42 protein-coding genes, 2 tRNA genes and 1 pseudogene (1 of these 45 only partly in view) are annotated in these 57671 nt (G+C 59.4%); 34 read left to right on the top strand and 11 right to left on the bottom strand.

The window, feature by feature from the left end:
- From ABJ99_RS02590 to ABJ99_RS02575, 4 genes are all read left to right on the top strand, one after another.
- On the top strand, positions 1-808 hold the 3' portion of the coding sequence (locus ABJ99_RS02590; RefSeq protein WP_054084486.1) for an esterase-like activity of phytase family protein. 185 nt of this gene lie to the left of the window's left edge; the window shows 808 of its 993 coding nt (coding positions 186-993); its start codon lies beyond the left edge, outside the window; the stop codon is at positions 806-808.
- 38 nt (positions 809-846) lie between these two features.
- Complete coding sequence (locus tag ABJ99_RS02585; RefSeq protein WP_162491546.1) at positions 847-1326, top strand: retropepsin-like aspartic protease family protein; 480 nt, start codon at positions 847-849, stop codon at positions 1324-1326.
- 10 nt (positions 1327-1336) lie between these two features.
- Positions 1337-3592, top strand: a complete 2256-nt coding sequence (gene parC / locus ABJ99_RS02580) for a DNA topoisomerase IV subunit A (RefSeq protein ID WP_054084484.1) — start codon at positions 1337-1339, stop codon at positions 3590-3592.
- 183 nt (positions 3593-3775) lie between these two features.
- Complete coding sequence (locus ABJ99_RS02575) at positions 3776-4471, top strand: PqiC family protein (protein ID WP_054084483.1); 696 nt, start codon at positions 3776-3778, stop codon at positions 4469-4471.
- A gap of 235 nt (positions 4472-4706) precedes the next feature.
- On the opposite strand, the gene ABJ99_RS02570 is transcribed toward ABJ99_RS02575, so the two are convergent.
- On the bottom strand, positions 4707-6257 hold the full coding sequence (locus tag ABJ99_RS02570) for a HAMP domain-containing protein (RefSeq protein ID WP_054084482.1): 1551 nt from the start codon (positions 6255-6257) through the stop codon (positions 4707-4709).
- A 130-nt stretch (positions 6258-6387) separates the two neighbouring features.
- Between ABJ99_RS02570 and serB the strand changes: the two genes are divergently transcribed.
- Positions 6388-7611: a phosphoserine phosphatase SerB gene (serB, locus tag ABJ99_RS02565; protein ID WP_054084481.1), complete on the top strand. Its 1224-nt coding sequence runs from the start codon at positions 6388-6390 to the stop codon at positions 7609-7611.
- Between the two features lie 50 nt (positions 7612-7661).
- Here serB and ABJ99_RS02560 read toward each other — a convergent pair whose 3' ends face one another.
- The 4 genes and pseudogenes from ABJ99_RS02560 to ABJ99_RS02550 all read right to left on the bottom strand — a co-directional run bounded on the left by ABJ99_RS02560 (position 7662) and on the right by ABJ99_RS02550 (position 13095).
- On the bottom strand, positions 7662-9446 hold the full coding sequence (locus ABJ99_RS02560) for a hypothetical protein (RefSeq protein WP_054084682.1): 1785 nt from the start codon (positions 9444-9446) through the stop codon (positions 7662-7664).
- Positions 9447-9693: 247 nt separating this feature from the next.
- A complete protein-coding gene (gene asd, locus ABJ99_RS28940; RefSeq protein ID WP_054084681.1) occupies positions 9694-10557 on the bottom strand; it encodes an archaetidylserine decarboxylase in 864 nt (287 codons plus the stop codon).
- A 147-nt stretch (positions 10558-10704) separates the two neighbouring features.
- Positions 10705-11514, bottom strand: a pseudogene (locus ABJ99_RS28935) (rhodanese-like domain-containing protein); the annotation flags it as partial.
- A gap of 45 nt (positions 11515-11559) precedes the next feature.
- Positions 11560-13095, bottom strand: coding sequence for an HDOD domain-containing protein (locus ABJ99_RS02550; protein ID WP_054084480.1), 1536 nt, complete (start codon positions 13093-13095; stop codon positions 11560-11562).
- A gap of 207 nt (positions 13096-13302) precedes the next feature.
- Between ABJ99_RS02550 and motA the strand changes: the two genes are divergently transcribed.
- Together motA and motB are read left to right on the top strand one after the other, a co-directional pair.
- On the top strand, positions 13303-14154 hold the full coding sequence (gene motA / locus ABJ99_RS02545; RefSeq protein WP_054084479.1) for a flagellar motor stator protein MotA: 852 nt from the start codon (positions 13303-13305) through the stop codon (positions 14152-14154).
- Between the two features lie 3 nt (positions 14155-14157).
- On the top strand, positions 14158-15183 hold the full coding sequence (gene motB, locus ABJ99_RS02540) for a flagellar motor protein MotB (protein WP_054084478.1): 1026 nt from the start codon (positions 14158-14160) through the stop codon (positions 15181-15183).
- A gap of 68 nt (positions 15184-15251) precedes the next feature.
- Here the strand turns inward: motB and rsgA are convergent, their stop codons facing one another.
- A complete protein-coding gene (gene rsgA / locus ABJ99_RS02535) occupies positions 15252-16283 on the bottom strand; it encodes a small ribosomal subunit biogenesis GTPase RsgA (RefSeq protein ID WP_054084477.1) in 1032 nt (343 codons plus the stop codon).
- Positions 16284-16391: 108 nt separating this feature from the next.
- Here rsgA and orn point away from each other — a divergent pair, with 108 nt between their 5' ends.
- Both orn and ABJ99_RS02525 read left to right on the top strand, forming a co-directional pair.
- On the top strand, positions 16392-16928 hold the full coding sequence (orn, locus tag ABJ99_RS02530; protein ID WP_054084476.1) for an oligoribonuclease: 537 nt from the start codon (positions 16392-16394) through the stop codon (positions 16926-16928).
- A gap of 106 nt (positions 16929-17034) precedes the next feature.
- Positions 17035-17646, top strand: a complete 612-nt coding sequence (locus ABJ99_RS02525; protein WP_003343002.1) for a trimeric intracellular cation channel family protein — start codon at positions 17035-17037, stop codon at positions 17644-17646.
- A 118-nt stretch (positions 17647-17764) separates the two neighbouring features.
- Here the strand turns inward: ABJ99_RS02525 and queG are convergent, their stop codons facing one another.
- Positions 17765-18859 carry a tRNA epoxyqueuosine(34) reductase QueG gene (queG, locus tag ABJ99_RS02520; RefSeq protein ID WP_054084680.1) on the bottom strand — a complete coding sequence of 365 codons (1095 nt, stop codon included), beginning with the start codon at positions 18857-18859 and terminating at the stop codon, positions 17765-17767.
- Between the two features lie 63 nt (positions 18860-18922).
- Here queG and ABJ99_RS02515 point away from each other — a divergent pair, with 63 nt between their 5' ends.
- The 13 genes from ABJ99_RS02515 to ABJ99_RS02455 all read left to right on the top strand — a co-directional run bounded on the left by ABJ99_RS02515 (position 18923) and on the right by ABJ99_RS02455 (position 37090).
- Complete coding sequence (locus ABJ99_RS02515) at positions 18923-20413, top strand: NAD(P)H-hydrate dehydratase (RefSeq protein ID WP_054084475.1); 1491 nt, start codon at positions 18923-18925, stop codon at positions 20411-20413.
- 29 nt (positions 20414-20442) lie between these two features.
- On the top strand, positions 20443-20871 hold the full coding sequence (tsaE, locus tag ABJ99_RS02510; protein WP_375232721.1) for a tRNA (adenosine(37)-N6)-threonylcarbamoyltransferase complex ATPase subunit type 1 TsaE: 429 nt from the start codon (positions 20443-20445) through the stop codon (positions 20869-20871).
- A 2-nt stretch (positions 20872-20873) separates the two neighbouring features.
- Positions 20874-22304, top strand: coding sequence for an N-acetylmuramoyl-L-alanine amidase (locus ABJ99_RS02505; protein ID WP_200377598.1), 1431 nt, complete (start codon positions 20874-20876; stop codon positions 22302-22304).
- Entirely contained in the window at positions 22304-24247 is a 1944-nt protein-coding gene (mutL, locus tag ABJ99_RS02500; protein ID WP_054084473.1) for a DNA mismatch repair endonuclease MutL, read from the top strand. The genes ABJ99_RS02505 and mutL overlap by 1 nt, the downstream gene beginning before the upstream one ends.
- Entirely contained in the window at positions 24248-25219 is a 972-nt protein-coding gene (gene miaA / locus ABJ99_RS02495) for a tRNA (adenosine(37)-N6)-dimethylallyltransferase MiaA (protein WP_007251007.1), read from the top strand.
- A 93-nt stretch (positions 25220-25312) separates the two neighbouring features.
- Complete coding sequence (gene hfq, locus ABJ99_RS02490; protein ID WP_002551819.1) at positions 25313-25573, top strand: RNA chaperone Hfq; 261 nt, start codon at positions 25313-25315, stop codon at positions 25571-25573.
- Between the two features lie 12 nt (positions 25574-25585).
- The gene (gene hflX, locus ABJ99_RS02485; RefSeq protein WP_054084472.1) at positions 25586-26887 is read left to right on the top strand and encodes a ribosome rescue GTPase HflX; all 1302 of its coding nucleotides are present in this window, start codon (positions 25586-25588) and stop codon (positions 26885-26887) included.
- 96 nt (positions 26888-26983) lie between these two features.
- Positions 26984-28186, top strand: a complete 1203-nt coding sequence (gene hflK / locus ABJ99_RS02480; RefSeq protein ID WP_054084471.1) for an FtsH protease activity modulator HflK — start codon at positions 26984-26986, stop codon at positions 28184-28186.
- Positions 28186-29055, top strand: coding sequence for a protease modulator HflC (hflC, locus tag ABJ99_RS02475; RefSeq protein WP_007251004.1), 870 nt, complete (start codon positions 28186-28188; stop codon positions 29053-29055). Before hflK ends, hflC begins: the two co-directional genes overlap by 1 nt.
- Positions 29056-29329: 274 nt before the next feature.
- Positions 29330-30517 (top strand): ATP phosphoribosyltransferase regulatory subunit, encoded by a 1188-nt coding sequence (locus ABJ99_RS02470; RefSeq protein ID WP_054084470.1) that lies wholly within the window; start codon positions 29330-29332, stop codon positions 30515-30517.
- A gap of 54 nt (positions 30518-30571) precedes the next feature.
- Positions 30572-31864 carry an adenylosuccinate synthase gene (locus tag ABJ99_RS02465; protein ID WP_007251002.1) on the top strand — a complete coding sequence of 431 codons (1293 nt, stop codon included), beginning with the start codon at positions 30572-30574 and terminating at the stop codon, positions 31862-31864.
- A gap of 172 nt (positions 31865-32036) precedes the next feature.
- Positions 32037-33971 (top strand): methyl-accepting chemotaxis protein, encoded by a 1935-nt coding sequence (locus tag ABJ99_RS02460; RefSeq protein WP_054084469.1) that lies wholly within the window; start codon positions 32037-32039, stop codon positions 33969-33971.
- 305 nt (positions 33972-34276) lie between these two features.
- Positions 34277-37090, top strand: coding sequence for a hypothetical protein (locus ABJ99_RS02455; RefSeq protein WP_054084468.1), 2814 nt, complete (start codon positions 34277-34279; stop codon positions 37088-37090).
- Positions 37091-37183: 93 nt separating this feature from the next.
- Here the strand turns inward: ABJ99_RS02455 and ABJ99_RS02450 are convergent.
- Both ABJ99_RS02450 and ABJ99_RS02445 read right to left on the bottom strand, forming a co-directional pair.
- Positions 37184-37270: transfer RNA gene (locus ABJ99_RS02450), tRNA-Leu, on the bottom strand.
- Between the two features lie 160 nt (positions 37271-37430).
- A tRNA-Leu gene (locus tag ABJ99_RS02445) sits at positions 37431-37517 on the bottom strand.
- 226 nt (positions 37518-37743) lie between these two features.
- Here ABJ99_RS02445 and rnr point away from each other — a divergent pair.
- From rnr to ABJ99_RS02405, 8 genes are all read left to right on the top strand, one after another.
- Positions 37744-40377, top strand: a complete 2634-nt coding sequence (rnr, locus tag ABJ99_RS02440; protein ID WP_054084467.1) for a ribonuclease R — start codon at positions 37744-37746, stop codon at positions 40375-40377.
- A complete protein-coding gene (gene rlmB / locus ABJ99_RS02435) occupies positions 40374-41135 on the top strand; it encodes a 23S rRNA (guanosine(2251)-2'-O)-methyltransferase RlmB (protein WP_054084466.1) in 762 nt (253 codons plus the stop codon). Before rnr ends, rlmB begins: the two co-directional genes overlap by 4 nt.
- A gap of 215 nt (positions 41136-41350) precedes the next feature.
- Positions 41351-41776 carry a 30S ribosomal protein S6 gene (rpsF, locus tag ABJ99_RS02430; protein ID WP_002551828.1) on the top strand — a complete coding sequence of 142 codons (426 nt, stop codon included), beginning with the start codon at positions 41351-41353 and terminating at the stop codon, positions 41774-41776.
- 28 nt (positions 41777-41804) lie between these two features.
- The gene (rpsR, locus tag ABJ99_RS02425) at positions 41805-42035 is read left to right on the top strand and encodes a 30S ribosomal protein S18 (protein ID WP_002551829.1); all 231 of its coding nucleotides are present in this window, start codon (positions 41805-41807) and stop codon (positions 42033-42035) included.
- A gap of 38 nt (positions 42036-42073) precedes the next feature.
- Positions 42074-42970, top strand: coding sequence for a YybS family protein (locus tag ABJ99_RS02420; RefSeq protein ID WP_054084465.1), 897 nt, complete (start codon positions 42074-42076; stop codon positions 42968-42970).
- Positions 42971-42989: 19 nt separating this feature from the next.
- Positions 42990-43436, top strand: a complete 447-nt coding sequence (rplI, locus tag ABJ99_RS02415; RefSeq protein ID WP_003317208.1) for a 50S ribosomal protein L9 — start codon at positions 42990-42992, stop codon at positions 43434-43436.
- Between the two features lie 123 nt (positions 43437-43559).
- Complete coding sequence (dnaB, locus tag ABJ99_RS02410) at positions 43560-44954, top strand: replicative DNA helicase (RefSeq protein ID WP_007250996.1); 1395 nt, start codon at positions 43560-43562, stop codon at positions 44952-44954.
- Between the two features lie 107 nt (positions 44955-45061).
- Entirely contained in the window at positions 45062-47362 is a 2301-nt protein-coding gene (locus tag ABJ99_RS02405) for a YgiQ family radical SAM protein (RefSeq protein WP_054084464.1), read from the top strand.
- 60 nt (positions 47363-47422) lie between these two features.
- Here ABJ99_RS02405 and ABJ99_RS02400 read toward each other — a convergent pair whose 3' ends face one another.
- Complete coding sequence (locus ABJ99_RS02400; RefSeq protein ID WP_054084463.1) at positions 47423-48766, bottom strand: endonuclease/exonuclease/phosphatase family protein; 1344 nt, start codon at positions 48764-48766, stop codon at positions 47423-47425.
- A gap of 63 nt (positions 48767-48829) precedes the next feature.
- Positions 48830-49765 (bottom strand): hypothetical protein, encoded by a 936-nt coding sequence (locus ABJ99_RS02395; RefSeq protein ID WP_054084462.1) that lies wholly within the window; start codon positions 49763-49765, stop codon positions 48830-48832.
- A 534-nt stretch (positions 49766-50299) separates the two neighbouring features.
- Here ABJ99_RS02395 and ABJ99_RS02390 point away from each other — a divergent pair.
- The 4 genes from ABJ99_RS02390 (at position 50300) to azu (ending at position 57664) form a co-directional block, all read left to right on the top strand.
- Complete coding sequence (locus tag ABJ99_RS02390) at positions 50300-53578, top strand: transglutaminase family protein (protein ID WP_054084461.1); 3279 nt, start codon at positions 50300-50302, stop codon at positions 53576-53578.
- 89 nt (positions 53579-53667) lie between these two features.
- Entirely contained in the window at positions 53668-56163 is a 2496-nt protein-coding gene (locus tag ABJ99_RS02385; RefSeq protein WP_054084460.1) for a circularly permuted type 2 ATP-grasp protein, read from the top strand.
- On the top strand, positions 56163-57056 hold the full coding sequence (locus tag ABJ99_RS02380; RefSeq protein ID WP_054084459.1) for a transglutaminase family protein: 894 nt from the start codon (positions 56163-56165) through the stop codon (positions 57054-57056). Before ABJ99_RS02385 ends, ABJ99_RS02380 begins: the two co-directional genes overlap by 1 nt.
- A gap of 161 nt (positions 57057-57217) precedes the next feature.
- On the top strand, positions 57218-57664 hold the full coding sequence (azu, locus tag ABJ99_RS02375; protein WP_054084458.1) for an azurin: 447 nt from the start codon (positions 57218-57220) through the stop codon (positions 57662-57664).
- Positions 57665-57671: the final 7 nt, after the last annotated feature.

Raw genomic sequence — 57671 nt, 5'->3', positions numbered from 1 at the left:
CGACAACCTGCTTTACAGTCTTGATGTGTCGGAAAACACCTGGAAGGCCGAGCCGCGTCGTATCGATGCGCCGACACCTCAGAGCTACTTGCCGTTGAACCTGCGCTCGATGGCTGGCCTGTCGGCGCTGGTGCGCGGCGGAAATCTGGATTTCGAAGGGGTCAGTTGTGACGCTGCCGGGAATCGCTACCTGATCAGCGAAGCTTATGGCACGGTGCTCAAGGTTCCGGTCAATGGCGCGCCGTCTTGGCTGCCGCTGCCCAAAGCACTGATCGAGCAGGCTCGTGCGCAAGGCATGTTGCAGCACTTCAACGCGATCTTCGAAGGCATCGCCATGAATGCCGCAGGCGACCGCATCTGGCTGGCCGCCGAACGCGAGAAGCGTGGTTTGCTGGTGGTCAGGCGCGGTCAGGAGCAATGGACCTGCGGGAAAAGCTGTGTGCTCCTGTCCGAGTCCGGTCTGGACAATCTGCCGCCGGAGCAGGGCAGCAAGAAGGTTTCCACGGATTTTTCCGATCTGTCGCTGTACAACGGCAAGCTGTTCACGCTGGAACGCGCGGTGTACCGCATTTGTCGGCGAGACGTTGCGAGCGGGCAGATCGAGCGTTGCTGGTCGTTCGCCAAAGAGGCGATGGTGCCGTCGCGCCGTTACGATCAGCCTTATGGTCTGACCGAGGCTCTGGTGGTGGACGAGAGCGGTGCCTGGATCGGCATCGACAATAACTTTGGTGCCCGCGCCGACGGAGAAAAGCGCCCGATTGTCTGGCGTTTCGCTGCGCCAGAGGGCGGCTGGAGCGCTGCTCAGTGAGTAACGTGCAGCCCGGCAGACGCGCTGGCAAGGTGTTGATGATTGTTGCCTGGGCGGCGGGTCTGTTTCTGGCCACCCGCTTTTTCGGCGATTGGGAAGACAAGCAGCAAAACCCCAATACGGTGGTGAGCTCGCAACACGGTGACGGTTATATAGAAGTGCAACTGGCTGGCAATCGTCAGGGGCATTTTGTGAGTACCGGCCAGATCAACGGCCGGACGGTGGAATTGATGATCGACACCGGGGCGACCGACGTCGCCATTCCCGGTGACATGGCCGATAGCCTGGGTCTGAAGCGCGGCTTGCCGGTCACGGTCAGCACCGCCAATGGCAACAGCCAGGGCTTTCGTACCACGCTGGACCGCCTGCAACTGGGCGATATCGTTCTGAGCAACGTGCGTGCACTGGTAGCGCCTGGCCTGGAAGGCGAGCAAGTGCTGCTGGGCATGAGCGCAATGAAACAACTCGAATTCACACAGCGCGGCGGCAACTTGCTGCTGCGCCAGTCAACGAAATGATGAGGCCCGCATGAGCGACTCCCTTGACCTCAGCCTGGATGGCGTAGAACGCCGATCACTGGCGGACTTCACCGAACAGGCCTACCTCAACTACTCCATGTACGTCATCATGGATCGTGCCCTGCCGCACATCGGCGACGGCCTCAAGCCGGTACAGCGCCGCATCATCTACGCGATGAGCGAGCTGGGCCTGGGCGCCGATGCCAAACACAAGAAGTCGGCGCGTACCGTCGGCGACGTGCTCGGCAAGTTCCATCCGCACGGCGACTCGGCCTGTTATGAAGCCATGGTGCTGATGGCTCAGCCGTTCAGCTATCGCTACACGCTGGTGGACGGGCAGGGCAACTGGGGTGCGCCGGATGATCCCAAGTCGTTCGCGGCCATGCGTTACACCGAGGCGCGGCTGTCGCGCTATTCCGAAGTGCTGCTCAGCGAACTGGGCCAGGGCACTGCGGACTGGGTGCCGAACTTCGACGGTACCCTCGATGAGCCGGCGGTGTTGCCGGCGCGTTTGCCGAACATCCTGCTCAATGGCACTACCGGCATTGCAGTCGGCATGGCCACTGACGTCCCGCCCCACAACCTGCGCGAAGTCGCCAGTGCCTGCGTTCATCTGCTGGATGACCCCAAGGCCACGATTCCAGAGCTGTGCGAGCACATACTCGGGCCGGATTATCCGACCGAAGCGGAGATCATCACCCCGCGCGCCGACCTGCTGAAAATCTATGAGACCGGTCGTGGCTCGGTGCGCATGCGGGCGGTTTATCGCATCGAGGATGGCGACATTATCGTCACCTCGTTGCCGCATCAGGTCTCCGGGGCCAAAGTGCTGGAGCAGATCGCCGCGCAGATGCAGGCCAAGAAGCTGCCGATGGTCGCTGACCTGCGCGACGAGTCGGACCACGAAAACCCCTGCCGCATCGTGATCATCCCGCGCTCCAACCGGGTTGAGCTGGACGAACTGATGCAACATTTGTTCGCCACCACGGAGCTTGAATCCAGCTACCGGGTGAACATCAACATCATCGGTCTGGACGGAAAACCGCAACTCAAGAACCTCAAGACCCTGCTCGGCGAGTGGCTGACGTTCCGCATCGGTACTGTGCGGCGTCGTCTGAAATTTCGTCTGGACAAGGTCGAACACCGCCTGCATCTGTTGGACGGTTTGCTCACCGCGTACCTGAACCTGGATGAAGTGATCCACATCATCCGGACCGCCGAGCATCCCAAGGCAGAGCTGATTGCCCGCTTTGGCCTGACCGAAATCCAGGCCGACTACATCCTCGACACCCGGCTGCGCCAGTTGGCGCGTCTGGAAGAAATGAAGCTGCGCAGCGAGCAGGATGCGTTGCGCAAGGAACAGGCAAAACTGCTGGCCCTGCTGGGCAGCGAGGCCAAGCTGCGCAAGCTGGTTCGCGCCGAGCTGATCGCTGATGCTGAAACCTACGGCGATGACCGCCGCTCGCCAATCGTTGCTCGCGCCGAAGCCAGGGCGCTGTCTGAGAACGAACTGATGCCGACCGAGCCGGTCACCGTGGTGCTCTCGGAAAAAGGCTGGGTGCGCTGCGCCAAGGGTCATGACATCGATGCCACCGGGCTTTCCTACAAAGCGGGGGATGGCTTCAAGACCTCGTCGATTGGCCGCTCCAACCAGTTTGCGGTGTTTATCGACTCCACCGGGCGCAGTTACTCGGTACCTGCGCACACCCTGCCGTCTGCACGCGGGCAGGGCGAACCGTTGACCGGCAAACTGCAACCGCCACCGGGCGCGACGTTCGAGTGCGTCCTGATGCCGGAAGATGACGCGCTGTACGTGATCGCGTCCGACGCAGGTTATGGTTTCGTGGTCAAGGGCGAAGACCTGCAAGCCAAGAACAAGGCGGGCAAGGCGCTACTGAGCCTGCCTGCCGGGGCCAAGGTCATTCTGCCGCGACCTGTGCCGGATCGTGAACAGAACTGGCTGGCCGCGGTGACCACCGAAGGTCGCCTGCTGGTGTTCAAGATCAGCGACCTGCCGCAACTGGGCAAAGGCAAGGGCAACAAGATCATCGGTATTCCGGGCGAGCGGGTGGCCAGTCGCGAGGAATATGTAACCGACCTGGCGGTGATCGCGCAGGGCGCTACGCTGGTGCTTCAGGCCGGTAAACGAACCCTTTCGCTCAAACCTGAAGATCTCGAACATTACAAGGGTGAGCGTGGTCGACGGGGTAACAAGCTGCCAAGGGGCTTCCAGCGCGTCGACGGGTTATTGGTGGAAAATAGCTGAAAACACTGATCTGGCACCAGTGTTCTTCGTTTTGCCATGAAGTACGATGCATAATCGCTGGAGTCAGAAAGCATATTCACGGATGATATGAGGTCTTGGGGTGCATGCGTGGCTCAGTGCCTTCATGGGTCTTGAAAGTACTTATACCGTGGCCAGTCTCTGGACGGCCACTTGGATGGGATGATGAATTTCTTACGACTTCCCTTGATCTTGCTGATGACCGGCGTTCTGGGTCTGGCTGGTTGCAGTTCGCGCCAGCCGACCGCGCTGTATCAGCTCGATAGCGGTGAGCCTGGTCAGCCGAAACAGAGTAGTGGTCTGGCAGTATTGCTGGGTCCTGTTTCGGTGGCCGACTATCTGCAACGCGAAACCCTTCTGCAACGCCAGCCTGACGGCACCTTGACCGTATCGCCCGACGGGCGCTGGGCGGGCAATCTGTCTTCGGACATCGACCAGTTGCTGCTGCGGCAACTGGCCTGGAAGCTGGACAGCCAGCGAGTCGTGATGGCCCCTGCGGTTGCCAGTTTCACGCCGGACGTACAGGTCGTATTGTCGATCACCCGTCTGGACTCCGGCGCCAAACAGCCAGCCGTTCTGGATGCGCAATGGCGCCTTCTGGACCGCAAGGGCCACGTTAGGGACAGCCGACTGGTGCACCTCGAACAGGTTCACTCTGGCAGCTCGGCCGATCAGGTCAAGGCGCAAGGCATGCTCCTGCAACGTCTGGTCGATCAGGTCAGCACGGCCATCAAACCGATTGCCTGGCAGCCACTGGACGAACCAAAGAAAGCCCCTGTCGCCAAGGCCAAAGAGCCCGACAAGCCAAGAATGCCACTGGCATCCCCTATCCGCACCGATCTTGAAGTGTTCCGCTTCTAGAATGAATCGGACAAACAAAGAAGCCCGCAGCGATGCGGGCTTTTTGTTGGTGCGCTGATAGCTCTCGTTTCAGCCCGGACACCTATCGTTCTTCACGCTCCAGCGTAGGAATGCCGTTCGTGACGCTCCGCGTCACAGATCTGCGTCGCGCCGCACATTCAAGATCGGACGCGGAGCGTCCAGAACGGCGTGCCATGCGGAGCATGGGCACGATAGTTTCAGTGATAGGTGATGGTCAGACTTTGTTGGTTTCGTGCATGCGCGACAGTTGGCGTTCGAGCATTGATGGGTAGGGCTCCATCAGGCGTTCTACGCAGCAAGCACCTTCCGGGCTGGCGATGGGGCGGATGCGGGCGCGTTGGCGGATCAGCGGGTCATCGTTGATGCGCCGTTCGACCAGAAGCAGATTACGACTGTGCTGCGACAGTGCCAATGCATCCTGTGCGGTCTCGGTCAGCAGCAGGTCGATCTGGCTCAGATCGCTCAGGTTTTCACCCAGCGTCAGGCCCAGTTGCAGTTGCAAGGTGATGCCACTGTCCGCGACTTCAATCTGCAAGGCATGACTCAGTGCCCGCAACAGTTCGCCGCAGCAGATCGCGTTGGTCAGGTAGTCTTCGCCGCTTTCGTGGCTGTGGAACAACATCAGGGTGCTGCCGTCATTCAGGGTGTGCAGCTCACCTTCGTACAGAGAGGCCGCTTGATCGAGGCAGTCGCGATAGCGTTGCAGCAGTTCGGTCAGGCGGGCACGCGGCAGGCGGCGCAATTGATCCTGCGCGCCAAGCTGGACAGCCAGCACTGCGCTGTCGTGCGGTTCGCTCTGAACGGCAGGGGCGGCAGCGGGACGGACGGCGGGCGCATTGCTTGACGTATCACGCAGGTCCGCGAACGGATCTTCCTCGTCTTCTTCATCTTCTTCGGCAACGATGCGGCGCTGTACGGGCGGCGCAGGCAGGCGCGGTTTCGGCTCGCTGGCTGCGGGCGTGCGGGCTGAAACCGTTGGTGCAGGCTTGTCTTCCGGCTCCAGATACGGCTCGTCATCCTCGTCGCTGTCGTACTCGGCGTCAGGCTCGGGCAACGGTTCAGGTTCGGGCTCAGGTGGCGCGAACGACGTGCGCAACTGCCGGGCAATGTCGCCGATCTCGTCCTGGCGGTCAGTGGCCGGGGTGTAAGGGTCGATGTTGCGCAGCCAGATGCGCATCTGCATCAGAGGCGTGGAGATATGACGGCCCAGACGCAGGCTCAGGGCCAGTGCGAGGGCCAGCAGGATACCGGCCAGAATGCCCATGCTTTGCAGGCTGATGGTCATCGGCTGCTGGAACTGCGACATGTCGAGGCTGATGCGCAGATGACCTGCCATCGTGTCCTGGAAGGTTATCTTGATTTCATAAAGCCCCTGCGCCTCACCCAGAATCCCGTTTTTCGGGCGCTGGCCGGCTTCCGCAAGAATGCGGTTGTCGACGCTGTAGATCGCGGCATGTGCGACCAGCGGGTTTTTGACCAGATTGCCCAGCAGCACGTTGAGACTGAGGATGTCGTTGGACACCAACAGCTCGGTGGCCGAGGTGGCGGTCTGGGTCGTCAGGGCCTGCCCCAGCGCATCCGCCTGTTCATGCATGGCCTGCTTGAACTGCAGACCCATGACACCGGCGTAGATCACCAGCGCCAAAGCGACCAGGATCACGTTATGGCTGGCAATGCGCAAAGCAATCGGTATCCGGCGATGACGCAGGGCACGAAAGATGAGCAGGAAGAAATTATCGGTTTTAACGGGCGTGGGCCGGTTCACAGAGCACGGCTCTTTCGGTGAAGTTGTCGCGCAGTATAACGAGCGACCCAGTAGCGGCAAAGCGCTGCCTGTGCCCGATGGTCACTGAATGTGGTTAGAATGCGGTTTTTTTCCACTGCGGGGGTGCGCCTTGCGCGAAATCGTCCTGATTAACATCACTGGTGTCGACCGTCCCGGTCTCACCGCAGCCATCACCGGCGTCCTCGCCCAGGGTGGCGTGAACATTCTCGATATTGGTCAGGCGGTGATCCACGACACCCTGTCGTTCGGCATCCTGGTTGAAATTCCGGATACCGTCGAAGGCTCGTCCGTGCTCAAGGACATCCTGTTCACCGCCTACAAGCTGGACCAGCAGGTGCGCTTCACGGCGGTGTCTGAAGAGGATTATCAGCAGTGGGTCGACGGCCAGGGCAAGGCGCGACACATTGTGACGCTGCTGACCCGCAAGGTCACTGCCGAGCAATTGCAGTGCGTCAGTGCCATTACCGCGAAATACGGGCTGAACATCGATCAGATCGATCGTCTGTCAGGGCGCATGCCGCTCGACACCCCCGCCGACAAGGGCAAGGGCTGCATCGAGTTCACGGTGCGTGGTGAGCCTGCCGATCCGAAGGCCATGCAGGCCGAGTTTCTTGCCGTGGCGCAGGAGCTGAACGTCGATATCGCCTTCCAGCAGGACTCACTGTTCCGCCGCAATCGACGCCTGGCGGTGTTCGACATGGATTCGACCCTGATCGAAGCCGAGGTGATCGACGAACTGGCCAAGGCCGCAGGCGTTGGCGAGCAGGTTTCCGAGATCACCGAGCGGGCGATGCGCGGCGAGCTGGATTTCAGCGAAAGTTTCAAGGAGCGTCTGGCGCTGCTCAAGGGGCTGGATGTCAGCGTGCTGGACGAAATCGGCGCTTCGCTGCGCCTGACCGAGGGCGCTGAAACGCTGTTCGCCGAACTCAAGCGCCTGGGCTACAAGACCGCGATTCTGTCAGGTGGCTTCACGTATTTTGCCAAACAGCTGCAAGCGAAGCTGGGCATCGACTACGTATTCGCCAACGAGCTGGAAGTGGTCGATGGCAAGGTCACCGGCGTGGCCGTCGAGCCGATCGTCAATGCCCAGCGCAAGGCAGATTTGCTGCGTGAACTGGCGCATAAGGAAGGCCTGAGCCTTGAACAGACCATCGCGGTCGGTGACGGGGCCAATGATCTGCCGATGCTGGCGATTGCCGGGCTGGGCGTGGCGTTCCGGGCCAAGCCGCTGGTCAGGCAGTCTGCCAAACAGGCGATTTCGACGCTGGGGCTGGACGGCGTGCTGTACCTGCTGGGGTTTCGTGATCGTGAGGCGCAGCGTTCGGAGCGCTGATCACAAGCTGATCACGAGTCGCGTCGTAATTCGTTAACGGGGTGCGACGCCTACAGCGTGCCCCACAGCGAGTCGAATTCCTGCCCCGGCTTGGGCTTCTCGCTTTCCGCGACCCTCGGGGCATCGTACATCTGATATTCGAACTGGTTGTAACTTGCGCTGCTGATGCGCCGGTTGCTCAGTGAGGCGCGTCGTTCCTCGCCATGCACGTTGATCATTACCTTGCTGCCTTCCTGAAACGGCAGGCGCGGGGCGAGTACGGTCGGCGGTTTGTCCATGGCGCGTACTTCCGGCAGCATCAAGGTGCGCAGGTACTGGCTGTTCTGCTGCTCACGAATCAGTTGCATGCCACACGGCTGGGCAAAAGGCGCGATCAGCTCGATGCCCATTTGCGTACCGCCGCTGCGCACCTGGCGCACCCAGCGCACGATGGCGACGCTCCAGCCTTGCCCGGCATCGTCCTGAATCCCGACCAGTTCGCCCGCCTGCAACTGTTGTGGCACCTCTTTCTGCCACGCCAGGCAATAACCGCCCGGGCTGTGATTGACGATGTTCAGGTCAAAGGTCGGGAAGGTGTGTTGACCGTTGGAGAGCGAGTCGCTATCGCCGTCGATCTTCGGGTATTCGATCTCTTCATACGGCAACAGCACGGATGATGTGTTGCCGCGCTGCGTATCGAAAGCCGAAGACCAAGGGTCATCGTCGGCGTCGTTGACCATTTTGAGTGAGAAGTTCGCAACGTTGGTCGCGCTGTTCAATTGCAGCAGTTCGCTGAACGATTTCTGACCCGCGACGTAGTAGTGCAGGGCACTCATGCCAATGCACAGCTTCAGCGTGCCCTGCCCGGCGGTGCGCTGAAAAGCACGTTCGGCGACATCGCCCCAGGCCGCTGCCAGATGCTGCAACAGATCGGTATTGATGCCAGTCGGTATCAGCAGTCGGGCAGGCGAGCGTTGATCGTCCGGCAGGGCCAGGTACTGATGGATAGCGTCCGCCAGCGCGGAGGTATCGATGCCGAGCAATCTGGGAATCTGCTCGTCAGTGAACAGCGTGCCATACAGCGGCGGTTTGTCGGCGGTGGTGTCCAGCGCAAACAGGCTGCTTTCCTCGGCAGGGAATTGCAACTTGACCAACGGGCTCCAGGCTTCCAGCGCATCGGCCAGTTTGCCGATATTCAGCTGGCGCATCTGATTGCAGCGCGAGCAGCCCATCAGCAGGGCAATCACGTAAGTCTGTTCGACGCTCAGCGCTTTGGTGTGGTGAGCCATGGGCTCGTCGATCATAGCGTGGTGCAGGCCGTAATGACGGGCGATCTGATAGATCTGATGAATCTCGAGCCAGAGACCTTCTTGCACCGGACAATAGAGCTGGTTGGCGCGAATCAGCGGTCCGTTGAGGCCATGCATAGCGCGTTGCAACGCGGTGCTGAACAAACCGCTCTGATCTTTGCTGTAACGCGCCGCGATCTGCTGGATGATCTGTTTGTAGCCCGTCGCCAAGTGGTTTTGCAGGGCCTGACAAAGGTTGGCAACCTTGCGCGGCCGCTCGTCGAGCACAATGGCCTGGTTGAGAAAGTGACGTTCGAGGTGCTTGCAGACGAAGTAGACCTCGGGGCGCAGCAGTTCAAGCAGTTGCAGGCGGTTATCACTGGGGGTAACCAGCTGGTTCAGCTCGGCCAGGCCTTGATACAGCTGACGCGCCATTTCCCCGAGGTTTGCTTTGGGCAGCCTGGAGATCCAGCGTTTCAGGTCGCGCGGAGTGGCTTCACAGAATGTCAGGCTCGACTGCGTTGGCGTGGGAGCACGCAACAGCAGAGGGAGGCTAAAATTGCTCATGTGAAAGATGGACTCCAACGACGCACTGGAAACGGGCGGCGGCATTGAGTGGATGACTGCAACGTCGCGCGACTGTCCAGTGTACGCCACGAATGTGCGAAGTGTCCTACAGCGCCGAGTGAGTGACTCTACCAGTATCGGTGAAGTCGCGCAGCAAGTGTGGCTTTAGGCCAGTTCTGCTCCTATTTGATGCCACGGGGGCGCGACCGTTCAGGTCGCGCCCCCGTGTTTCAGCCCTCGTCAGCCATCAGGCTTGTTTCGGAACTGCCAGTGCCTGCCCCATTTGCACGCTGGAGCCGGCTTTCAACTGCTCGACCCATTTAACCTGGTCTGGCCCGAACAGCACGATGGCCGTGGAACCCAGCTTGAAGCGGCCCATTTCTGCGCCTTTCTCCAGATGAATCGGCGCACGTGCCGCTTCGTCGTAGCGGAAAGTCTTCAGTTCACGCTTGGGTGGCGTTACCAGTCCGGCCCAGACCGTCTCGACCGACGCCACGATCATCGCGCCGACCAGCACCACGGCCATTGGCCCGCGCTCGGTGTCGAACAGGCAAACCACTCGTTCGTTACGGGCAAACAATTCCGGTACGTTTTCAGCGGTGGTCTGGTTGACCGAAAAGATGCGACCCGGCACGTAGACCATTTCACGCAGTGTACCGGCCAGCGGCATGTGTACGCGGTGATAGTCCTTCGGCGACAGGTAAACGGTCGCGAACTCGCCACCCATGAATGGCGCAGAAAGCTTCGGATCGCCGCCCAGCAGTTCGAGCACGCTGAAGCTGTGACCTTTGGCCTGGAAGATACGGCCATGATCGATCGGGCCCAGCTGGCTGATGGCACCGTCGGCAGGCGACAGGATCGCGCCGGGCGTGATGTCGAGCGGGCGTGCATCAGGTTTCAGGGCGCGGGTGAAAAACGCGTTGAAGTGCTCGTAAGACGTCAGGTCTTCGACCAGCGCCTGCGACATGTCCACCTGATAGCGGCGGGCGAACCATTCAGTAAAGGCATTCTTGAACCAGCGCACACGGCATTCGGCGACGCAGCCAGCGAGTCGGGACAGCAAATGGTGCGGCAACAGGTACTGGCTGAGAATAAACAGACGGTCTTTCATTGATGGCCTTGAAGAGGAATGTCCTGAAAATGATTTCTGCGACGTCCGGCCCGGTTCGGTGGTGCGAACCGGTTCGACCGCTTCGACTGACGGGGCTGGCTGGGCGGGCTCTGCAGGCTCGACGGCCAGTGCAGACGCTGCCGGGTTTTCCACCGGGGTGTCCGGAAGATTGCCCCATTCGCCCCACGAACCGGCGTACGCCTTGACCCGTGGATAGCCCAACGCTTTCGCCACCAGATAGGTAAAGCCCGAGCGGTGGTGGGTCTGGCAATGGGTGATCACTTCCTTTTCGGGGGTGATGCCCAGGTCGCGCAGAATCTGCGGCATGTCCTGACGAATGCGCAGGTTGCGCGCCTTGTCCATGCCCTCGGTCCATTCGAAGTTGACGGCGCCGGGAATATGCCCGCCTTTGGCCGCCACCACTTTTTCGCCCGAGTACTCGGTCGGGCCGCGCGCGTCCCAGATCGCCAGGTCGGCTGCGCCCAGACGGCTTTGCAGGTATTCATGGGTGGCGGTCGGTTCTTCGTGCAGCGTCAACGCTACCGGGCCGCCTGCAACCGGCGGAGCGTCGGTGCTCAGCGGCAGCGATTCTGCTTCCCAGGCCAGCAAGCCACCGTCCAGATAGTGGTAGCGGGTGTGGCCAATGACATCCAGCAGCCAGATGAAACGCCCGGCCCAGCCGCCGCCTTCATCGTCGTAAACAACGTAGACCGCATCGGGATTGTGGCCCAGCTCGCCGAACAGTTGCTCAAGGCCAGCATGATCCGGCAGCAGGCCGGGCGCCGGTGGTTTGCCCAGTTGCGTGCGTTTCGGGTCGACAAAGCGGGCGCCGCGAATGTGCCCGGCTTCGTAGCGAGCGCTGCTGGTCAGATCCACGAGGATCAGTTCAGGAGCATCAAGGCGCTGAAGCAGATCGTTGGGTTCGATGACCAGCGACAAGCCAGTGAATTCGGACATTTGCAGCCTCCGGTGGAAAGAAAGAGGCGAATTGTACGCCAGGCCTCACGCTTTGCGATGACTAAAGATGCCAAGTGCCCGTTCAATGCATTGCGCGGTTTTTCCGAACGCCTGAACGGAAATTTCCGACAAGACACCGCCGCCCTGGTCAGCGACCACCAGCAGCATGACCTTGCCGTTGTTGCTCAGCGAGCGGATCAGCCAGTGCTGGCCGCTGAACAGTGTCTTGAGCGGCGCGGGCAGCAAGGCGACAAACTGTGCGTTGTTGGCGGGCGTCATGCGCAGCTGGGTCGGCTGGGTCAGCAGGCGTTGCAGCACCGTGCTTTCCTTGACGAACAGCTGCAACGTGGCGGCGTCCAGAGGCAGGCCGGCCAGCTGATTGACCCGCAACACCGATGAGGTCTTGTCCAGCATCAACAGCAGGACCCGTTCCATGCCGCACGCCATGAACGCATCGCGAGCGGAGGTGGTGAGGTGCATGGCGTTGATGAACGGGCTTGGCTCCTGCAACAGTTCGGCGCACTGCTTGCGCCACAATTGCAGGGCGTCGGCCGATGGCGGTGGTGCGGCCTCATTATCGCGTCGGACGCGGCGCGCATCCCACGGCCAGATCAGCGATTCGGCCGGGTGCCACAAATCGCTTTCTGCGTGAGCGCGTGCACTGCTGGCGGCGTTCTGGTGCGCCTGTTGCTGCACGTCATCGAGCGGCTGTTGCAGATAAAGGCTGATAAGACGTTCCCAGCGCAGACAGTGCGGACTGTTCCAGGCCTGTTGAGCCGCCAGCGCAAGGCCGTTGCCCAGCAGCACGGTATTGGCAGGCTGATTCAGCCAGCGGCGCAGATTGGGGTCAGCGTCCATCAGCTGTTGCTGTTCGAGCGGGCTGCGGTCTTCGCGTGCGATGCGCAGCGCCTTGGCCAGCTCGCGTCGCTCATTGATCAGCAGCCTGTAGCCACGGGTGACCCAGACCGGCAGGCGCCAGAATTCGGCAAGCTCCAGGCACAAATCCAGCAGGTTGACGCCAAACAGCTCTTTTTCCACCGCGTCGCTGGAGTGCCCCTTGTGGATAACGCGCAACTCCAGCTCTTCCAGCAATTTTGGATAAGCCAGTGCCATTGGCCAGAGCGGCGCGAGAAACAGCAGGCTGCCCAGGTGAATGTCTTGCCAGAGCCGCGCCAGACGGCTGGCAAACAGCCCGTTGGCCTGTTGCGTGGCGTGCTGGCTGACCAGAATCAGCTGGCGATAGGCCGCAGGAATCTCTTCGGGTGGCTTGGCTGGCAGACGGCCCAGCAAGGTTTCGGTGCGCGCCAGCCCCAGGCGATTGATCGCGATCTCGAGGCTTTCGGCCTGTTCGGTCATCCCGTGGGTGTGATGATTGGCTTCGCGCATCACACTTAGCACCAGTGCAGGGCTTTCCTGCATCATTTCGGCGATTTCACGCAACGAACGGCGGCTGTCGTTGAGTGCTGAACGAACGTGTGCATGATTGGCGGCAGGAACCGGCAACGCGATACCGTCAAGTTGTTTGACCCAGGCATCAAGCGTCGTTGGAACAAGGTGATGTGCAGCGCGTGGTGTTGGCATTGGGTGGCCTGTTCGACTGATTTATCTGGGCGGGAGGACTGCCAGTGTGCAGGGCGGCCCGGCCATTTTCACCCTTCGATTGACAGAGCAAAACGGTTTTTCACAAGAACCGGCTATAGTCTGGCCCAGTTAGGCCGATAAGGAGAAGAAGAGATTCAAGAACTTCCGGACTGTCCCTGAACCCGACTCAGCAAAGTATTTTTTCTTATGGCTAAAATTATCGGCATCATTGTCGTTTTCGCGAGTGTCCTCGGCGGATATGTGCTGTCCCATGGCAAGCTCATGGCGCTGTTCCAGCCCTACGAAGTCTTGATCATTGGCGGTGCTGCACTGGGCGCGTTCCTCCAGGCCAACCCTGGCTACATGACGATGCACGTGATCAAAAAGTCGCTGAAGATGTTTAGCAGCCGCTTTACGCACGCCTATTACCTCGAAGTGCTGGGGCTGGTGTACGAGATCCTCAACAAGAGCCGCCGTGAAGGCATGATGGCGATTGAAGGGGATATCGAAGACGCAGCCTCAAGTCCGATTTTTGCCAAATATCCTGGCATCTTGAAAGATGAACGTATGACGGCGTACATCTGCGATTACCTGCGCATCATGTCGTCCGGCAACATGGCTCCCCATGAGCTGGAAGGCCTGTTCGATATGGAATTGCTTAGCATGAAGGAAGAGCTCGAACACCCTTCCCATGCTGTATCGAGTGTCTCTGACGGCCTGCCCGGTTTCGGCATCGTTGCGGCAGTACTGGGTATTGTGGTGACCATGGCTTCCCTGGGCTCGGGAGACAAGGCGGCTATCGGCATGCACGTAGGTGCGGCACTGGTGGGTACCTTTTTGGGCATCATTGCAGCCTATGGCTTCTTCGGCCCATTGGCCACCTGCCTTGCACACGATGCCAAGGAAGAAATGAACGTGTATGAAAGCATTAAGGCATCGCTGGTAGCGTCCGCCTCGGGCATGCCGCCTTCGCTGGCCGTCGAGTTCGGCCGCAAGGTTCTGTATCCGTTGCATCGCCCCAGCTTCAGTGAGCTGGAGCAAGCGGTTCGCGGCCGCTAAGTCATGGAAAATAATCAGCCGATTATCATCAAGCGCGTAAAGCGCTTCGGTGGCGGGCACCACGGCGGCGCTTGGAAAATCGCCTTCGCCGACTTTGCCACTGCGATGATGGCGTTCTTTCTTGTGCTGTGGTTGCTGTCGTCCGCCACGCCCGAGCAATTGCTCGCGGTGGCCGGTTACTTCAAGGACCCGGTCGGTTTTTCGGACAGCGGCTCGCCGTATGTGATCGATCTGGGCGGTTCGCCGGAGATGTCGCCGAATCAGACCCTGAACCCCGAGGTCAAGACCACGCCTTCGCCTGATACCGTGCCCCTCGAGGCAGAAACCTCGGAGACCAAGGCCGAAGCGGTCGAGCAGGAACGTCTCGAGATGCTGTTGCAGGAGCTGCAGAACAAGGTCGAGGAAAACCCGCAACTGCAGAAATTCAAAGACCAGATTCTGTTCGAGATCACTCAGGACGGCTTGCGTATCCAGATCATGGATGCCGAAAACCGGCCGATGTTCGACTCGGGCAGCGCGCGTCTCAAACCGTACTTCGAAGACATTCTGCTGGCGCTGGCTGACACCATCAAAAGCGTGCCGAACAAGATCAGTATCAGCGGCCACACCGATGCGACGCCTTTTGTGGGCAGTGGCGGGTTCGGCAATTGGGAGCTGTCGGCCAACCGCGCCAATGCCGCACGCCGCGCGCTGGTTGCCGGGACGTATCCGGATTCGCAGGTGGCCAGGGTGGTGGGTTATGCCTCGTCGGCGCTGTATGACCATGAGAGCCCGACCAATCCGGTCAACCGCCGTATCGACATCGTTGTGCTGACCAAAAAGGCTCAGCAACGCATCGAAGGTGATCAGAACTCCGGCGGCGCGCCTGCAACCAAGCCTGCTCCGGCAGCACCTGCGGCGCCCGCTGCTCCGGGTGCTTCGTCCACGACGCCGCCCGATCCGCAGGCCTATGCCCAGCCGCACGAGATCCGGCAAAAGCTGAACATCTTCGACGACGGCAAGTTGCGCGTCGAGCCTGCCCAGAACTAAGCCGCAACAGATACAAAAACGCCGCGATCATCGCGGCGTTTTTGTGTCTGGCTTTCAGTCTGCGGCGCTCAGTAGTTTTCCTGCGGCAGGCTGGCAATGATCGAGCGATAGCTGTTCATGCGCTGCTGTTGCACGCGACCGTCTTCCAGGCCCTTGAGCAAGGCGCAGCCCGGCTCGCGGTCATGCTTGCAGTCGCGGAAACGGCAGGTGCCGATCAAGTCGTTGAACTCGATGAAGCCGGCCTCTACATCGGCACGGCTGACATGGCCCAGACCGAACTCACGAATACCCGGTGAGTCGATCAGATCGCCGCCACGCGGGAAGTGGAACAGGCGCGCGGTGGTCGTGGTGTGCGTACCCTGGCCCGAGACTTCGGACAGCGGGCCGACACGGGTGTCGGTTTCCGGCAACAGGCTGTTGACCAGCGAGGATTTGCCGACACCGGACTGACCGACGAACACGCTGATGTGGCCGTCGAGCTGGCTTTGCAGCTTCTGCATGCCGTCGCCGTGATGCGCAGACACTTCCAGTACCGGATAACCCAGGGTGCGATAGACCGCCAGCAGCGCATTCAGCGCGGGGGCGTTCTGCTCGTCGATCAGGTCAGCTTTGTTGAGCAGCAGCAGTGGATGAATCCCGGCATGCTCGGCAGCGACCAGATAACGGTCGATGAGGTTGGCGTGCGGCTCGGGCATCGGTGCAAAGACAATCACGATCAGGTCGACGTTGGCCGCGACAGGCTTGAGCTGGCCGCGGGAGTCCGGGCGGCGCAGTTCGGTGGTACGCGGCAATTGCGCGACGATCACACCGATGCCCTGATTGCCTGCACGCCACACAACCCGGTCGCCAGTCACCAGCACGGGCAGGTTGGCACGCAGGTGGCAGCGAAATACCTTGCCGATGTCTTCGCCTTCCTGGGCCTCGACTTCGACCTGTACGCCGAAGTGCGCGATCACCAGGCCGGTTTGTTCGGGGCCGAGGTCGCCGCCTTCCAGTGTTTCGAGTGTTACGGACTCGCGTTTTGCCGCACGGGCAGCGCGCTCGCCCTGAATTTTTTCGATGCGCCAGTTCTGACGACGATTGAGTTGGCGTTTGGCCATGGGTGTTCCGATGTGATGTAACCGATGAATTAAGCAGTACGTTTGATCGGCAGGAGTCTACCACGGCAGGGTGAGCTAAACTGCGCGCCTACGCTGAGGAGTCGACACATGCAGAACAAGCAGAACCTGATCTGGATCGATCTGGAAATGACCGGTCTGGACCCTGATACCGATGTCATCATCGAAATGGCCACGATCATCACCGATAGTGAGCTGAACACGCTGGCCGAAGGGCCGGTGATCGCGGTGCACCAGAGCGACGAGACGCTGGCGAAAATGGACGAGTGGAACACTCGCCAGCATGGCGGCTCGGGCCTGACCCAGCGCGTGCGCGAAAGCACCATCAGCATGGCCGAAGCCGAGGCGCAGACCCTTGAGTTCATCAAACTGTGGGTGCCCGAGCGCAGTTCGCCGATCTGCGGCAACAGCATCTGCCAGGATCGTCGCTTTCTGTATCGCCACATGCCGACTCTGGAAAACTACTTTCACTATCGCAATCTGGATGTCTCGACCCTCAAGGAACTGGCGGCTCGCTGGTCTCCCGAGCTCAAGTTCAGGAAAGGCAGCACGCACCTGGCGCTGGATGACATTCGTGAGTCGATTGCCGAGCTGCGTTTTTATCGCGAGCATTTCATCAAGGTGTGATCGCTTGAGAGCAGAAGCTTGATGTGCGGTGAATAATCTTTTTTGCACTCTTTCAGTGCGCAGGTCTGCTGGTTAGACTGCGCGCCTTTGTCGCAGAGTCGCCGCCATGTTGCTGATGCTTTATCTGATCGCCATCACCGCTGAAGCCATGACCGGCGCGCTGTCGGCAGGGCGACGCGGGATGGACTGGTTCGGCGTGGTGCTGATCGCCTGCGTGACTGCGCTGGGTGGCGGCTCGGTGCGCGACGTGCTGATCGGTCATTACCCGCTGACCTGGGTCAAGCATCCGGAATACCTGGTCCTGACCAGTGTGGCGGCCTTGGTGACGATCTTCATCGCGCCACTGATGCGTCATCTGCGCTCACTGTTCCTGGTGCTCGACGCACTGGGGCTGGTGGCCTTTACCCTGATCGGCTGCATGACCGCGCTGGAGGCCGGACACGGTCTACTGATCGCGTCAGTCTGCGGCGTCATCACGGGTGTGTTCGGTGGCATCCTGCGCGACATCTTCTGCAACGACATCCCGCTGATCTTCCGCCGCGAGCTGTACGCCAGCGTGTCATTTCTGGCCGCATGGTGTTTTCTGCTCTGCCAGTACCTGCAATTGCCCAACGAGCAGGCGGTGCTGATCACCCTGTTCGGCGGCCTGCTGCTGCGCCTGCTGGCGATTCGTTTCCGCTGGGAAATGCCCAAGTTTGTCTATAAAGACGAGCCTTGAAAGGGGGCGTTTTGCTGCCGGTTCCTGGCAGTTCGCGGACAAGCGAAGCGTCGCCCGGTCCGCTCCCACAATCGGCAGCTTGCGGACAAGCGAAGCGTCGCCGGTCGGCTGAGACGCGTCAGCGCTCTGCGTCTGCCACGCCATGCCGCTGCAGCGCCCATTCCACATGCTCTCTGACCAGTTCCGACGGGTAGGCACGCCGTGCGCGCAGGGCCTCGATCACCGGAATAGTGGAGGGCGCATTGCCGAGGCCGACGGCCAGGTTGCGTAGCCAGCGTTCGTACCCGGCGCGGCGCAGGGGTGAGCCTTCGGTGTTGCCAAGGAATTTCTCTTCATCCCATAAAAACAGCTCGGCCAGCCCGGCATTGTCCAGATTGTGACGCGGCTGGAAATCACGCTGGTCAGTCGGGCGGGCGAAGCGGTTCCATGGGCAGACGATCTGGCAATCGTCACAGCCAAATACCCGATTACCGATCAATGGCCGCAGTTCTTCGGGAATCGCTGTCTTCAGCTCGATGGTCAGGTAGGAAATACAGCGTCGTGCGTCCAGCACATAAGGCCCGACAAACGCCGCAGTCGGGCAGATGTCCAGACAAGCTGTGCAGCGTCCGCAGTGTTCCGTCGCTTGGGGCGCATCCACCGGCAGCGGAATATCGACAAACAGCTCGCCCAGAAAAAAGAAACTCCCTGCCTTGCGATTGAGCACCAGCGTGTTCTTGCCGATCCAGCCCAGCCCGGCTTGTTCAGCGATGGCCTTTTCCAGCACAGGGGCGCTGTCGACAAAGGCACGAAAACCAAACGGGCCGATGGCCTGCTGAATGCGCTCGGCCAGTTGCTGGAGACGCTTGCGGATCAGCTTGTGGTAATCGCGGCCCAGAGCGTAGCGTGATACGTAGGCTTTTTCCGATTCCGTCAGGCGCTGGGCCATTTCGCTGTCGCCCGGCAGATAATCCATGCGCAGTGACACCACGCGCAGTGTTCCCGGCACCAGCTCATCCGGGTGGGAACGTTTGCTGCCATGGGCTGCCATATAGTCCATTTCGCCGTGATAACCCGAGTCGAGCCAGCGTTGCAGGTGCTGCTCGTGCTCTGCCAGGTCCAGACCGCTGATCCCGACTTCCTGAAAGCCCAGTTCACGCCCCCACGCCTTGATCGACTGGGCAAGGGTGGCAAGGTCATCGGAGGTGGGACGTTCAGCAGTAATAGCGGACATGCGCAGAGAGAAACCGGGGCCAAGGTGCGTATAATTCTGCCAGACATCGGAGCCCATAGACGCATGTTCGACACTAAACCTCATTTACCCGACGCGCTGTACAGCGCGGCGCAGGTCCGCGACCTCGACGCGCGGCTGATTGCCGCCGGTACGCCGGGCCTGGAATTGATGCAGCGCGCGGCCCATGCCACCTGGCGTGCGATACGTCGGCGCTGGCCGGAGGTGAACGAGCTGACCGTGCTGGCCGGGCGTGGCAACAACGCGGGTGACGGGTATCTGGTGGCGGCGCTGGCGCACAAGGCTGGCTGGCAGGTCAACGTGCTGGCAGTCGGTGCGCCGGACGCGCTGACGGGCGATGCGGCATCAGCGTATGCCATGGCTTCGGGCGTGACTATTCAGCCCTGGGCCGGGCAGCCGCTGAAGGGCGTGCTGCTCGATGCGTTGCTCGGCACCGGGCTCAACGGTGAAGTGCGCGAGCCTTATCGTTCGGCCATCGACGCAATCAATGCCAGCGGTCTGCCGGTCGCGGCCGTGGACATCCCGTCAGGCCTGAGCGCAGACACCGGGCAGTCCCTCGGCGTTGCGGTGCGTGCCGATCTGACGGTGACCTTCATCGGCCTGAAAACAGGACTGCTCACTGGTGACGCGGCAGATCAGGTCGGTGAACTGGTTTTTGACGATTTGCAGGCCGACCCCGCGCTGGTTGCGCAGACGCCGGTCACCGCGAAACGTCTTGATACACACAATTTGCCGTCGTTGGCACCACGTCCGCGTACCGCTCATAAAGGTATGTTCGGGCGCGTGCTGGTCATTGGTGGCGACCACGGCTTCGGCGGCGCTGCCCTGCTCAGCGCCGAAAGCGCATTGCGCAGCGGTGCGGGCATGCTCACCCTGGCGACCCGCGCAGAACATGTGCCTGCTGCCCTGACGCGCATGCCGGAAATCATGAGCGCGGTGATCCGCTCGGCAAACCAGCTGATGGCGCTGATCGAGCCCGCCAGCGTGCTGGTGGTCGGACCCGGTCTGGGTCAGGCCAGTTGGGGGCGCAGCCTGTTATCCGCCGCCGCCAACGCGGATCGGCCGCAAGTCTGGGATGCCGACGCGCTGAATATGCTGGCCGCCGGGCAGGTGAGCCTGCCCGCAAACAGCGTCATCACGCCACATCCGGGTGAGGCAGCGCGCCTGCTGGGCGTGGGTATCAAGGATATTCAGGCGGATCGCCTCGCCGCTGCGCGCACACTCGCGCAAAAATTCAACACCGTATGTGTCCTCAAAGGCTCCGGCAGCCTGATTGCCGATGCGCACGGTCAGCTTGCGTTGTGTGATCGCGGCCATCCAGCGATGGCGACTGCCGGGCTGGGCGACGTGCTTGCCGGCCTGATCGGCGCGCTGATGGCGCAGCATTTGACGCCCTTCGACGCGGCCTGTCTGGCCGTGTGGTTGCATGCGAGTGCCGGTCAGAACGTGGGTGAAACCGGTCGCGGGCTGGCCGCCAGCGATATTATTCCCGCCATTCGTCAGTTATTAGAGGAGCTGCAACCGTGTCTGATTTGACGCTGCATGTGGTTGGCGAAGAGGCCATGATGCATTTTGGTGCGCGTCTTGCCGAGGTCACCGAAGGCAAAGGTGTCATCTTTCTCGATGGCGATCTGGGTGCCGGGAAAACCACCCTTTCGCGGGGCATGATTCGCGGGCTCGGGCACGCCGGGGCTGTCAAGAGCCCGACTTTCACGCTGGTCGAGCCCTACGAAATCGACGCGGTAAGGGTCTTTCACTTCGACCTGTATCGGCTGGTCGACCCTGAAGAGCTCGAGTTCATGGGGGTGCGTGATTATTTCGACGGCGAGGCACTTTGTCTGATTGAATGGCCCCAACGCGGTGCAGGCTTTTTGCCAAAGCCCGACCTGACCATTACCATTGGCCCGCACGGCGAAGGTCGGTCCGTAATATTGAGCCCGCTGGGCTCGCGTGGCGAACGCTGGTGTGCCACTTTGGCTTTGGAATTCAAATAGATATGGGGTTAGGTATGCGCATGCGCGCGCTGGTTACTGTAGTTGGTCTGCTGTTGATGGCCCTGGCTGTCGAGGCGGTTGCCGCTACGCAAGTACGAAGTGTCCGCTTATGGCGAGCGCCGGATAACACACGTCTGGTCTTCGACCTGTCGGGGCCGGTGCAACACAGCCTGTTTACCTTGACTTCGCCTGACCGTCTGGTGATCGATATCAATGGTGCGACGCTCGGCGGACCCCTGAACGTGCCGACCGCCAATACCCCGATCAGCAGCATGCGCTCTGCGCAGCGCACGCCGACCGATTTGCGCGTGGTCATCGACCTAAAAAAAGGCGTAACCCCGAAGAGCTTCACGCTCGCGCCGAACCAGCAATACGGCAACCGTCTGGTGGTCGACCTGTTCGATAACGCCGCCGATGCCAACCCGACGACGCCAGTGATCCCGGACACCGCCGCCAATACGGCACCTGCGGTTCCGGTCAGCCCTGCCAAACCGGAAATCAAACTGACCCCGGTGCCTAACGGCAAGCGCGATATCGTGATCGTGATCGATGCCGGGCACGGTGGTGAAGACCCGGGCGCCTCTGGCGGCGCGGGGCAGAAAGAGAAAAACGTGGTGCTGTCGATTGCCAAGGAATTGCAGCGCCAGGTCAACGCTGAAAAAGGCTATCGCGCCGAGCTGACGCGAACCGGCGATTACTTCATCCCGTTGCGCAAACGTACCGAGATTGCCCGCGCCAAGGGCGCAGATCTGTTCGTTTCCATTCACGCCGACGCGGCACCCTCTTCCGCTGCGTTCGGTGCATCGGTGTTTGCCCTCTCGGATCGTGGTGCTACCTCCGAAACCGCGCGCTGGCTCGCGGACAGTGAAAACCGTTCCGACCTGATCGGTGGTGCCGGTGCGGTCAGCCTCGATGACAAGGACCGCATGCTCGCTGGCGTGCTGCTGGACTTGTCCATGACCGCCTCGCTGTCGTCGAGCCTGAACGTCGGCCAGAAAGTGCTGAGCAATATCGGTCGGGTTACTTCGCTACACAAGGCTCGCGTCGAACAGGCAGGATTCATGGTGCTCAAGTCGCCGGACATCCCGTCGATTCTGGTAGAAACCGGCTTTATCTCCAACGCCAACGAAGCCAACAAGCTTGGCTCCGCGTCGCACCAGCAGGCGCTGGCGCGTTCGATCACTTCCGGTGTGAAGCAGTTCTTCCAGCAGAATCCGCCGCAGGGCACTTACATTGCCTGGTTGCGTGATAACGGCAAGCTGGCCCAAGGCCCGCGTAACCACGTCGTGCGCTCTGGCGAAACCCTGGCCATGCTCGCAGCACGCTATGACATGAACATCGCCACCCTGCGCAGTGCCAATAATCTGAAAACCGATGAATTGAAGATCGGCCAGGATCTGCGTATTCCGAGTTCCGAGGTTGCCACTCAGTAATGACTGATCTACTTGTTGACGGCAGCGAAGCCGATAACGCTCAGCCTGTTTTGAATGCTGCGCGTATCGAACTGCTCAGCCCGCGTCTGGCCAACCAGATCGCTGCAGGCGAAGTGGTCGAGCGCCCGGCGTCGGTGATCAAGGAGCTGCTGGAAAACAGCCTCGATTCTGGCGCGCGGCGCATTGACGTCGATGTCGAGCAGGCGGGCATCAAGCTGCTGAAAGTGCGTGACGACGGCGGCGGTATCTCTTCGGATGATCTGCCACTGGCCTTGGCGCGACACGCGACCAGCAAGATTCGAGACCTGGAAGACCTTGAGCGGGTAATGAGCCTGGGCTTTCGGGGCGAGGCGCTGGCGTCGATCAGCTCGGTAGCGCGCCTGACCCTGACCTCGCGCACCCGCGACGCCGATCAGGCCTGGCAGGTTGAAACCGAAGGCCGCGACATGGCGCCGCGCGTGCAGCCCGCGGCGCATCCCGTGGGCACCTCGGTAGAAGTGCGCGACCTGTTCTTCAATACGCCCGCCCGGCGCAAGTTTCTCAAAGCCGAGAAAACCGAATTCGATCACTTGCAGGAAGTCATCAAGCGCATGGCGCTGGCGCGTTTCGATGTCGCTTTCCATTTGCGTCACAACGGCAAAACCGTGCTCAGCCTGCATGAAGCGCATGACGACACCGCCAGGGCGCGTCGGGTTTCGGCCATTTGCGGGCCGGGTTTTCTTGAGCAGGCGTTGCCTATCGAGATCGAACGCAACGGGCTGCACCTGTGGGGCTGGGTCGGGCTGCCGACCTTCTCGCGCAGTCAGGCCGATCTGCAATATTTCTTCGTGAATGGCCGTGCCGTGCGCGACAAGCTGGTCGCTCATGCCGTGCGGCAAGCGTATCGCGACGTGTTGTTCAACGGCCGTCATCCGACCTTCGTACTGTTTTTTGAAGTCGATCCCGCTGCCGTCGACGTCAATGTTCACCCGACCAAACATGAAGTTCGCTTCCGTGACGGGCGCATGGTGCATGATTTTCTGTATGGCACTTTGCACCGTGCGTTGGGTGATGTGCGTCCTGAAAATCAGTTGGGTGGCAGCGTGCCGGTTGCCGCCGAGCCCCGACCAACCGGGCCGGAAGCGGGCGAATTCGGGCCGCAGGGCGAGATGCGTCTGGCCAACAATGTGCTGGAGCAGCCGCAAGGCGAGGCTTTCGCGCGGCCAGCGGGCAGCGGGGCCGGCAGCGGTTATCAATATCAGTATTCTCCACGGCCCACCGCAGGCGTGCCGGTTGCCGAAGCGCAAAGTGCGTACCGCGAGTTTTTCGCGCCGTTGCCCAGTGCCGCGCCGTCATCCTTGCCAACGTCAGAGAGCGACATCCCACCGTTGGGCTATGCGCTGGCGCAGCTCAAAGGCATCTACATTCTGGCTGAAAACGCCCAGGGTCTGGTGCTGGTAGACATGCATGCCGCTCACGAGCGAATCATGTATGAGCGCCTGAAAATCGCCATGGCCAACGAAGGCCTGAGCGGCCAGCCATTGTTGGTGCCCGAGTCCATCGCGGTCAGCCAGCGTGAAGCGGATTGCGCCGAAGAACATATCAGCACCTTCCAGCGGCTAGGCTTCGAGCTTCAGCGGCTGGGCCCGGAAACCCTGGCGATCCGGCAGATTCCAGCGTTACTCAAACAGGCCGAAGCCAATCGGCTGGTCAGCGATGTGCTGGCAGATCTGATGGAATATGGCACCAGCGACCGGGTGCAGGCGCACATGAACGAGTTGCTCGGCACCATGGCCTGCCACGGTGCGATCCGCGCCAACCGGCGGCTGGCCATCCCGGAAATGAACGCTCTGCTGCGCGACATGGAAAACACCGAGCGCAGCGGACAATGCAACCACGGTCGTCCCACCTGGACCCAGATGGGCCTGAGTGACCTGGATAAATTATTCCTGCGCGGTCAATGAATGAATGCTTTACCTCCGGCCATCTTTCTCATGGGGCCTACCGCTGCCGGCAAGACCGACCTTGCCATCGAGCTGAGCAAAGTCTTGCCCTGTGAACTGATCAGCGTCGATTCGGCACTGGTGTATCGCGGCATGGACATTGGTACCGCCAAGCCGTCCAGGGCGCAACTGGCTGAATTTCCGCATCGGCTGATCGATATTCTCGACCCCGCGCAAAGCTATTCCGCCGCTGACTTTCGCACCGACGCGCTGGCCGCCATGGCGGAAATCACCGCACGCGGAAATATTCCTTTGCTGGTCGGCGGCACTATGTTGTATTTCAAGGCTCTATTGGACGGATTGGCCGATATGCCGGCCGCCGATGCAGAGGTTCGGGCGCAGCTTGAGGCCGATGCGCAAGCCTTTGGCTGGCAGTCGTTGCACGATCAATTGGCGCTGGTCGACCCTGTGTCGGCGGCACGTATTCATCCCAATGATCCGCAACGTCTGATCAGGGCGCTGGAGGTTTATCGCGTCAGCGGAATGAGCATGACCGCACACCGCGAGCAACAAACTGCGCAAAGTACTGAAGCAGCCGCATCAGGGCAGCAGCAATTGCCCTATACTGTCGCGAACCTTGCCATCGCTCCGGCTGATCGCAAGGTGCTGCACCAACGTATCGCGCTGCGTTTTGAGCAAATGCTGGATCAGGGGTTTCTGGACGAAGTACTGGCATTGCGCTCGAGAGGCGACCTGCATTCAGGGTTGCCATCGATAAGAGCAGTCGGTTATCGCCAGGTCTGGGATCACCTGGATGGAAAACTGACGCGGGACGAAATGCAGGAACGGGGCATCATTGCCACGCGCCAACTGGCCAAGCGGCAATTCACCTGGCTACGCAGCTGGGAGGATCTACACTGGCTCGACAGTCTGGCCAGCGACAATCTGCCACGTGCCTTGAAATACCTGGGATCGGTCTCCATATTGGGCTGAGTCCTTGCAATAGCCGTCTATCCTTGGGGGGTGGCCGGTCAAGCCAATCGAATTCGATTTATTATTTTATTGATCCTTAAAGGAGTGCGGCACATGTCAAAAGGGCATTCGCTACAAGACCCTTACCTGAATACCTTGCGTAAAGAGAAGGTCGGGGTATCGATCTATCTGGTCAACGGTATCAAGCTGCAGGGTACGATCGAGTCTTTCGACCAGTTCGTCATTTTGCTGAAGAACACGGTCAGCCAGATGGTCTACAAACACGCTATTTCCACCGTCGTACCGGTTCGTCCGATCCGCCTGCCAAGCGCTACCGACGCTGACGGCGCGGACGCTGAGCCAGGTAACGCCTGATAGGAGTCTGCCTTGTTCTTTGAGCGCCACAGTGGTGGTGAACGTGCCATTCTCGTTCATCTGGATGGTCAGGACCCTGAGGCGCGCGAAGATCCGCAGGAGTTTCAGGAGCTGGCCATCTCGGCCGGTGCCGATACCGTTGCGTTTATCAACGTGCCGCGTCATCGGCCATCGGCCAAATACCTGATTGGCTCTGGCAAGGTCGAGGAGCTTCGCGACCAGGTCAAAGCCGAACAGGCTGATCTCGTGATATTCAATCACACCCTCACGCCCAGTCAGGAACGTAACCTCGAGCGCGTTTTCGAGTGTCGCGTGCTTGATCGTACCGGCCTGATTCTCGATATCTTCGCCCAGCGGGCGCGTACTCATGAAGGCAAGCTGCAGGTCGAACTGGCCCAGCTTGAGCACATGAGCACTCGTCTGGTCCGCGGCTGGACTCACCTTGAGCGTCAGAAAGGGGGTATCGGCCTGCGTGGTCCTGGTGAAACCCAGCTCGAAACCGACCGTCGTCTGCTGCGGGTGCGCCTGCGTCAGATCAAGGGCCGGCTCGAGAAGGTTCGCAGCCAGCGTGACCAGGCCCGTAGAGGGCGGCGTCGTGCCGATATTCCTTCGGTGTCGCTGGTGGGTTACACCAACGCCGGCAAATCGACGCTTTTCAACTCGATCACCGATTCGGACGTATTTGCGGCCGATCAGCTGTTCGCCACGCTCGATCCGACCCTGCGCCGTCTGCAGCTCGATGACCTCGGTCCTATCGTGCTGGCCGACACCGTGGGCTTTATTCGTCATTTGCCGCACAAGCTGGTTGAGGCTTTTCGTGCGACGCTTGAAGAGTCGAGCAACTCGGATCTGTTGCTGCACGTCATCGACTCTCATGAGCCGGACCGCATGTCGCAGATCGAGCAGGTCATGGCCGTGCTTGGCGAGATCGGTGCCGAGGGCTTGCCGATCCTCGAGGTCTATAACAAACTCGATCTGCTGGAAGGGGTAGAGCCTCAGATACAGCGCGATGCCGATGGCAAACCGCAACGTGTCTGGTTGTCTGCCCGTGATGGACGAGGACTGGATCTGCTCAAACAGGCTGTTGCCGAGCTGCTGGGTAATGATCTGTTTGTCGGCACTCTGCATTTGCCTCAGAATCTTGCCCGGTTGCGTGCCCAGTTTTTCGAACTGGGTGCGGTGCAGAGTGAGACGCATGATGAAGAGGGTGCCAGCTTGCTTGCGGTGCGAATACCGCGCGTTGAACTCAATCGTCTGGTGAGTCGCGAAGGATTGCAGCCGCTGGAGTTCATCGAGCAACACACTTTGCAATAAAAGCACGGGAAAGCCGTTGTACGGTCTTCCCGGGCATTCTGTAGCATTGGTCGGCGCGCCGCGGGCGCGTCTTTGCTTTATCAGATGGAGAGCGCTATGGCTTGGAATGAGCCGGGTGGCAACTCGAATAATCAAGATCCCTGGGGTGGCAAACGCCGTGGCGGCGACCGCAAGGGGCCACCTGATCTCGACGAAGCCTTCCGAAAGCTGCAGGAAAGCCTGAAGGGGTTGTTCGGCGGCGGAAACAAACGCGGCAGTGATGGCGGCGGCAGCGGCAATGGTGGCAGCTCGGGCAAGGGCGGTGGTCTTGGCCTGCTCGGCATCGGTCTGGTCGTACTCGTCGCTTTCTGGCTCTACAGCGCGATCTATGTCGTTGACGAGCAAGAGCAGGCTGTCGTGCTGCGTTTCGGTCAGTACCACGAAACCGTGGGGCCGGGTCTCAACATCTATTTCCCGCCGTTCGACCGCAAATACATGGAAAACGTGACGCGCGAGCGTGCCTACAGCAAGCAGGGGCAGATGCTCACCGAAGACGAGAACATCGTCGAAGTGCCGCTGACCGTGCAGTACAAGATCAGCAACCTGAAAGACTTCGTACTGAACGTCGATCAGCCTGAGATCAGTCTGCAACACGCAACTGAAAGCGCGCTGCGCCATGTCGTGGGTTCCACGGCGATGGACCAGGTGCTGACCGAAGGGCGTGAGCTGATGGCGAGCGAAATCAAGGAGCGTCTGCAACGCTTCCTCGACACCTACGGCACCGGCATCACCGTGACCCAGGTGAACGTGCAAAGCGCCGCTGCGCCGCGTGAAGTTCAGGAAGCTTTCGACGACGTGATCCGCGCCCGTGAAGACGAGCAACGTGCCCGCAACCAGGCTGAAAGTTATGCCAATGGCGTGATTCCGGAAGCCCGTGGTCAGGCCCAGCGCATCCTTGAGGATGCCAATGGCTATCGTGATGAAGTGGTGTCGCGCGCCAAGGGTGAGGCTGATCGTTTTACCAAACTGGTCGCCGAGTACCGCAAGGCACCTGAAGTCACTCGCCAGCGTCTGTATCTGGACACCATGCAGGAAGTCTTCAGCAATACCAGCAAGGTTCTCGTGACCGGCGACAAGGGGCAGAACAACCTGCTTTATCTGCCGCTCGACAAGATGATCGAGAGCAGCCGCAGCAGTACCGGCAATGGCTCCAATTCAGGTACGCCATCGCAGTCGGCTAATGATGCTGCCGCTGCTGCCGCCGCCCGTGCGTCTGAGGCTCAGCAGCGTGGTGAAGTACGTACCAGGGAGACTCGCTGATGAGTAACAAATCGCTGATCACCCTCATTGTTGGTGTGGTACTGGCAGTCATTGCCTGGAACAGCTTCTACATCGTGTCCCAGACAGAACGTGCGGTCTTGCTGCAATTCGGTCGTGTGGTCCAGGCGGATGTTCAGCCGGGTCTGCATGTGAAGGTTCCTTACGTGAACCAGGTGCGCAAGTTCGACGGACGTTTGCTGACGCTCGATGCGCCGACCCAGCGTTTTCTGACGCTGGAAAAGAAAGCGGTCATGGTCGATGCCTACGCCAAGTGGCGCGTGAAGGATGCAGAGCGTTTCTATACTGCGACTTCCGGCCTCAAGCAGATTGCCGACGAGCGCCTGTCGCGTCGTCTGGAGTCTGGTCTGCGTGACCAGTTCGGCAAGCGCACCCTGCACGAAGTCGTGTCGGGTGAGCGTGATGCACTGATGTCGGACATCACCGGTTCGCTGAACCGCATGGCCGAGAAAGAGCTGGGCATTGAAGTGGTGGATGTCCGGGTCAAGGCCATCGACCTGCCGAAGGAAGTGAATCGCAGTGTCTTCGAGCGCATGAGCACCGAGCGTGAGCGTGAAGCGCGTGAGCATCGCGCCAAGGGTAACGAACTGGCTGAAGGTATTCGTGCCGACGCCGATCGTCAGCGTCGCGTGTTGCTGGCAGAAGCCTATCGTGAGTCCGAAGAGGCTCGTGGTGATGGCGATGCGCAAGCTGCCTCGATCTACTCCAAGGCATACGGTCAGGATCAGGAGTTCTATGCGTTCTACCGCAGCCTGCGCGCCTACCGTGAGAGCTTCGCGAACAAGAGCGACGTGATGGTGCTTGATCCGAATAGCGAATTCTTCCGCTATATGGAAAAAGCCAAGCCGTAATCAATCACCCGCCGGGCGGCAAAACCGCCCGGTGGGGTGATCGCACGGTGAAACGTGTGTATCATGCGGCAGCCGGGAAATTCCCGGCTTTTTTGCGTCTGCACGGTTGATTGGCTGCAGTCGGGTCGATCCCGGCAAGCGACAGGTTTTTCGAGGGAAGTGGTCCGGGGTCTTTCGCGGGCGTTTGTCGTGCGCGTCATACGGCCCACCACTTTCTGCTTCACTCTAAGGCCGGCCTCAAGGCTGGCCGCCCGGATCACAGGGGAATGGCGTAATGGCAACGGTTGACCGCTGGCTGCTACCAGATGGCATCGAAGAAGTACTGCCACCAGAAGCGGCGCGCATTGAAGTGGCGCGCCGCCAGGTGTTGGATCTGTTTCAGAGCTGGGGCTATGAATTCGTCGTCACCCCGCATATCGAATATCTGGAGTCCCTGCTGACTGGCGCGGGCTCGGACCTGGATCTGCGTACTTTCAAAGTCATCGACCCGCAATCGGGCCGGCAGATGGGCTTTCGTGCCGACATCACGCCGCAGGTTGCGCGCATCGATGCGCATACGCTCAAGCGTGAAGGCCCGAACCGTCTGTGCTACGCGGGCAGTGTCCTGCATGCCCAGCCGCGTGCGCTGTCTTCGTCGCGCAGCCCTATTCAGCTTGGCGCAGAGCTGTATGGCGATGCGAGCCCGAGCAGCGATGTCGAAGTGATCAGCCTGATGCTGGCCATGTTGCAACTGGCCGAAGTGCCGGATGTGCACATGGACCTCGGGCATGTCGGCATCTACCGTGGGCTGGCACGTGCGGCCGGGCTGTCGGGTGAAGTCGAACAGCAACTGTTCGATGCGCTGCAACGCAAGGCCATCGACGAAGTGGTTGCCCTGACGGCCGATCTGCCACAGGAGCTGGCGTCGATGCTGCGCGCGCTGGTCGATCTGTGCGGTGGTCGCGACGTTCTGGATGCGGCGCGTGATCGTCTGGCTGGCGCGCCTGCGCCGGTGTTGGCGGCGCTGGATGACCTGTTGGCCATTGCGGACCGTCTTGCCACCCGTTTCCCGCAGTTGCCGCTGTATTTCGATCTCGGTGAGCTGCGCGGCTACCATTACCATACCGGTGTGGTGTTCGCGGTGTTCGTGCCGGGTGTGGGCCAGTCGATTGCCCAGGGCGGTCGTTACGATGACATCGGTGCCGACTTTGGTCGTGCCCGTCCGGCAACCGGCTTTTCCACCGACCTGAAAACCCTGGTGACCCTGGGGCAGGCAGAAATCGTTTTACCGTCCGGTGGCATCTGGGTGCCGGACAGCACGGATGCGGCACTCTGGCAGCGGGTATGCCAGTTGCGCAGTGAAGGTCAGCGTGTGGTTCAGGCCTTGCCTGGGCAGCAGGTGAGCGCGGCGCTTGAAGCCGACTGTGACCGGCAATTGATTCAGCATGGCGAGCACTGGCAGGTAATGCCGCTGGCTTCTTGAGTATTCCTGCCGGCCGCCGCCGGCACCAAGTTTGCGTGAATGAGGACAAGTGTTATGGGTAAGAATGTCGTAGTCCTGGGCACTCAATGGGGTGATGAGGGCAAAGGCAAGATCGTTGATCTGCTGACCGAACATGCTACCGCCGTAGTTCGCTATCAGGGTGGCCACAATGCGGGTCACACCCTGGTGATCGACGGTGAGAAAACCGTATTGCACCTGATTCCGTCCGGTGTACTGCGCGAAGGCGTGCAGTGCCTGATCGGTAACGGTGTGGTGGTTGCTCCCGACGCGCTCCTGCGCGAAATCATCAAGCTGGAAGAGAAAGGCATTCCGGTGCGTGAGCGCCTGCGCATCAGCCCGTCCTGCCCGCTGATTCTGTCTTACCACGTCGCGCTGGACCAGGCGCGTGAGAAAGCCCGCGGCGAGTTCAAGATCGGCACCACCGGTCGCGGCATCGGCCCGGCTTACGAAGACAAGGTTGCACGTCGCGGTCTGCGCATCGGCGACCTGTTCCACCGCGAGCGTTTCGCCGCCAAGCTGGGCGAACTTCTCGACTACCACAACTTCGTGCTGGTCAATTACTACAAAGAGCCTGCCATCGACTTCCAGAAGACACTCGACGAGTGCATGGAATACGCTGACATGCTCAAGCCGTTGATGCTCGACGTCACCGCTGCGCTGCATGAAATGCGCCGCGACGGCAAAGACATCATGTTCGAAGGCGCTCAGGGTTCGCTGCTGGACATCGATCACGGTACGTATCCGTACGTGACCAGTTCCAACACCACGGCGGGCGGTATCGCCACCGGTTCCGGCTTCGGTCCGATGTACCTGGATTACATCCTGGGCATCACCAAGGCCTACACCACGCGCGTAGGTTCGGGTCCGTTCCCGACCGAACTGTTCGATGATGTGGGTGCTTTCCTGGCCAAGCGTGGTCACGAGTTCGGCGCAACTACCGGCCGTGCCCGTCGTTGCGGCTGGTTCGACGCAGTCATCCTGCGTCGCGCCATCGAAATCAACAGCATCTCGGGCCTGTGCCTGACCAAGCTGGACGTGCTCGATGGTCTGGAAACCATCAACATCTGCATCGGTTACGAGAACGAAGAAGGCGCGGTCATCGATGCCCCTACCGACGCTGACAGCTACCTCGGCCTGCGTCCGGTCTACGAGCAGATGCCGGGCTGGAGCGAGTCCACGCTGGGTGCCAAGACCCTCGAAGAGCTGCCTGCCGCTGCACGCGCTTACATCAAGCGCGTCGAAGAGCTGGTCGGTGCGCCGATCGATATCATTTCGACCGGTCCTGACCGCAACGAAACCATCGTTCTGCGTCACCCGTTCGGCTGATCCATCGCCGAGCACCACAAAGAGGGCCGCATTTAGCGGCCCTTTTTGCGTTCAGCGGCGGGCGCAGTCAGTCCGGCAAAAAGTGAGACTTGTGTCACGGCATGGGGCTTGCTACAAAGATGGCAGAAAAGTGCCATCATTTTAATGGCGCTCATGGTGGAAGGATTCTCCTGTGTCAGCTGCCCTGTCTCTCTTGCAAAGTCGTCTGCTGCGCCCGGTTTTCATTGCACTGAGCATCGCCCTTTTGGTGCAGGTGTTGGTGGCGGTTGCGCTGACTCGAAGCACGGTCACGGCCCTTGAGGCAGATCTGGCCACTCGCCTTGGGGTAGATTCGCAACATCTTTCCTCCGAGCTTGAGCTGGCGAGTAGCGAAGTGACGTCAAGCCTCGACGCTCTGTCTGCCAGCACCCGGCAGCGCCTGAGCGTCGGGCTGTCGACGCGCCTCAAAGATGAGCAAGGGCAACTACGCGCCACGCTTGAAAAAGACCTCAGAGAGTCCGCCACTGACATGGCCGAATTGCTGGCCGCCGTCGCCCCGCGAGCCATGTGGGATAATGACACGCCGACCCTTTCCGAATTTGCCCGGCGCGCGCAGCGCAATCCCAACGTACTGTTCGTAGTTTATGACGACGCGGCGGGCGAGCACCTCACGCGCTACATGAATCGCGACAATCCGCTGGTCAAAGCGCTGCTGGCCAAAGGCGAAGGCGAGCGGGCGATGGACAAGATCCTGAGCGCTGCGAAAAACGATCCTTCGGTGTACTACGTCGAGGCCTCCATCAGCCCTAACGGTGTGGAAATCGGCAAGGTACGCATGGGCGTGTCCACGGCGACCGTCGAGGAGAACCTGGCGGCGCTGGACAAGCGTTTCGCAGCGCTGATCACCAGCGGCGAGCAACTGGTTTCCGACAGCCTTGCCAGCGCCTCAAAGGACAGCTCGACGGCGCTGCGCACCCGGCTGCAATCCGCTCAGGCAGCGGCAACTGCAATGGCCGGCAATACCCGTGTTGCGGTTCAGGATGCGGCTGAAACCTTGCGCTGGCGGATCGGTATGGGCCTGGCGCTGGTGGGGCTGGGTGTTTTGCTGTTGCTGGCCGTGGTGCTGGGGCGTCGAGTGGTCAGCAAATTGCATCTGCTGATCGCCGCACTGAATGATCTGGCGGCCGGTGAGGGCGACCTGACCAAGCGCGTCAAGCTGGACAGTAATGACGAAATTGGCGACATGTCGGCGGCGGTCAACCGCTTCATCGACAAGCTCCAACCGATCGTCCGCGAAGCAGGCGAGGTGGCGCAGCGCACCGGTGTGGAAATTAGCGTCATGAGCGAGCGTAACGCCGGTGCCGACACGGCGGCCGAGTTGCAACGGGATGAAGTGGCGGCCAGCCTCAAGGCGCTGGAGCAGATGGCCGACGAGGCGCAGTCGGAAAGCCATGCGATGCAGGCTGCTTTGCGTCAGGTTATCGACATCAAGCAGGCCACTGACGAAAACACCCGAACGTCCAATCAGGTCGGCGGACTGATCGAAGCGCTGGCCGGACAAGTCGAGACCGGTGCGCAGGTCATCGAGCGTCTGGCGCAGCAAAGCCAGCAAATCGAGGTTGTGCTGGAAGTGATCCACGGCATTGCCGAGCAAACCAACCTGCTTGCGCTTAACGCAGCCATCGAAGCGGCGCGCGCGGGTGAGACGGGCAGGGGCTTTGCCGTGGTGGCCGATGAGGTGCGGGCGCTGGCCAGCAAGACGCAAAGTTCGACGGGGGATATTCAGGAGCACATCATCGCCTTGCAGCAGGGTGCAAAAGAGGCTGTGGCCGCAATCGGCATCGCCGGCCGGCAGGCCAGGGAAGGGCTGGAGGTATTGCGCGACAGCGCCAAGCGCCAGCAGACGGTGCAGGCGTCCGTCGAGCAGGTGCATGCTGCCATTGGTCTGGCGACTCAGGCGGCCGTTCATCAGGCTGAAGGTGCGCAGGCTGTTCGCGGTCGGGTAGAGGTGATTCACGCACAGGCCGAGAAAGCCGCCAAGGCAGTGGTTGAGACGACTGCCAGCGGCAAAGTGCTCGATGGACTGGCTGCGCAGTTGAAGGCGAGCCTGGGGCAGTTTCGGGCATGAGGTGTTGAAAGCTTTGGGTGCAGGCCTCGGCGTCTATTCTGTTCTCTGAAGTGTGCAGGGTGTTTTTAGCAGATGCGAACAGTACCGAGGCGCCGGGTATGGATTTTTCCGGTGTCAGTTTCAGGTGGCTGAGCAGTCGATCTTTTCTTTTTTCAAACTGTCTACCTGTTACTTCTGATAGCAGTGCCTCCAAGCGCATCCGTCTACAGTCACTAAAAGCTTATAGCGATCAATAAGCTTCCTACCCTGCGCTGATTCTGAAAGCACAGTTGCCTATAAAAATTATTTCTATGGATGGAATGAGTATGGCCACTTTATTGGATGTGCCTGCTGCCCCACAGGTCGTTGGAGGAGTATTTCAGACCGACGCCGTTAACAATGTGAACTATGTTCAATTAGGCTACCCCGAAAACCCTTCATCACCTCCGTCATTATCGGACATGTCTTATCTGGCAGGAAGAGGACTTAGCGTCAGGTTATCTGCGATGTGGAGTCAATGGTACTTGAGTTTTGTGCCCGGTGAGCACGTTCAGATCAACTTTAAAGGAAAGGCTCAGAATGGATCTCTGATCAGTTGGAGTACGGCTTATACAGCGCAGAGTCGCGCGGGTGGCGATGTGCGTACCGTGATTGTGCCGTCTGATGTTGTGAAAGCGCTTGCCGGTCAAACAGCAACGCTCCAGTACGTGGTCAGGCCAGCGAACAAGACTGGCAAGGTTCGCACATCGTACCCTGTCACTTTTCAGATTCGTGGTCTTTATCTGCCGGCTCCCGAGTTGCTTGAGGCCGTCAACGACTCTATCGATCCAGACCATATCAGTGGCAAGGCGACAGTCAACTTTGTTACGGTCAGTCTTGACTATCCGGCGATGCAGCTTGGTGACACGATTAGTCTTGTAAGGGAAGGCGTTGACGTCAAACAGAAGCCTGTTAATTTTACCGATCAGGATCGGCCTGTCACTTCAAGTAATTTGAAGCGTCGGCCTATGACATTCATTTGGGCAGATACGGACATAAAACCACTGCTGAATGGTGTCATGAGCATTTACTATAAGGTGTATCGAGACGGCGTCTGGTACACCTCGCCCAAGCGCACTGTCTATGTCGGTCCAGGCCTTGCCAGTTTGCCGCCAGTTGTTGATAGCGTTGCTGATGATCGACTCGACCCGGCCGTTCTTAGTATTAGTAATATCTATGCCCGTATTCCTCCAGCAGGGACCATGCTCAACGACAAGATTACGTTGTTCTGGAGCGGGGCTACAGCCAAAAGCAGCTTCAAGGATGTGGGGCGCATTACTGCGCAAAACGTCGACAAAGATATGGTATTTGACGTGGATGACTATATTAAGTCCACTATTGGCGAGACAGTAACTGTTTTCTACCTGCTTGAGCGCGTCTTGCCAGATGGCCGGGCAGTCAGCTTTCGTTCTACTGACTATCTGTTTTTTGTAGGCAGCCAGGCGGATCAGGAAAAAGCCGACTCCAGGGTGTTACAAGGGGCTGTGGTGGATGGCGTCAAGGATGGCAAGATGGACGCCGCGCTTGCAAGCTCTGGCACAAAACTCACTGTGCCCTTTGTCGAGACTCAGGTAGGAGACAGTGTTACGGCGTATTGGCGGCCGGCCGACGGAGGTGAGCCAGTTGTATTGGGCACCCAGGCTGTTGATGCGGCCAATGTTAACGTTGATCTGGTATTCAATATTCCTGCTGCAACCGTCAATGCCGCGCTCAATAAAAAGGCGAGTGCCTACTACGTCATTGAGCGAAAAGGGCTGGGCGGCAAGACTCTGAACTTCAGGTCTCAGGAGGCACCGTTTGCGGTAGGTACTCAGGTCGAGGATCTGTCGCTTCCTGCTCCGGAGGTTCCGGCGTCGGTCGACTGGGTACTCGATCCTATGAAGGCGCAAAATGGCGCAACAGTCATTGTCCAGCCTTATCCCACTATCGCTGTAGGCGACAAGGTCCAGCTCTCCTGGATCGGGACGGATGGCCCCGGGACGCCTGTTTTAGCAGAACAAACAGTCGGCAGCGTGAGCAAGGCGTTGGAATTCATTATTCCGGCCTCGGCAATTGGTGCCGATACCGGGGCGGAGGTCTGGGTCTATTATCAGGTCATGCGCAAGGGGCTGGCCAACCCGATAGGTTCTGACCTCACCGTTATTGGAGTCGAGATGCTGGGCCTTGACGACTTGCCTTTGCCAGAGATCGGGCAAGCGCCCGCTGATGTGCTGGATCTGGTCGCGGTAAAAACCGACATCGTGGTTACGCTCAGGAAGTGGCCATTCATGGCGGCCGGTCAACGAGTGTGGTTGCGGCTGGAAGGTACTGCCAAGGATGGTAGTACGGAGGAGATCAATTTCTGGACAGCCAGGTTATTGACAGATGCCGAGGCAAAGCAAGACCTGACCATTACTGTTCCTCGAGCTAAATTCGACAATTTGGCGGCGGGCAGTCTGCTGCAGGTATATGCAAAGGTCACGCTCGATGGCGACTTCAATGATACCTACGCTGAAGAATTTCCAGTGCTGATCGTTACAATCAAGCCGGAAGGCAGCTTGTTGAGTGTCGAGTTTTCAGATGTCTCTTTGTCGGCTGCATATCCGAAGTCCGGCAGCACTGCTGCGGTGCCTTCCGGTTCAAGTCAGCTCATGGTCGTTAGCGGCGGCAAAGGTCCTTACACGTTCGTGTCCGGGGATCCGTCTGTCGTCGAGGTCGATGCTAAAGGCCTGTTGATGGCCAGGAAGAACGGATCTGTATATGTCCAGGTACAAGATTCCCTTGGTCAGGTTGTTCACGTAACGGTCACTGTCCAGGGTATCACCACATTCGAGTACCTGAATTTCGATACCTACACGGAATGTAAAAAAATTGCCGACAGCAAAGGTCTTGTCATTCCGGATCTGGCGGCCTGGCGCAGGTTGCGTGCTGAAGGTGGCGGGAAGCTGGATATCGATTTTCCGGCAGCGCCAACAGGTACGCAGTGGGAGCGCAGGGTCTGGGCAAGTGACAGCGGTTTGCTCACCAGAAAGAGCTATTACCCTGATAACGACACAGCTAAAGATCTTAAAGACATAAAGATCGGCGGAGAGGCGGCCTATGGCTTCGGTTTGAAGCTCTAACGGAGTGTGTCCGTTATGGACTTGGCTTGCTCAGTCGTCAGGATAAGCAAGCCAAAAACAAAAAACCGAGCCATTGGCTCGGTTTTTTTGAATTGGTGCCCAGAAGAAGACTCGAACTTCCACGACCTTGCGGTCACCAGCACCTGAAGCTGGCGTGTCTACCAATTTCACCATCTGGGCAGCATCAGCAGCATGTACGCCGTTGATGGGGCGCACTATACGGCCATCGTTTTGCTCTGTAAACCCCTGTTTTGACTTAATAATCAAAGCCGGAAAAAGCAAAAACCCGCTTTCGCGGGTTTTTGTGAGGCTTGAGACTGTTGTAGTCTGTTGCCTGAATTGGTGCCCAGAAGAAGACTCGAACTTCCACGACCCTGCGGTCACCAGCACCTGAAGCTGGCGTGTCTACCAATTTCACCATCTGGGCAGTATCGGCATGCATCATGCCTGCCGATGGCGCGCACTATACGGAGCGCCTTTTGGGCTGTAAACCCCGACGGCAAAAAAAAGTCCAAAAAAATCGTGGGCAGCGTGTTTCGGGTGTTTCAACGTGGTTGAACAGGTTTTTTAGCAAGCGTTTTGAGCGTGAAATTTCCCGTTTCATGAGGTCTATGCCAAACTAACCCCTATATATACAAGGTGAAAACTATCTAATGGCCGATTGGCAGTCCCTCGATCCCGAGGCCGCTCGTGAAGCGGAAAAATACGAAAACCCTATTCCCAGCCGCGAGCTGATCTTGCAGCACCTTGCCGAGCGCGGTTCGCCGGCAAGTCGCGAGCAACTGGTCGAAGAATTCGGCCTGACCACTGAAGACCAATTCGAGGCCCTGCGCCGTCGCCTTCGTGCGATGGAACGCGACGCCCAATTGATCTACACACGCCGCGGCACCTACGCGCCGGTGGATAAGCTGGACCTGATCTTGGGTCGCATATCCGGCCACCGTGACGGTTTCGGCTTTCTGGTGCCTGATGACGGTTCCGATGACCTGTTCATGAGCCCGGCGCAAATGCGCCTGGTATTCGACGGTGATCGTGCGCTGGCGCGGGTTTCCGGTCTTGATCGCCGTGGTCGTCGCGAAGGCGTGATCGTCGAAGTGATCTCGCGAGCGCACGAAACCATCGTGGGTCGCTATTTCGAAGAAAGCGGCATTGGCTTCGTTGTTCCGGACAATCCGAAAATCCAGCAGGAAGTGCTGGTTACTCCGGGCCGTAACAACAGCGCCAAGATCGGCCAGTTCGTAGAGGTGAAAATCACCCATTGGCCAACCCCGCGCTTCCAGCCGCAAGGTGACGTGGTCGAAGTGGTCGGCAACTACATGGCGCCGGGCATGGAAATCGACGTCGCGCTGCGCACGTACGACATCCCGCACGTATGGCCAGAAGCCGTCCTCAAGGAAGCTGCCAGGCTCAAGCCGGAAGTCGAAGAGAAGGACAAGGAAAACCGCGTCGACCTGCGCCACCTGCCTTTCGTGACCATCGATGGCGAAGACGCTCGCGACTTCGACGATGCGGTTTATTGCGAAGCCAAACCGGGCAAGCTGCGCTTGTTCTCTGGCGGCTGGAAACTCTACGTGGCAATTGCCGATGTCTCGAGCTACGTGAAGATCGGCTCGGCGCTGGATGCTGAATCTCAGGTGCGCGGCAACTCGGTGTACTTCCCCGAGCGCGTCGTGCCGATGCTGCCTGAGCAATTGTCCAACGGCCTTTGCTCGTTGAACCCCCATGTCGATCGTCTGGCCATGGTCTGCGAGATGACCATCTCCAAGACCGGCGAGATGACCGATTATGTCTTCTACGAAGGCATCATCCATTCCCATGCGCGCCTGACCTATAACAAAGTCAGCACGATCCTGGAACAGCCGAAAACCGCCGAGGCAAAGAGCCTGCGTGGTGAATACGGCGACGTAGTCCCGCACCTCAAGCAGCTTTATGCCATGTACAAGGTGCTGCTGGGTGCGCGTCATGTGCGTGGCGCGATCGATTTCGAGACTCAGGAAACCCGGATCATCTTCGGTTCCGAGCGCAAGATTGCCGAAATCCGTCCGACTACCCGCAACGATGCTCACAAGCTGATCGAAGAGTGCATGCTGGCCGCCAACGTGGCCACCGCGCAGTTCCTGAAGAAGCATGAAATTCCTGCGCTGTACCGCGTTCACGATGGTCCGCCGCCTGAGCGTCTGGAAAAACTCCGCGCGTTTCTGGGTGAGCTGGGTCTGAGCCTGCACAAAGGCAAGGACGGCCCGACGCCGAAGGACTATCAAGCACTGCTGGAGACCGTTCGCGACCGTCCCGACTACCATCTGATCCAGACCGTGATGCTGCGTTCGTTGAGTCAGGCGGTCTACAGCTCGGACAACAACGGCCACTTCGGTCTGAATTACGAGGCGTACACGCACTTCACGTCGCCGATCCGGCGTTACCCGGACCTGCTGACCCATCGCGCGATTCGCAGTGTCATTCGCTCCAAGCAGGATACGCCGCACGTTCGTCGTGCTGGTGCCGCAACGATTCCGAAGGCGCGCATCTACCCGTACGACGACGCGCTGCTCGACCAGTTGGGCGAACAATGCTCGATGAGCGAGCGCCGTGCCGACGAAGCCACGCGTGACGTGGTCAACTGGCTCAAGTGCGAGTACATGAAGGATCGCGTCGGTGAGTCGTTCCCGGGGGTGATCACGGCTGTGACCGGCTTTGGTCTGTTCGTCGAGCTGACCGACATTTATGTCGAAGGTCTGGTCCACGTCACGGCTTTGCCGGGTGACTACTACCACTTCGATCCGCTGCATCACCGCCTTGCCGGCGAGCGCACCGGGCGTAATTTCCGCCTGGGCGATACCGTTGAAGTGCGCGTCATGCGTGTCGATCTGGATGAGCGCAAGATCGACTTCGAAATTTCCGAGACCGCAGCAGCGGCAACTCCGGTTGGTCGCAAGCGTCGTGGTCATGACACTGCGCCACCTGCTGCAACCGCCGCTGAAAAAGACAAGGCGCCTGCCGCCAAGTCGGGTCGCGGTAAGTCTTCGGCCAAGGAGACCGGTTCCGAAGCGTATCGCCCAGGCGATGCAGCGGCGAAAAACGCAGAAGTGCGTAAGAGTCGCGAACTGAAAAAAGCGCTTCTGGCTGACGCGAAGGGTGGTAGCAAGGCGTCGTCGGGAAAGTCTGACAGGTCGGGTTCTGTGCCTTCATCGGACAAACCGGCCAGTAAGCACCGTAAAGGTCCGTCGAAGACGGGCTCCGCGCCGGCTGCAAAAAGCAGTGGCGCTCGTAAACCCAAGGCCAAGTCATGAGTCAGCTGGAAAAAATCTACGGCGTACATGCCGTAGAAGCTTTGCTTCGTCACCATCCGAAACGCGTCAAGCATATCTGGCTGGCCGAGGGTCGTAACGACCCTCGCGTTCAAACGTTGGTCGGGCTGGCGAGCGAGAACCGAGTGACCATCGGGCAGGCCGAGCGCCGTGAAATGGACGCCTGGGTCGAAGGTGTTCACCAAGGTGTGGTTGCCGACGTCAGCCCGAGCCAGGTCTGGGGCGAGGCGATGCTCGAAGAGCTGCTGGATCGAAGCGAAGGCCCGCCATTGTTGCTCGTGCTCGACGGCGTGACCGATCCGCATAACCTGGGCGCTTGCCTGCGCACTGCCGATGCGGCCGGTGCGCTGGCCGTTATCGTTCCCAAGGACAAGTCGGCAACGTTGACGCCTGCTGTGCGAAAAGTCGCCTGCGGTGCGGCCGAAGTGATCCCGCTGGTCGCCGTGACCAACCTGGCGCGTACGCTGGAAAAACTTCAGCAGCGCGGCTTGTGGGTTGTCGGTACAGCAGGCGAGGCCGAGGTCGAGCTGTATCAGCAAGACCTGACCGGCCCGACGATCATCATCATGGGCGCGGAAGGCAAAGGCATGCGTCGCCTGACCCGCGAGCACTGCGATTACCTGGTGCGCCTGCCGATGGCGGGCAGCGTCAGCAGCCTTAACGTGTCGGTCGCGACCGGTGTGTGCCTGTTTGAAGCGCTGCGTCAGCGCAGCGTCAAGGCGTCTGGCAAGAAGGCCTGATTTTCTTGCAGGCTGTCGATTGGGCAGGTCGCGTTCTGCGATCTGCTCAATAATTCACCAATTGCCTTGCGCCCCCTGCGACCCTTCTCTACAATTGCGCCCCTTGCTGTCACGGCAGGCGCGAATGTGCCTGTCCCTGAGCAAGACCAACAGTGTCATTCACTCCTTGTCTGACCGCTATTTGAGCGGCAGGCTACAACCCGTAAGGAGCATTCATGCGTCATTACGAAATTATCTTTTTGGTCCACCCGGATCAAAGCGAGCAAGTCGGCGGCATGGTAGAGCGTTACACCAAGCTGATCGAAGAAGACGGCGGCAAAATCCACCGTCTGGAAGATTGGGGCCGTCGTCAACTGGCTTACGCAATCAACAATGTTCACAAGGCTCACTACGTGATGCTGAACGTTGAGTGCACTGGCAAGGCTCTGGCCGAGCTGGAAGACAACTTCCGTTACAACGATGCTGTGATCCGTAACCTGGTCATCCGTCGCGACGAAGCCGTAACTGGCCAGTCCGAGATGCTCAAGGCTGAAGAGAACCGCAGTGAGCGCCGTGAGCGTCGTGACCGTCCTGAGCACTCCGACAGCGCCGATGGCGATGACGGCGACAACAGCGACGTTAGCGATAACGCTGACGAGTAATCCACGGACCTTTTGAGGAGCCAATTACATGGCACGTTTCTTCCGTCGTCGTAAATTCTGCCGCTTCACCGCTGAAGACGTCAAAGAGATCGATTACAAAGATCTCAACACTCTGAAAGCCTACGTATCCGAGACCGGCAAAATCGTTCCAAGCCGTATCACAGGTACCAAAGCACGTTATCAGCGTCAGCTGGCCACCGCTATCAAGCGTGCCCGCTTCCTGGCCCTGCTGGCCTACACCGACAGCCACGGCCGCTGAGACCAGGTAGTCGACAAAACGTAACAAAGGATAAAAGCATGCGTGCCCTGGCTGAATTCATCATGCGCGGCCGTATGCAGGCCACTCTTGTAGTGGCTGGATGTGCGGCATTGCCGCTGTTGTTCTGGTTGAGTGCTGCCGCAGGGTGCCTTGTGCTCCTGCGACGCGGGTTCAGTGATGCCGTTGGTGTCCTGTCCTGGGCTCTGCTGCCGGCTTTGGTCTGGTGGTATTTCGGCGAACCTCGTACAGCCATGGTGCTGGCCGGTTCGCTGGGTTTGGCAATGGTTTTGCGTGCCAGCGAGTCCTGGGTCCGCGTGCTGCTGGTCAGCGTAGCGTTGGGTGTGGTGTATGCAGTAATTCTGGGCACGGTTTTTCGCGAACCTCTGGAAGCAATGTCGCAGGAGTTGCAGAAACATCTGCCGACAATGCTGGCCGGGCTCTACGAGCAGATGAACGTAGAAGAGCGAGCGCGTCTTGGAGCACTGATTGCCCCCGTTCTGAATGGCCTGATAGCGGCTGTGTTGCAAATCGTCAGTGTGTTGTGCCTGCTTCTTGGGCGGTACTGGCAAGCGATGTTGTACAACCCTGGCGGCTTCGGGCGTGAATTTCGCGCCGTGAAGCTTCCGCTGGTGGCTGCGTTGGTGCTGTTGGTGTGCATGCTGGTGGGGCCGAATTTCGGTCCGCAGATAGCAATGTTGACACCGCTGTGCAGCGTACCGCTGGTGTTCGCCGGGCTGGCTCTGATTCATGGTCTGGTTGCTGAAAAGCGCCTGTCCCGTTTCTGGCTGGTAGGGATGTACATCACGCTGCTGGTGTTCATGCAGCTGATTTATCCGTTGCTCGTGGTAATTGCCATTGTCGACAGCCTGATTGATTTTCGCGGTCGCCGGGGTTCGAAAGATTCCGGCAATGGTCCTGCGAACGGTGAAGGTTAAAAGTTAAGAGGATTTCCACATGCAACTGATCCTTCTGGAAAAAGTCGCCAACCTGGGCAACCTGGGCGACAAAGTAAACGTTAAGGCCGGTTACGGTCGTAACTACCTGCTGCCTTACGGCAAAGCAACCGCTGCAACCGCTGCCAACGTGGCTGCGTTTGAAGAGCGTCGTGCCGAGCTGGAAAAACTGGCTGCAGACAAGAAAGCATCTGCCGAAACTCGCGCTGCCCAACTGGCTGAGCTGGAAGTGACTATCACTGCCACCGCTGGTGACGAAGGCAAACTGTTCGGTTCGATCGGTACGCACGACATTGCTGATGCACTGACCGCCTCTGGCGTTGAAGTTGCAAAAAGCGAAGTTCGTCTGCCGAACGGCACTATCCGCAACGTTGGCGAATTCGACGTAGCCGTGCACCTGCACAGCGACGTAGAAGCGACCGTACGCGTTGTCGTAGTGGCTGCTTAAGCAGTACTGAATCGTCTGGCGGCATTGTCGTCAGAGGATTAACATCGGGCACGATCCTGTTTACAGGTCGTGCCCTTTGTCTTTGTGCCATCCCCATTCTGCAAACCCCGAATTAAAGTGGCCATGAACGATATATCCGCCCCCGAGCAATACGATCTGCAAACCGCTGCCCTCAAGGTGCCGCCACACTCCATCGAGGCCGAACAGGCTGTACTCGGTGGCTTGATGCTGGACAACAACGCCTGGGAGCGCGTGCTCGATCAAGTCTCGGATGGTGATTTCTATCGACATGACCACCGCCTGATTTTCCGCGCCATTGCCCGGCTGGCCGATCAGAACAGCCCGATTGACGTGGTCACCCTGGCCGAGCAATTGGACAAGGAAGGGCAGACCTCGCAGGTCGGTGGTCTGGGCTACCTCAGCGAGCTGGCAAAAAACACGCCGTCCGTGGCCAACATCAAGGCCTATGCGCAGATTGTCCGTGCGCGGGCCACGCTTCGCCAGCTGATCGGCATCAGTACCGAGATCGCTGACAGTGCGTTCAACCCGGAAGGGCGAACCGCCGAAGAGATTCTCGACGAAGCCGAACGGCAGATCTTCCAGATCGCCGAAGCGCGGCCCAAGACCGGCGGCCCGGTCAGCGTCAACGACCTGCTGACCAAGGCCATCGACCGTATCGATACCCTGTTCAATAGCGACAACGCTATTACCGGCCTGTCGACCGGGTATACCGATCTTGATGAAAAGACCAGCGGGCTGCAACCCTCCGACCTGATCATCGTTGCCGGACGTCCGTCGATGGGTAAAACCACCTTCGCCATGAACCTGGTCGAAAACGCCGTGTTACGCAGCGACAAGGTGGTGCTGGTCTACTCGCTGGAAATGCCAGGCGAATCGCTGATCATGCGTATGCTTTCGTCGCTCGGTCGTATCGACCAGACCAAAGTGCGTGCCGGTCGCCTGGATGATGATGACTGGCCGCGTCTGACCTCTGCCGTCAATCTGCTCAATGACCGCAAACTGTTCATCGACGATACTGCGGGCATCAGCCCTTCGGAAATGCGCGCCCGTACCCGGCGGATCGTTCGTGAGCATGGCGAAATCGCCATGATCATGATCGACTACCTGCAATTGATGCAGATTCCGGGTTCCAGCGGCGATAACCGGACCAACGAGATTTCCGAGATTTCCCGCTCGTTGAAAGCGCTGGCCAAGGAATTCAACTGCCCGGTCATTGCTCTGTCGCAGCTCAACCGCTCGCTGGAGCAGCGCCCGAACAAACGCCCGATCAACTCCGACTTGCGGGAATCCGGAGCGATCGAGCAGGATGCCGACGTCATCATGTTCGTCTACCGGGACGAGGTGTATCACCCGGAAACCGAGCACAAGGGCATTGCCGAGATCATCATCGGCAAGCAGCGTAACGGCCCCATCGGTACCACGCGCCTGGCGTTCATCGGCAAATACACGCGCTTCGAGAACCTGGCGCCCGGCAGTTACAACTTCGACGAAGATTGATCTCGCTGTGATCCAGTCAAATCCGACCGCTCCCGTCGGATTTGATCAAAAAATGTGCTATATTCCGCGCCCGCGATTTTTCCACCGTGCAAACGCAGGTCCTGAACATGCAATCAGCCAAGCCGTTATTTGACTATCCCAAGTACTGGGCCGAATGTTTCGGACCAGCACCTTTCCTGCCGATGAGCCGGGAAGAAATGGATCTGCTTGGCTGGGATTCCTGCGACATCATCATTGTCACCGGTGATGCGTATGTCGATCACCCGTCTTTCGGCATGGCAATTATCGGCCGTCTGCTTGAGTCCCAGGGCTTTCGGGTCGGGATCATCGCGCAGCCCAACTGGCAGTCCAAAGACGACTTCATGAAGCTCGGCGAGCCGAACCTGTTTTTCGGTGTCGCTGCCGGCAACATGGACTCGATGATCAACCGCTACACCGCCGACAAGAAAATCCGCTCCGACGACGCCTACACGCCCGGCGGCATGGCCGGCAAGCGGCCAGACCGTGCGAGTCTGGTCTACAGTCAGCGCTGCAAGGAAGCCTACAAGCATGTGCCAATCGTGCTCGGCGGCATCGAAGCCTCGCTGCGCCGTATTGCGCACTATGACTACTGGCAGGACAAGGTTCGCAACTCGATCCTGATCGACGCCTGTGCCGATATCCTGCTCTACGGCAACGCCGAGCGGGCCATTGTCGAAGTTGCCCAGCGTCTGTCCTATGGCCACAAGATCGAAGACATCACTGATGTGCGCGGCACCGCGTTCATCCGTCGCGATACGCCGCAAGGCTGGTATGAAGTCGATTCGACGCGCATCGACCGTCCGGGCAAAGTCGACAAGATCATCAACCCGTACGTCAACACCCAGGACACCCAGGCCTGCGCCATCGAGCAGGAAAAAGGCAACGTCGAAGACCCGAACGAAGCCAAGGTGGTGCAGATTCTTGCCAGCCCGCGCATGACCCGTGACAAGACGGTCATCCGTCTGCCATCGGTGGAAAAGGTCCGTAACGACGCCGTGCTGTATGCCCACGCCAACCGCGTGTTGCACCTTGAAACCAATCCGGGCAACGCTCGTGCATTGGTGCAGAAGCATGGTGACGTCGACGTCTGGTTCAGCCCGCCGCCGATTCCGATGACTACTGATGAGATGGACTACGTGTTCGGCATGCCTTACGCACGCGTCCCGCATCCGTCGTATGGCAAGGAAAAAATTCCTGCTTACGACATGATCCGTTTCTCGGTCAACATCATGCGTGGCTGTTTCGGTGGCTGCACGTTCTGCTCCATTACCGAGCATGAAGGCCGGATCATCCAGAACCGTTCCGAAGAGTCGATCATTCGCGAAATCGAAGAGATCCGCGACAAGGTGCCAGGCTTCACTGGTGTCATTTCCGACCTGGGCGGGCCGACCGCGAACATGTATCGCATTGCCTGCAAAAGCCCGGAAATCGAGTCGGCGTGCCGCAAGCCGTCGTGTGTATTCCCTGGTATCTGCCCGAACCTGAACACCGATCACTCGTCGCTGATTCAGCTGTACCGCAGTGCTCGCGCCTTGCCGGGTGTGAAGAAAATCCTCATTGCTTCCGGCCTGCGCTACGACCTCGCGGTCGAGTCGCCGGAGTACGTCAAGGAACTGGTCACTCACCACGTTGGTGGTTACCTGAAGATCGCCCCGGAACACACCGAGGAAGGTCCGCTCAACCAGATGATGAAGCCGGGCATTGGCAGCTATGACAAGTTCAAGCGCATGTTCGAGAAGTACACCAAGGAAGCCGGCAAGGAGCAGTACCTGATTCCTTACTTCATCGCCGCCCACCCGGGCACGACCGATGAAGACATGATGAATCTGGCGCTGTGGCTCAAGGGCAACGGTTTCCGTGCGGATCAGGTGCAAGCGTTCTATCCGTCGCCGATGGCAACCGCTACCGCCATGTACCACTCCGGCAAGAACCCGCTGCGCAAGGTGACGTACAAGAGTGACGCCGTCACGATTGTGAAGAGCGAAGAGCAACGTCGCCTGCACAAGGCCTTCCTGCGTTATCACGACCCGAAAGGCTGGCCGATGCTGCGTGCAGCGCTGGAGCGTATGGGGCGTGCCGATCTGATCGGGCCGGGCAAGGACCAACTGATCCCGCTGCATCAGCCGGCGACCGACACCTATCAGAGTGCCCGTCGCAAGAACTCGACGCCTGCCGGTAGCCACAAGGTGGGCAAGACCACGTTGATCCAGACCCAGCACACTGGCCTGCCGCCGCGCGGAAGCGACGGCAGCAAGCCGTGGGACAAGCGCGAAGAGGCCAAGGCCGCGGCAATGGCGCGCAACAAGCAGGCCGCCAAAGAGCGCATGGACGCCGCCAAAGGCAAGGGCCCCAAACCAGCGAAGCGCAAGCCGGTGGTGCCGCGCTGAGGGCCTAAAAGCAGACCTTTGTGCCGGTCACGGCTGGGTTTTTGATCATTTAGCCGCTCATTATTGAGGAAAGCTGAACTCATAGCTGACAGCGAGATGATCTGAAGGGCCGAGGGTGTCAACGTGTCCGCTTTGCGTAGGGCCTGACGTGCCATTCGTAATCGCGTAATCCAACATGTTTTGTGGTGCGGTACTGGGATGGGTTGAACCGTTCGCCATCACAAGTTGAGCGATTTCCGGGGGAGATATCCAGTTACCTCTGCGCGAGGGGTAAGCACTGTGTATTGCTCTCGGATCTCTATTGAAGTCTCCTGCCAACACGTAGGGTGTCTCAGTGTGGCAGCTGATCTCCCGGAGCATACGAGGGGCGTTTACACCACCGCCAGAGATGGCATGGAAGTTAAATGCTGTGGTCAGTGCTGTGGAGGAGGACGGCACTTGATGGGACCTGCATATTTGTACGCCCAACGCCGGCCGATTAATAGGTGCGCCACTGTCGTCCGGGAGTCCGTCAGACAAGACGACCACATTGCGGACGTCGATGTCTGTGCTGGCAGCTACTACGATCGCAAGATTGACCCGTAACCGCTGTACATCCAGGTAATACAGGTGATAATTTTCGGGTCGGCTGGCAGTTCCCGCTTCCCAGAGCAACTGATCTACGATATGAGTGACACCGAACTGATCGTGTACAGTTAAATGCCTGATCAGCCTGGATGAAAAGGGATAGACGCCTGCTTCCTGAATCAATACAACATCATTGGCTCGCGCCAATTGCAGTATCTTGGTTCGCCATTTACTGTTTGAGGTTTGCGAAATGCCCTGCCTGTTCCAGGTACTGATCCGAAACCGTTGGTTTGTCGGCGCAGGTAACCTTCCCAGTTCGATGTAGGGCGTGCCAGCGTAAAATCGAATCCTTGAGCGGTGATAATCCCGGATCGCACCCATCAATCGAATATGCACGCTCCAAGGCCCATAAGCAGCACCTATAATAATCTGCAGCATTCTCAGAGGATCACCATAGTCCAGAGTCATTGGGCCCTGCGCTGATCTCAGACCGTTGAGGGTGAACGCGTAATGAACTCTGTAGATATTCAGTACAACGGCATAGGCCTCTGTGCGTGTGCCCGCACGTAGGTGCATAATAAACACAGCGTCGTTATACAGTCGGCGAAGCAGTATAGTCATTTGAATGGCATGCGCCGCCTGTTCAACCTCGTTATCACTCCTCATGCGATGCGAGGATAAGAAGTAGATCAGGTAAGCGCTGGTATGTCTGGCGTCGGCAGGTGCGGTGCCGAGGAGGCTCACTATATCCGTAATGACAACCTCAAGTTGTATGTCGAAATCGCCATTAAGAAGTTGGTCTTTGATGTAGGCGCTGATACGCGGGTCAACTGGCATTTAGTGGTTTCCAGAATGGATAGCAAGAGTTGCCTGGAGAATGGCTTACTCCAGGCAAAGAATTTATAGAGCCCGGTCGTGTTCCAGGTAAACGGCGACCAACTTACCGTTTTGTGTGCTGAGTGCCGGAGAGCCTCCGGCCGTGAGCATCGTACTGGCAACCACGGCGCTAAGAGCGTTGCCGTCAAAGCTGTATTGGTAGAGGGCGGGGTGCTTGGCTTTTGCCAGGTTACAGAAAGCTAGCTTCAACAGACCGTTATGCACGGCTATGCCTGGTGAGTGATGATAATCGGCGGGAACCAGTGCGATTGAGCTTGTCCAGCACTCGCCGTCACTTTTTATCAGAAAAAAGCCACCTTCAATATCTTTGTAAATGAGGTGTATCAGGCCCTGATAAGTGGTGGCTACAGGGCTGAGGTTACTTTTTATCGTGTTGATGCCATCTTTCTTCACCACTTCAGGCGCCGTCCAGTTCTCCATATCAGGCGTATGCGAGCAGTAAATGTTTTTGCTCCCATGCAGCTTGTAAAACATATACAGCCTATTGTTCAACTGCGCATACGTTGCTGAGTGCTCAATCGTCAAGGCGCGTTGATGTTTGTACTTGAATGAAGCTTTGCTTTCATCCCAAATGCGAAATTCCGTAGATCCATAGGGATCGGTAAAGATTAGCCACAGCTGTTCCTGGAAGGAGACCAGGCTTGGAGTGGTGTGGTTATCAAGTGGGTGCATGCTGACGTGCACGATTTCCTGAGCCTCGGATGGGTCTTCTAAAACGTAGCCACTATTACTAGGATGGGCATAGCCCAGTGCTGTCGGATTTCCCCAGTTTGCGTGCGGGGATTTTATTATGTACTTGATTTGTCGATCCTCTCCCAAGTACACGCAAAACAGGTTCCCTTTGTGAAGCGCCGTGCGGCAGTCGTCCGCTGCATCTGATGTCAAGGTGGTAAAGCCCTGCATGATGCCGTGAAGGTTTTCAGTGCTGTTTAATTTCATTTTTTTTCACTCTCCTGAATAGAGCCAATTAAACAGTTTGAGTGAGTCAGTGCTGTCGGGGCTTTCTGGTTTTCTTTGTGGGAATCCGCTATTTATTCAACTTGCCATTTGGAAGCAGGCCTGTTACGGATGAAGTCGTGTGCAGGTGTTATATATTTAATTATTTTGATTTTTCGGCGTCGTCGTGCGAATGGGGATCGTACGCCTTTCCTGTCAGGCCTGACCTGGCGTCGACGGGCAGACGGGTACGTTCGATGTCTGTAGCATCGCGCATGCTGTTTCCCGCTGGCGTCGGCCTACCGCTTGGTGCCAGTCTGAACGCATAAAGCATTTTGCTGAATCCATAGCGTTCCCGGCCTTTGATAAATTATTTCTGCTCGCGCCTTATTTCTGTGCAACGCTTGCACCATAGAGCCTGACAGGCGCTTTTATGGTGCCTGGTTCTGTCTCACCGTCGAGGAACTGCCGTATTTGACCAGATGGCATAAGTCTTGCGCGGTTCCCATCACCGTTCAGGCTCGCAGGAGGCACGCCGTGTCGATTCATATTGCCTTGCACCATGTCACGCATTACCGCTACGAACGCGCGGTCGAACTGGGTCCTCAGATCGTTCGTCTGCGCCCGGCCGCCCATAGCCGCACCCGTGTGCTGTCTTATTCGCTTAAAGTTTTGCCTGAAAACCACTTCATCAACTGGCAGCAGGACCCTCAGGGTAATTACCTGGCGAGGCTGGTTTTTCCGGAAAAGACCAACGAGTTTCGCGTCGAAGTTGATCTGGTCGCCGAAATGGCGGTCTTCAACCCGTTCGACTTCTTTCTGGAACCTTACGCCGAAAACATCCCCTTCACGTACGCCAGCGAAGAGCAGCGTGAGCTTGCCCCGTACCTCGAAAAGCTGCCGCTGACGCCGAGGTTTCAGGCCTATCTGGACAGCATCAGTCGCGAGCCGATCCCGGCTATCGATTTTCTGGTCGGCCTCAACCAGCGCCTGAGCCAGGACGTGGCTTACCTGATCCGCATGGAGCCGGGTGTTCAGACCCCGGAGTTCACGCTGGAAAACGCCTCGGGCTCCTGCCGCGATTCGGCCTGGCTGCTGGTGCAGCTGCTGCGTCATCTGGGCATGGCCGCACGTTTCGTGTCGGGTTATCTGATCCAGCTCAAGGCAGATGTCGAAGCGCTGGACGGACCTTCCGGCACGGACGTCGATTTCACCGACCTGCACGCCTGGTGCGAGGTGTATCTGCCCGGCGCAGGCTGGGTCGGGCTGGATGCCACCTCCGGGCTGTTCGCAGGCGAAGGGCACATTCCGCTGGCGTGCAGCCCCGAACCGTCCTCGGCCGCGCCGATCAGCGGGTTGGTCGAACCGTGCGAAACCGAATTCAGCCACGAAATGTCGGTCGAGCGCATCTGGGAGGCGCCACGCGTCACCAAACCCTACACCGAGCAACAATGGCAGGACATTCAGGCCCTCGGTCGGCAGATTGATGCTGACCTGCTGCGTGACGATGTGCGCCTGACCATGGGCGGCGAGCCGACATTCGTGTCCATCGATGATCGCGATGGCGCCGAATGGAACACGGCTGCACTAGGGCCTCGCAAGCGCGAACTGTCTGCCGAGCTGTTCCAGCGCATGCGCGCCCATTACGCGCCGTTGGGCATCGTGCATTTCGGGCAGGGCAAGTGGTATCCGGGCGAGCAATTGCCGCGCTGGTCGCTGAACTGTTTCTGGCGCAAGGATGGCAAGCCGGTCTGGCACAACAATGCGCTGATCGCTGATGAAACGCAGGACTATGGCGCGACCGGTGAACTGGCCGGGCGTTTTCTCGCCAGCGTTGCCGAGCGCCTGAAGCTGCCGGGCCGCTTCGTGTTCCCGGCCTACGAAGACAACTTCTACTACCTGTGGCGCGAAGGTGCGCTGCCGGTCAACGTGACCGCCGAAGATTCGCGATTGGGTGATGAGCTTGAGCGCGCCCGCCTGCGCAAGGTATTTGCGCAAGGTCTGGACAAGATGATTGGTCAGGTGCTGCCGCTGGCCCGCAGCGCAGAAGGTGACAGCTGGCAGAGCGGACGCTGGTATCTGCGTGACGAGCATTGCCGTTTGGTACCGGGCGATTCGGCACTGGGCTATCGACTGCCGCTGGCCTCGCAGCCGTGGGTCAAAGCGGCGGAATATCCGTTCGTCCATCCGACCGATCACAATCAGGACTTCCCTGAGCTGGCCGACAGCGACTCGCTGACCGCGCAGCTCAAGTCCAGCGAAAGCGACGCCGAGCGCGCACCGGAGCTTGATGAGTCCGCCGACTGGCTGACCCGCACCGCGCTGTGTGCCGAGGCGCGTGACGGGCGTCTCTATCTGTTCATGCCGCCGCTGCAAAAACTGGAGGAATACCTTGAACTGGTCGCCGTTATCGAGGCGACCGCCGAAGAACTGCAATGCCCGGTTCTGCTGGAGGGCTACGAGCCACCGAGCGATCCGCGCCTGTGCAACTTCCGCATCACGCCTGATCCGGGCGTCATCGAAGTCAACGTGCAGCCCTCTGCAAGCTGGGACGAACTGGTCGAACGCACCGAGTTTCTCTACGAGCAGGCCCGCCAAACGCGCTTGACCACCGAGAAATTCATGATCGATGGCCGTCACACCGGCACCGGCGGCGGCAACCACTTCGTGCTCGGCGGGGCGACACCGGCGGATTCGCCGTTCCTGCGTCGCCCGGACCTGCTGCGCAGCTTGCTCAGCTACTGGCACAACCATCCATCGCTGTCGTACCTGTTTTCCGGCTTGTTCATCGGCCCGACCTCGCAGGCACCGCGTATCGATGAAGCGCGCAACGACTCGCTCTACGAAATGGAAATCGCCTTCGCGCAGATGCCCGAGCCGGGTGAAGAAGTCGCGCCGTGGGTTGTCGACCGTCTGCTGCGCAACTTGCTGATCGATGTCACCGGCAACACCCATCGTGCCGAATTCTGCATCGATAAACTGTATTCGCCGGATGGCGCAACCGGGCGTCTGGGGCTGCTGGAATTGCGCGCCTTCGAGATGCCGCCCCACGCGCGCATGAGTCTCGCCCAGCAATTGCTGCTGCGGGCGCTGGTCGCACGTTTCTGGCGTGAGCCGTACGCCCCGGCCAAACTGGCGCGTTGGGGTACGCAGTTGCACGACCGCTTCATGCTGCCGCACTTCATCGAGCAGGATTTCGCCGACGTGGTCGCCGACCTCAATTCGGCCGGTTACCCGGTCAAGGCCGACTGGTTTGCCGCGCACCTGGAGTTTCGCTTCCCGAAAGTGGGCGATTACGCGGTCAACGGCATCGAACTGGAGCTGCGTCAGGCTCTTGAGCCCTGGCACGTACTGGGTGAAGAAGGTTCGGCCGGGGGCGCGGTGCGCTACGTCGATTCATCGCTGGAGCGCTTGCAGGTGCATCTCACTGGCCTGCCACCGCAGCGCTATCTGCTGACCTGCAATGGCATCCCGGTGCCGTTGCAGCCCACTGGCCGGGTTGGCGAGTTTGTCGCGGGCGTGCGCTATCGCGCCTGGCAGCCGGCCAACTGCCTGCAACCGACCATCGGTGTGCATGCGCCGCTGGTGTTTGACCTGCTCGACACCTGGATGCAGCGCTCGCTGGGCGGCTGCGAGTATCATGTCGCCCATCCGGGTGGCCGCAATTACGAAACGTTACCGGTCAACGCCAACGAAGCGGAAAGCCGCCGTCTGTCACGTTTCTTCCGAATCGGCCACACACCCGGCAAACTGGACGTTCCGTCGCTCAACATTAACGACGAGCTGCCGATGACGCTGGATATGCGTCTGCATTAAAAGAACAGTGGCTCTGTGCGTCAGATGCACACGGATGTGACATCTGACTGCACCACTCTGAAGTCCTTACGTTGCCTGCCGAGCCTTCCATGCCTGACCTGCTTGACCGCTACCCGCTTTCCGAGGGTACCTACCACGAAATGCTCGACGCCGACGGAGCCGTTCGCCCGCACTGGCGTCGCCTGTACGAACACATGCAGCGCAGCACATCGGCGCAATTGATCCAGCGCCAGGCCCTGTTGACCCGCCAGCTTCAGGAAAACGGCGTCACCTACAACGTTTATGCCGACCCCAAAGGCGCAGATCGGCCGTGGGAGCTGGACCTGTTGCCGCACATTATTGCGGCGGATGAATGGCAACACGTCGCGGCAGGGATTGCCCAGCGTGCCCGACTGCTCAACGCCGTGCTCGCCGACCTGTACGGCCCGCAGACCCTGATCGCCAATGGCTTGTTGCCCGCCGAGCTGGTATTTGGCCATAACAACTTTCTGTGGCCGTGTCAGGGCATCAAACCGCCGGAAAATACCTTTCTGCACATGTACGCCGTGGACCTGGCGCGTACGCCCGATGGTCGCTGGTGGGTAACCGCCGACCGTACCCAGGCACCCTCGGGTGCTGGCTATGCGCTGGAGAACCGGCAAAGCGTGGCTCGTGCCTTGCCGGAAACCTTTCGCGACTTGCAGGTCAGGCATCTGTCGGGTTTTTTCGACACGCTGCAACAGACCCTGTCTCGTCAGGCGCCTACCAGCAGCGAAGCGCCGCTGGTGGTGCTGCTGACGCCGGGGCGTTTCAACGAAAGTTATTTCGAGCACCTTTATCTGGCGCGGCAGTTGGGTTACCCGCTGGTCGAAGGCGGTGACCTTACGGTACGCGATGCGACTGTCTACCTGAAAACCCTCAGCGGTCTGCGTCGGGTTCACGCCATCATGCGGCGTCTGGACGATGACTTCTGCGATCCGCTGGAATTGCGTACCGACTCCGCGCTTGGCGTGCCAGGGCTGCTTGACGCGGTACGCCAGGGCAACGTGCTGGTTGCCAATGCGCTGGGCAGCGGTGTGCTGGAATCGCCCGGCCTGTTGGGCTTTTTGCCGAAAATCAGTCAATACCTGTTTGGCGAAGACTTGATCCTGCCGTCGGTGGCGACCTGGTGGTGCGGAGAACCGACCGTGCTGGCGCAAGCGCTGGAGAAACTGCCTGACCTGCTGATCAAACCGGCGTTTCCCTCGCAGCATTTCACCCCGGTCTTCGGTCGCGACCTGAGCGAAGAACAACGCAATGTACTCGCTCAGCGCATGCAGTCGCGGCCTTACGCCTACGTTGCGCAAGAACTGGCGCAGTTGTCCCACGCGCCGGTTCTGCAGGCAGACGGCACCGGCCTGCAACCCCGCGCGATTGGCATGCGTGTCTACGCCGTGGCCAGTCGCGATGGCTATCGCGTGCTGCCGGGCGGCCTGACCCGCGTTGCCGCCGAAGCCGACGCCGACGTGGTCTCGATGCAGCGCGGCGGCGCGAGCAAGGATACGTGGGTACTGGGCGAACGCTCGCACCTGGGCGAACCGTGGAAAGGACAGCGCGCCTTGGGCGTTTATGACCTGATCCGTCGCGACCCGTATTTGCCCTCGCGGGTGGTGGAAAACCTGTTCTGGTTTGGCCGTTACTGTGAACGTTGCGAGGACAGCGCCCGTCTGTTGCGTATCATGTTGACGCGCTATGTCGATGACGATGATCCGCTCGCGCTGGAGGCCGCCGTCGCGCTGTCTGAAAGCCTGGGCATGCTGCCGGACGTGGAGGAGGGCGAAGAGCTGCGAGACCGCCTGCTGACGGCCCTGCTGGGTGATGAGTGGCCATTCAGCCTGCGCGCCAACCTGCAGCGTCTGCAATGGGCCGCCTCGCAAGTGCGCGGCAAGCTTTCAAGGGAAAACTGGCAGGCGCTGGTCGAATTGCAGCGTGAAGCCCTGAGTCTGGAAATCGAAGAGCCGGACTTTGGCGAACTGGTGGATTTTCTCAATCGTCTGGTGATGTCGCTGGCGGCGCTTTCCGGGTTTGCCATGGACGACATGACCCGCGACGAAGGCTGGAATTTCCTGATGATCGGGCGGCGTATCGAGCGCTTGAAGTTTCTCAGTTCCAGTCTGGCAGCGTTTCTGCGCGGCTCGGCCGTCTCTGAGAAGGCAGGGCTGGAGTGGTTGCTGGAACTGGGTAATAGCAGCATCACCTATCGCTCACGCTACATGGCCGTACCGCACCTGATTCCGGTGCTGGACCTGTTGCTGCTCGATGAACAGAACCCGCACGCGGTGCTGTTTCAGCTCAAGCTTGTGCAACGTTCGCTGCGCCGCCTGAACGATGAGTTCGATGCGCCACGCGACAACAGCCTTGTGGTACTGGCACAGCGTCTCGCCGATTTCGATCTGGGCAGCCTGGAAAACCCGCTGTTCGGGCAGAGCAGCATCGACGCCGTGCTCGACGGTCTGGCCGATCTGCTGCAGAGCATCGCGGATTGCAGCGGGCAAGCGTCCGATCGTCTGGCGCTGCGCCATTTTGCTCACGTCGATGACGTCAGCCAACGCACGGTATCTGTCTGATGAGCGCCTTTTACCAGATTTTCCACGACACCCATTACAAGTACGACACCCCGGTGTCCCTGGCTCAGCAGCTGGCGCATTTGTGGCCGCGCAGCAGTCCGTGGCAGCGCTGCACTGAACAGGAACTGGAGATTTTCCCGACGCCCACCACGCGTCGCGATGAGCTGGACGTGTTCGGCAACCCGCTGACCCGCCTGGCGTTCGAGCGTCCGCATGATGAGTTGCAGGTCAACGCCCGGCTGCGCGTCGAGGTGCTGGAGCGGCCGTTTCTGGACTTCAATCTGTCGCCGGAATGGGAAGTGACCCGCAGTGCGCTGACCTACAGCGCCAAGCCGATGACCGAAGACATCCTGGACGCCTGCCGCTATCGCTTCGAATCGCCCTACGTGCACCTGAAACGCTCGTTCGTCGAATTCTCCCAGGATTGCTTCCCCGCAGGACGACCCTTGCTGCTCGGTGTGCAGGCCTTGATGGAGAAAATCTTCAGCGAGTTCACGTTCGATGAAGAGGCAACGCAGGTCGCCACGCCGCTGGTGGAAGTGCTGGAGCGACGCCGCGGTGTGTGTCAGGACTTCGCCCACCTGATGCTGGCCTGCTTGCGCTCGCGCGGGCTGGCGGCGCGCTACGTGAGCGGCTATCTGCTGACCCAGCCCCCTCCGGGCCAGCCACGGTTGATCGGCGCAGATGCATCGCACGCCTGGGTGTCGGTGTTCTGTCCGGCCTCCGGCTGGGTCGATTTCGACCCGACCAACAATGTTCAGCCTGCGCTGGAGCACATCAGCCTGGCTTGGGGCCGCGACTTCTCCGATGTGTCGCCGTTGAGGGGCGTGATTCTGGGCGGCGGCACGCATGATCCCGAGGTTCGGGTAACGGTAATGCCTGTCAGCGCCTGATGCACCTAATTACCTGACCTCGTGAATCGTTCTTCAACAGGGCGCTTATCGCAAGCGCCCGAGGGACCATTTGACGCACGTCCCGGAACCCCGACCCTGATCGGGTACTCTCTTCTTACGTCAGTTTTTACGTTAATCAAATTCCCGCCCTGGAGATTCAAATGATTCGCAAGCTTGTAGCGATTTCGCTGTTGTCGTTGGTCAGTGGCCAGTTGTTGGCTGCCGAGTGCAGCGCCACAGTCGATTCGACCGATCAGATGATGTACGACACCAAAGCCATCCAGATCGACAAGAGCTGCAAGGAATTCACCCTCAAATTGACCCACTCCGGCAGCTTGCCGAAGAACGTCATGGGGCATAACTGGGTACTGAGCAAAAAAGCCGACGCCAGTGCGATCACCACTGACGGCATGTCGGTTGGCATAGACAAAGACTATGTGAAACCGGAGGACACTCGCGTCATCGCGCACACCAAAATCATCGGTGCCGGCGAAAACGATTCGGTAACGTTTGACGTATCGAAGCTTGATCCGGCGGAGGAGTATGAGTTCTTCTGCACCTTCCCGGGCCACATCAGCATGATGAAAGGCGCCGTTACCCTGAAGTAACGGCAGG

The organism is Pseudomonas syringae pv. cilantro, assembly GCF_001293775.1.
Lineage (GTDB): Bacteria > Pseudomonadota > Gammaproteobacteria > Pseudomonadales > Pseudomonadaceae > Aquipseudomonas > Aquipseudomonas syringae_P.
The sequence above is the reverse complement of the archived record's forward strand: the minus strand, read 5'-3'. Positions and strand labels throughout refer to the sequence as shown.

Coding starts and splice junctions, on each gene's coding strand:
- ABJ99_RS02585 (WP_162491546.1), top strand. CDS start 847: ATGATTGTTGCCTGGGCGGCGGGTCTGTTTCTGGCCACCCGCTTTTTC.
- parC (WP_054084484.1), top strand. CDS start 1,337: ATGAGCGACTCCCTTGACCTCAGCCTGGATGGCGTAGAACGCCGATCA.
- ABJ99_RS02575 (WP_054084483.1), top strand. CDS start 3,776: ATGAATTTCTTACGACTTCCCTTGATCTTGCTGATGACCGGCGTTCTG.
- ABJ99_RS02560 (WP_054084682.1), bottom strand. CDS start 9,446: ATGAGCAATTTTAGCCTCCCTCTGCTGTTGCGTGCTCCCACGCCAACG.
- asd (WP_054084681.1), bottom strand. CDS start 10,557: ATGAAAGACCGTCTGTTTATTCTCAGCCAGTACCTGTTGCCGCACCAT.
- ABJ99_RS02550 (WP_054084480.1), bottom strand. CDS start 13,095: ATGCCAACACCACGCGCTGCACATCACCTTGTTCCAACGACGCTTGAT.
- motA (WP_054084479.1), top strand. CDS start 13,303: ATGGCTAAAATTATCGGCATCATTGTCGTTTTCGCGAGTGTCCTCGGC.
- motB (WP_054084478.1), top strand. CDS start 14,158: ATGGAAAATAATCAGCCGATTATCATCAAGCGCGTAAAGCGCTTCGGT.
- rsgA (WP_054084477.1), bottom strand. CDS start 16,283: ATGGCCAAACGCCAACTCAATCGTCGTCAGAACTGGCGCATCGAAAAA.
- orn (WP_054084476.1), top strand. CDS start 16,392: ATGCAGAACAAGCAGAACCTGATCTGGATCGATCTGGAAATGACCGGT.
- ABJ99_RS02525 (WP_003343002.1), top strand. CDS start 17,035: ATGTTGCTGATGCTTTATCTGATCGCCATCACCGCTGAAGCCATGACC.
- queG (WP_054084680.1), bottom strand. CDS start 18,859: ATGTCCGCTATTACTGCTGAACGTCCCACCTCCGATGACCTTGCCACC.
- ABJ99_RS02515 (WP_054084475.1), top strand. CDS start 18,923: ATGTTCGACACTAAACCTCATTTACCCGACGCGCTGTACAGCGCGGCG.
- tsaE (WP_375232721.1), top strand. CDS start 20,443: ATGCATTTTGGTGCGCGTCTTGCCGAGGTCACCGAAGGCAAAGGTGTC.
- ABJ99_RS02505 (WP_200377598.1), top strand. CDS start 20,874: ATGGGGTTAGGTATGCGCATGCGCGCGCTGGTTACTGTAGTTGGTCTG.
- mutL (WP_054084473.1), top strand. CDS start 22,304: ATGACTGATCTACTTGTTGACGGCAGCGAAGCCGATAACGCTCAGCCT.
- miaA (WP_007251007.1), top strand. CDS start 24,248: ATGAATGCTTTACCTCCGGCCATCTTTCTCATGGGGCCTACCGCTGCC.
- hfq (WP_002551819.1), top strand. CDS start 25,313: ATGTCAAAAGGGCATTCGCTACAAGACCCTTACCTGAATACCTTGCGT.
- hflK (WP_054084471.1), top strand. CDS start 26,984: ATGGCTTGGAATGAGCCGGGTGGCAACTCGAATAATCAAGATCCCTGG.
- hflC (WP_007251004.1), top strand. CDS start 28,186: ATGAGTAACAAATCGCTGATCACCCTCATTGTTGGTGTGGTACTGGCA.
- ABJ99_RS02470 (WP_054084470.1), top strand. CDS start 29,330: ATGGCAACGGTTGACCGCTGGCTGCTACCAGATGGCATCGAAGAAGTA.
- ABJ99_RS02465 (WP_007251002.1), top strand. CDS start 30,572: ATGGGTAAGAATGTCGTAGTCCTGGGCACTCAATGGGGTGATGAGGGC.
- ABJ99_RS02455 (WP_054084468.1), top strand. CDS start 34,277: ATGGCCACTTTATTGGATGTGCCTGCTGCCCCACAGGTCGTTGGAGGA.
- rnr (WP_054084467.1), top strand. CDS start 37,744: ATGGCCGATTGGCAGTCCCTCGATCCCGAGGCCGCTCGTGAAGCGGAA.
- rlmB (WP_054084466.1), top strand. CDS start 40,374: ATGAGTCAGCTGGAAAAAATCTACGGCGTACATGCCGTAGAAGCTTTG.
- rpsF (WP_002551828.1), top strand. CDS start 41,351: ATGCGTCATTACGAAATTATCTTTTTGGTCCACCCGGATCAAAGCGAG.
- rpsR (WP_002551829.1), top strand. CDS start 41,805: ATGGCACGTTTCTTCCGTCGTCGTAAATTCTGCCGCTTCACCGCTGAA.
- ABJ99_RS02420 (WP_054084465.1), top strand. CDS start 42,074: ATGCGTGCCCTGGCTGAATTCATCATGCGCGGCCGTATGCAGGCCACT.
- rplI (WP_003317208.1), top strand. CDS start 42,990: ATGCAACTGATCCTTCTGGAAAAAGTCGCCAACCTGGGCAACCTGGGC.
- dnaB (WP_007250996.1), top strand. CDS start 43,560: ATGAACGATATATCCGCCCCCGAGCAATACGATCTGCAAACCGCTGCC.
- ABJ99_RS02405 (WP_054084464.1), top strand. CDS start 45,062: ATGCAATCAGCCAAGCCGTTATTTGACTATCCCAAGTACTGGGCCGAA.
- ABJ99_RS02400 (WP_054084463.1), bottom strand. CDS start 48,766: ATGCCAGTTGACCCGCGTATCAGCGCCTACATCAAAGACCAACTTCTT.
- ABJ99_RS02395 (WP_054084462.1), bottom strand. CDS start 49,765: ATGAAATTAAACAGCACTGAAAACCTTCACGGCATCATGCAGGGCTTT.
- ABJ99_RS02385 (WP_054084460.1), top strand. CDS start 53,668: ATGCCTGACCTGCTTGACCGCTACCCGCTTTCCGAGGGTACCTACCAC.
- ABJ99_RS02380 (WP_054084459.1), top strand. CDS start 56,163: ATGAGCGCCTTTTACCAGATTTTCCACGACACCCATTACAAGTACGAC.
- azu (WP_054084458.1), top strand. CDS start 57,218: ATGATTCGCAAGCTTGTAGCGATTTCGCTGTTGTCGTTGGTCAGTGGC.